The following is a 57671-nucleotide window of genomic DNA, read 5'->3' as shown; positions in this document are numbered from 1 at the left end:
TTCGACAACATTTTCTGGAGCTTCTTTATGAGATTGCTTTGCCAGTTCGCTATCGCTCGTGTCCTCGTTCCTCGGAATGACAACATTGGGGAAGCATAAATCGCATAAAAAAACGGACCTAAAGTCCGTTTTCTTGTTTATACTAACTATCCTTTCACTTTTTTAGCAGGAAGAGTTTTTTTGTCCAAACCGCGTTTTCTTAAAAGTGGTTCCACACTTGGTTCTGCACCACGGAAACGTTTGTATAACACCATCGGGTCTTCGGTTCCGCCTCTTTCCAGAACGTTTTCACGGAAGAGTTTTGCTTTTTCTGGGTTGAATAATGTAGTGGTCTTGAAGGCTTCGAATGCATCGGTATCTAAAACACCCGACCAAATGTAACTGTAATATCCCGAAGAATAGCCTCCAGAAAAAATGTGCTGGAAATAAGTCGTTCTATATCTCGGAATGATGGCATCGATCAAACCTATCTTCTTCATTGAATTTTTTTCGAACGTATTGGCGTCAAGCGAAATTGCAGCAGTTTGCGAATGATAATCCATATCCAACAATGAAGCTGCCAAATATTCAACAGTTGCAAAACCTTGATCGAAAGTACCTGATTTCTGCAACTTCTGAATCAATTCTTCTGGAATTGTAGCTCCTGTTTTATAGTGCTTGGCATACATCTTCAACACTTCTGGTTCGGCTGCCCAGTTTTCCATAATCTGCGAAGGCAATTCTACAAAATCCCTCGGAACGCTTGTTCCCGCTAGCGATTTATACGTCACATTCGACAATAGTCCGTGTAAAGCATGACCGAATTCGTGGAAATAAGTGGTTACTTCATCAAAAGTAAACAAGGCTGGAGCATCTGCTGTTGGCTTTGTAAAATTACAAACGATTGAAATTACCGGAGCTTGTCGCACGCCATTTTCAGTCTTCTGATTTCTATAAGATGTCATCCAAGCTCCACCTCTTTTGGAAGCTCTTGGAAAAAAATCCATATATAAAATCCCAACGTGGGTTCCGTTTGCCTCGGTCACTTCCCAAGCTGTAACCTCTTTATGATAGACTGGAAGATTATCGAGTTGCTTGAATTTCAATCCATATAATTTTTCCGTTACTTGGAAAACGCCTTTGGTCACATTATCCAAACTGAAATAAGGTTTCAACTCTTGTTCATCCAAATCAAAACGTTCCTTTCTAATTTTTTCGGTATAATATCTCCAATCGTAGGGTTGCACTTTGTCTTTGATGCCATCCTTTTCCATCATTTTTTGGATATCTTCCGCTTCGGTTTGTGCAATTTCCAAAGCCGGTTTCCATAAATCATTCAAAAGTTTGTTGACGTTTTCCGCATTTTTCGCCATTGATTCTTCCAAAACATAATCGGAATGCGATTTGTAGCCCAACAACCTTGCTTTTTCGCCACGAAGATTTGCGAGTTTTATAGCATTTGCCTTATTATCCAAATCATCATCGTGGTTGGCTCTGGTTTGATAGGCATTCCATATTTCCTGGCGTAATTTTCTATTGGAACTGTATTGCAGGAACGGCATCACACTCGAATTGGCAAGCGTGAAAACCCATTTTCCTTCTTTTCCTTTCGCTTTTGCATCTGCAGCAGCAGCTTCAATTAGCTGATTGGGCAAACCTGCTAGGTCTTTTTTATCACTGATAACCAACTCATATTTATTGGTTTCAGCCAAGATATTCTGACCGTATTTTAAGGATGTAAGCGAAAGTTCTGCATTGATTTTTCGCAATTTATCCTTATCTGTTTCCAATAAATTGGCTCCGCTTCTCACAAAATACTTGTAACGGTTTTCTAATAATTTGGCTTGTTCTAAATTAAGGTTCAAGCTTTCTTTTTTATTCCAAAGCGTTTTTACTCGTTGAAATAGTTTTTCATTCAAAGCAATATTATCGCCATGAGCGGATAAAACTGGAGCCGTTTCCTTTGCAATTGCCTGAAGCTCATCATTGGTATTGGCCGAATTATAATTTCCGAAAACCCGATTCACTTCCGAAAGCAATTCGCCAGCATTTTCCATTGCCACAATTGTATTGTCGAAAGTAGGAGCTTCTGGATTATTGGCAATCAAGTTGATTTCGGCTTCGTGTTTTTTTATACCTTCTAAAATAGCAGGTTTAAAATGTTCGTTCTTGATTTTATCAAATGGCGGAACATTAAACGGCGTGTCATAAGGTTGAAAAAATGGATTCATAGTTTGCTTTTTTTCTTGTGCTTCAATCGTCAGTAGGTTTCCAATGGTAAGCAAAATTAGAAGTGATTTAGATTTCATCTGAATAAATTTAGGAACGTAAATTTAGTGGAAATAAAAAGAATTCCGATAGGCTTAACGCTATTTTATGAAGCGTTGGATAGGATTATAAATATGATTAAAAAAACTCAACGCGATTTTCCCCTAATTCATTTTCATTTTCCCTTGATTCATCCAAAAACGGTTTTCATGTAGTTGTCGAACGAATAATTTTGCTTCATAATCAATTATAAATCAAAAAATATTTATCATGAAAACAACAGCTTCTAAAGTAAAATTCTTAACGAACTATTCCACATTTCTGACCATCATTATGGTTTCATTTTTTCTTTTTTCATTTAATAAAATAAGACAAATCGAAAATTTTGAAGAAATAAATGTAAAACGAATCAACATTATTGAGAACGACGGAACCATTAGAATGGTACTAAGCAACAAGGAATTACAGCATTCAGGACGACTTGACGGGAAAGATTGGAAAAAACGCGAACGACCATCTGGACTTATTTTCTTTAACGATGAAGGCGATGAATGTGGCGGATTGATCTATCAAACCAAAGAAACCAAAAACGGATTGATATCAGGAATGTCGATCACGATGGATCGTTATAAAGACGATCAGGTGTTGCAATTGTCTAACCAAGAAACGGTTCTCAACGGAAAAATCATGTCGCAACGCGGAATTCACATCAACGATTTTCCAATGGACAGCCATATTACAAAAAGAATGGAAATGCTGGAAGAAGCCCAGAAAATCAGCAACCCAGAGGAAAGAAAGAAAAAAATAAATGAAATTTATGACCAATATGGTGAACGAAATCTTTTGTTTCTTGGTAAAACAAAAGGAAACTCTCAAGGATTATTTTTAAGTGATTCCAAAGGACAACCCAAAATGATGATTTATGTGGACGAACAAGGAAATCCTAAAATACAGACTTTCAACAGCAAAGGCGAAATAAAAGATTTTATTGTAGAATAATTTAGGAAAGAAAAGTGTGGCATTGCTGCACTTTTCTTCAATTACAGCATTTTCCTATATTTGTAAAAATAGATTTAATGAAATCTGCAACTACCCTAAAAAACATACTTTCGATTATTATTGTTATTGTATTGATTAATACGATTCAGATCTATACACTTTATCAAACCCGGAAGTTTGGCGACATTGATTTTTTTGATTTCCAGGATCATGTTTTTGGCATCATAACGTGTTGCATTTCATTTATCAGCACCTATTATTCTTGGCAGTTTATTTCAAAAAGATATAATCAAAAAACAATAAAAATTGGACTCTCATTTTTGTTTGCTCTAGTGGTATTTTCGGTTTTAAGTAGTATTTTCTTTGGTTTGTATCGGTATCTCATTTATGGTTTCGGAACCAGTTTATGGATGATGGTCGGGAATATTGTTTTTGGTGTAACGATGTCGCATTTATATATCAGTGGTTATACGATTGCCTATTTGCACTTTAAAAACTCGAAGGAAATGGCTCTTGACATTGAACGTTTGGAAAAAGAAAAAGAAATTTTCAAATCCAAAATGTTGCAAAAAAACCTCGAACCTCATTTCTTGTTCAACAATTTAAGTGTGCTTTCTAGTTTGAGTCGAAAAAATCAGGAAGAAATGGAAACCTTTATTGATGATTTTTCGGATGTGTATCGGTATTTTCTAAAACATTCCGAACAAGAAATTGTTCCGTTGACCGAGGAACTACATTTTATTAAAGGCTACACCAATCTTATCGAAAAACGATTCAATAAAGCCTATAAAATTGTAAATACAATCGAAGACAAAACCGGATTTATATTGCCTTGCACGTTACAATTAGGAATTGAAAATGCATTAAAACACAACAGAGGAAGTGAAAACAATCCATTGATTATCGAATTGTACCGCATTGAGAATACTGTTTTTATAAAAAATAAATTACAACCAGTTGAAAATGTTTCCAGTTCCAACATCGGTAACCAATATCTCAAAAAACATTATAAATTACTATTCGATCTTGATATCAATTTTATCAAGACAGCAACTGAATATTGTGTTGAAATTCCATTAATTCCTTAAAAAATGAAAGCCTTAATCATCGAAGATGAACATCATAATGCCGAAATCATTCGGAATCACATTGAAAAATTTGATAACAAAATTACGATTGTAGCCTATTTGAAAAGCAATCAGGAAATCATCGAATGGTTTAAAACCAATGATCAGGTTGATGTTGTCTTTTCAGACATTGAGCTCTTGGATGGCACTGTTTTTTCCTCTTTAAAAGAAAATATAATTCATTGTCCTATTATTTTCACAACAGCTTACAATACGTTCTATCAGGAAGCTTTTGACACCAATGGCATCGGATATTTGTTGAAACCCGTCAGCTATAATCGTTTTGCGGAAGCGATGCAAAAATTTCTCAACCTAAAAAAACAAGAAGAAGACAACGTCAACTGGAATGCATTGGCGGTTTCGTTGTTGCAAAATCAATCAAAAAACTATAAAGAAAGAATTGTCATTAAAAACAATGATGGAATTTCGATTTTAAACACGGTAGAAATTGCAGCAATCCTCGCCGAATCTGGGAAATGCATTGCAATTGATGCCAACGGAAAAGAACATCCTTTCAAAGCTACCATCAGCGAATTGATTCAAGAATTAAATCCAGTTGTTTTTTTTCAGATTAATCGTGGTGAAATCATCAACATCAATTTTATTTCAAAAATCGAAAACTATTTCAACGACCGATTAGCCATTCAAATAAAAAACTATAAAACACGTCTGACAACCAGTACTTCGACAACAGCTGAATTCAAACGATGGATCAATCAATAAAATTCAAATAAAAAAAGCTCCTCAATTGAGAAGCTTTTGGTGCGGATAATAGGACTCGAACCTACACGCCTTGCGGCACCAGATCCTAAGTCTGGCATGTCTACCAATTTCACCATATCCGCTAAAATTGTGAGTGCAAATATAGGCATACTTTTGAACTTTCAAATAAAAAATTTAAAAAAATTTAAAATATTCTTTTTCGTATTTTTGGCAGTCAACACATTAATTTTAAATAATGGATACTATAAAAGACTACGTTCAAAAAAACAAGGAGCGTTTCCTGAACGAACTTATTGATTTACTGAAGATTCCATCCGTTAGTGCGGATTCTGCCTATTCTCAAGATGTTATCGATACTGCGAATGCTGTTAAGGTTAGCCTTGAAAAAGCAGGCTGTGATTTTGTAGAAATCTGCGATACTCCGGGTTATCCAATCGTTTATGGCGAGAAAATAATCGACCCGAACCTTCCAACGGTTCTGGTTTATGGACATTATGATGTTCAGCCTCCAGATCCATTAGAACTTTGGACTTCTCCTCCATTTGAACCAGTGATCAAAAAAACAGAATTGCATCCTGAAGGTGCGATTTTCGCACGTGGAGCTTGTGACGACAAGGGTCAGATGTACATGCACGTGAAAGCTTTGGAATATATGGTGCAAACCAACAACCTTCCCTGCAACGTGAAATTTATGATTGAAGGCGAAGAAGAAGTGGGTTCGGCAAGCTTGAGTTGGTTTGTAGAACGTAACCAAGAGAAACTGAAAAACGATGTGATTTTGATTTCTGATACAGGAATGATTTCCAATACACAACCTTCTATCACAACAGGTTTACGTGGTTTGAGCTATGTGGAAGTGGAAGTTACAGGTCCAAACCGCGATTTGCATTCGGGTTTATACGGAGGTGCCGTTGCCAACCCAATCAACGTTTTGGCTAAGATGATTGCTTCGCTTCACGACGAAAACAACCACATCACAATTCCTGGATTTTACGATAAAGTCGAAGAGCTTTCGGATGCCGAAAGAGCCGAAATGGCAAAAGCTCCATTCTCTTTAGAGGCTTACAAAAAAGCATTGAACTTGAACGACATCTACGGAGAAAAAGGATATACGACTAACGAAAGAAATTCCATCCGTCCTACTTTAGACGTAAACGGAATCTGGGGTGGTTATACAGGTGAAGGTGCCAAAACGGTTATCGCTAGCAAGGCTTTCGCCAAAATCTCGATGCGTTTGGTGCCGAATCAGGATTGGAATGAAATCACAGATTTGTTTGCAAAACATTTCGAAAGCATTGCTCCAAGCGGTGTAACTGTAAAAGTAAAACCACATCACGGAGGCCAGGGTTATGTGACTCCAATAGACAGCATCGGTTATCAAGCGGCTGCAAAAGCGTATAACGAAAGTTTTGGCGTGCAACCAATTCCTGTTCGTTCAGGAGGAAGTATCCCGATTGTGGCTTTGTTCGAAAAAGAATTGAAATCAAAAACAATCTTGATGGGATTTGGTTTGGACAGCGATGCGATTCACTCGCCAAACGAACATTTTGGAGTATTCAATTACTTGAAAGGAATTGAAACCATTCCGTTGTTTTATAAATATTTTGTGGAGTTGAGTAAATAAAAATAATCTAATTCATAACTCTTTCAGAGTTTTGAACTCTGAAAGAGTTGAGTAAAAAACCAATCCGTTTATTCTTAATTGAGTGAACGGATTTTTTTATTTCCAACCCTTTTGAAAGAGCTTGCATCTTTATAAGAAACATCTTAATTCACATTTAAATTTATTCTTATGAAAAAGTATCTATTTTTACTGCTATCGTTAAGTCCAATTGTTATTTACTCTCAAGAGCAGCCTTTCAAAAGTATTTCTGTCATCGAAAACCCTTCCGAATGGGTATTAATTTTTGACGAATTCGGATTAATGGGTTATATAAATTCCGAAGGCAAGGAAATTGTTCCTCCCATTTACGAAAAGATTCATCCTTTTGGAGAATACAAGGAAAATTGGTCCCGTGTTGAAACCTTAGAAGGCTTGACAGGGTTTATTGATTCGACTGGTAAAACAGTTGTTGAGCCAAAATACGAATACATCGAAAAATTTGGAGAATATAAAGCTGATTGGGCTTTAGTGAGTCTTTATAATCATTATGGTTTTATAAACACAAAAGGAGAAGAAGTTGTCCCACCTATTTATGCCGAAATTCCAATCTTAAAAAGATAATACAAATAGATGTCAGAAAATGAATTTATCATCGGTTGCCAGAACCAAGATTCTAAAATCCAGAATCTTGTTTACAAGACCTATGCTCCAAAAGTTTTTGGAATCTGTAAAAGGTATATGAAAGACCGGGAACGTGCGGAAGAAATGGTGATGAATACTTTTCTAGCCGTTTTCCAGAAAACCAATCAATTTAAAAACCAGGGTAGTTTTGAGGGTTGGATTTTAAGAATTGCCGTCAACTCCTGCTTGATGGAACTTCGGAAGAAAACTAATTTTGAAAATGAATGCTCGATTGACCACTTTCAATTCAGCATTGAAAACGAAGTCTTGGGTAATTTAGATGAAAATGATATCGAAAAAATGCTCCAGCTTTTGCCCGAAGGAGCAAGAATCATTTTCAATTTATATGTGATGGAAGGCTACAAACATTCGGAAATTGCAGAAAAGCTGAATATCGCCGAAGGCACATCGAAATCTCAATTGAATTATGCCAAAGAAAAATTAAAGAAAATCGCTACTGTTTTCAATCAATCAAAAATTAAAGAATATGGAAGATAAAGAGCTATTTGATTTCTTCAAGAATAAAAGTGCTACGTTTGATGAAATGCCTTCGGATGAAGTTTGGAACAAAATCCAAACCAACATTGTCGCTCCAAAAAGCACAACTTTTTTTTCTATTGCAAAGGTTATAATCTTGAGTACTTTTATTTTGGCTACTGCTGTAACAATTGGGATTTTGCTTTATACAAATTCAAAAACAATAATTGAAGATGAAATTATTACACCAAAAGACAATATCCTTAGTCAAGAACCAAGCTCGACTGAATCAGAAATTGATATCTTAAAAAATCCTGCAAAAGCCGATACTTTAAAACCCAAAAAAGTGTTGGTCAAAAAATCCATTATAGTTGTTAAAAGCGATACAATCACTGTCCTTAAAAGACTACATCCTTTTTTGAAAACTGATTCTATAAAAACTATCAGCCCTATAATTGAAATAGATTCGTTAAAAATCAAGCCACCAGTAAAAGGAAACCAATTGCTGTTTGAAACTAAAAAATCATTGACAAAAACAGAATTCGATTCTTTTGTTCAGAAAATTTTGGAAGAAACCAAAACGAATTATGGGACTTTAGTGGTTATTAAAGCAAAAGGCCACAAACTTTTTAGGCAAATTGTGAAGTTTCCTGAAAAGCTTCAAATTCCTCAGACAATAATTGAACCTTCACACTATACATCAGAAATTATCAGGAAAGATTCGCTACTAACCAAAGACAGTCTGTATTTCAATTTAAAAAAATAAGTAATCTTAAATACTTGTTTGCCAATCCATTTCTTTCGAAATGGATTTTTTTTGCTCAAAATTTGTTTTATTTAATTTTTATTCTACATTTGTAGAGTTAATTCTATCTTTGTAGAGAATGAAAAGATTTTATTATCTGTTTCCACTACTTTTTGTTTTACTATTTTCAAGTTGTAAAATCAACCAACGGAAAAACGGAGAAAAAACAGGTCGATGGATTTATAAAGACACCGTGATGGGAATTCCATCAAAATCAAAAGGACGTTACAAAAATGGTTTTGAAGTTGGCACTTGGAAGGATTATTTAAGCAATCGATTATTGACAAAACGAAAATACAAGGACAGCATTTGCCATACGACAGAATATCATGCAAATGGAAACATCAGAGCAATCGGTGTTTCAAAAATGATTGTCGACAGTACCACCATTCATTGGTATTTATCTGGAGAATGGAAATTTTATGACAACGACGGAGTTCTTCTAGGTACGAAAATATACGAAAAAGGCGAACCCATTCTTGAAACTTACACCGAATAAAAAAATAAAAAAATGCAATTATCAAATTCAGAAGAACAATTGATGCAACACCTTTGGAAACTCGAAAAAGCCTTTATGAAAGACTTGCTCGAAGCTTTTCCAGAACCAAAACCAGCCACAACAACGGTTGCAACGCTTTTAAAAAGAATGATCGACAAAAAATTTGTGGCTTATAACGAATTTGGAAACTCTAGGGAATATTATCCGTTGGTAAAAAAAACGGATTATTTCTCGAAACACGTCAACGGATTGATCAAGAACTTCTTCAACAATTCGGCTTCACAATTTGCTTCTTTCTTCACTAACGAAACCGAGTTATCAGCTTCGGAATTGAAAGAACTCCAGAAAATAATCAATAAAAAGCTTAAAAAGAAGAAAAAATGACGGACTTCCTTTTAAAATCGACACTTTGCCTCGGATTGCTTTTCGCCGTTTATTTCTTCTTGTTGGAGAAAGAGAAGATGCATCACTTCAACCGATTCTTTTTGTTGTTTAGCTTGGCGTTTTCATTAGTAATTCCGTTCATTTCTTTTGAAATTTATGTGGAAACAATTCAAGCTTTTCAACAAAACACCATTCAAATGATGCCAATTTCTTCTGAAATGATAGAAGAAAAAACAGACTATTTACCCATCATTTTATGGTCTGTTTATGGATTGATTACAACTATTCTAATGTTCCGCTTTGTAGTTAATCTGATAAAAATAAAAGAAAAAATCGATTCTAATCCACAAGAAAAAATACAAAATGCAACATTGGTTTTGTTGGAAGAAAAAGTCTTGCCCCATACTTTCCTTAATTATATTTTCATCAACAAAGATGATTATGAAAACAGGAAAATCGAAGACGAATTGTATACTCACGAACTAACTCACGTTCGACAAAAACATACATTGGATATCTTGTTTATCGAAATCCTGAAAACCATTTTCTGGTTCAATCCGATATTGATATTTTACAAAAAAGCAATCCAACTCAACCACGAATTTCTTGCAGACGAAAAAGTGGTAAAATCATACAACAATGTTCCGTTTTACCAAAATCTATTATTGGAAAAAGCAACTTGGAACAACACCTTTTACTTGGCCAGTAACTTGAATTTTTTAGTAACCAAAAAAAGATTAATTATGATGACAAAAACCACGTCAAAATCAAGAGCATTGCTCAAAAAAATAGCACTTGTACCCGTTTTAGCTGTATTGATTTTTATTTCTTGTTCTGAAAACAAAGAGGCTACAACCGAAATTGAAACCACAAATGAGGAAATGGAAGTACAAGCTTTACAACCAGATGAAGTTCCTTCTCAGCCAGAATTTCCTGGTGGAATGGAAGCTTTTTATGAATTCTTCGGCAAGGAATACAAAATCCCGGAAGATTTTTCAGAAGAAGGAAAATTAATTATAGCATTTGTTGTCGAAACCGATGGAAGTCTTTCAAACCTTAAAATCAAAAAAGACGAAGGCTTTGGAACAGGAGAAGAAGCTATCAGGGTTTTAAAAAAATCCCCGAAATGGCAACCAGGACTTGTGAAAGGCAAAGCCGTAAGAGTTCAATATCATCTTCCTATTTCGATAAAAAGATAATTAAGCATTCTAAATCCATTCAGAAATGAGTGGATTTTTTTTAGGGCGTTCCCCGATTTAGAACCATCCTGCAAAAAAAAACTTTAAGGAAAATCGGGGCGGGCTTTTCGTTCCCAATCTTTTTCTTTTTTTAAAGAAAAAAAAGAAAAAGGATTTCCACTTCAATCCCTAACGCAAAACAACACAGCAATTTATACCATAATCAAAATTTTGGCGTTACTTTTGTATAATCATCAATCAACCCGAGGCGAAGCCGAACTGTTTGGAGCGTAGCGGAAAAAAATCAAAATCATCATGTTAAAACAATTCTTCATCCTTTGTTCGGGAGCCGACAAAAAGCTTCTCGAAAATTGCTCTGAAGGCGAACAAACCAAATTCGCCGGTATTGGAGCAACCGTTTTCTTCACAGCCGTTATGGCCTTTATCGCCAGTGCCTATGCCCTGTTTACGGTTTTCGACAGCGTTTATCCCGCCATTGGTTTCGGTCTCGTTTGGGGATTATTGATTTTTAATCTCGACCGTTTTATCGTTTCCACCATCCGAAAAAGGGATTCTTTTTGGAGCGAATTTATTCAGGCAACACCTAGAATTGCTTTGGCCGTTATCATTGCAATTGTAATTTCAAAACCCTTGGAAATTAAGATTTTCGAAAAGGAAATCAACACCGTTTTATTGAAGGAAAAAAATGCAATGGCCTTGAATAACAAGAAGGAAGTGGCCAATTATTTCAAATCGGATTTGGATAAAAATAAAACTCAGGTTGACAGTTTGAAATCGGAAATTGCAAAGAAAGAAAAGGAAGTTAACACCTTGTATGAAACCTATATTACCGAAGCCGAAGGAACTACTGGAACCAAAAAACTAGGGAAAGGCCCTGTTTTTAAAGAGAAAATCGCCAAGCACGATTTGGCTAAAGCCGAACTCGACACTTTACGCAAAAACAATTTGGCTAAAATAGCCGAAGCAGAAAAATCATCCAAGACGCTTCAAAACGATTTGGACAAAAAAGTATCCGAAACACAACCTATAATCGACGGTTTCGACGGATTGATGGCGAGAATTAATGCTTTGAATAAACTGCCTTGGTTGCCTTCTTTCTTTATTATGCTTTTATTTTTAGCTATCGAAACTTCTCCTATTATTGCAAAATTATTATCTCCAAAAGGAGAATATGACTTCAAATTAGAAGATTTGGAAACAGCTTTGAAAGCAACTATCAATCAAGACAAATACCAACGTGATTTATTAGTGAAAACCAGTGCTTCAATGCATGATAAAGTCTATGAAGATATCGCTTCGGATAAAGAATTATTTAATTTACAAAGAAGTAAAGCGAAAGAATTGTTGGAATTACAGGCGAATAATTTTGTCGAAAAACAGAAGAGAACTTTTTAGATAGGCAAGAGTAAATAGGCAAAAGCTACTAAAAAGCGGAAGATGAAATTAATCATCTTCCGCTTTTCAATTTTTATCCAATTTAAATGATTTATGAACCTACAATATTTATAAATGCTGCCAAGTCTTTAGTATGTTCTTCATCTTTAATAGTATGGAGATTCCCTAGATATTCAATCCCCAAATAACTGGCGGTTCTGGCAAAAGGCAACCAAAAATCATCTCCAAGATGATCGCCAACCGAACTAGTGATTACCGCCATTTTCTTGCCTCTTAATTTTCTTCCAAGGTCTTTTTCGACAGTAACTAAATCCGTGAGGCGGTCGAAAAAAATTTTCATATTGGCACTCATACTGTACCAATACACAGGTGTTGCAAAAACAAATGCATCATAGTTTGCTATGATATTCTCCATTAAAGGAAGAAAGTCATCGAATTTGTTTTTACGGGCATAATCGTAAAAACCAATTTGATAGTCGTTCAAATCAATAATGTCCCAGCCAGATAGAGCTGAAAGGGAAGAAACCATCTTATGGGTATCGCCATCATTTCTGGCACTTCCGGCAATTATTACAGTTTTCATTTTGAGAAGTTTCGCTTTGGGCTAAGGTAGTATTTATATCATTTTCTCCAAATCTTCTAATCCTTCCATCTTTAAATATTTAAATTATTTATCTTTGAAGTATGAACATCGAATCACAAATACAAACAATATCCAGCTTCCAGCACTTGGAGTTGTTGGCCAATCAAGTCGTAGAAGGCTTCATCTCCGGAATGCACAAATCGCCCTTCCACGGATTTTCTGCCGAATTTGCCGAACATAAGGTCTATAATTCAGGTGAAAGCACCAAGCACATCGACTGGAAACTTTTTGCCAAAACCGATCGTCTCTATACTAAACGCTACGAAGAAGAAACCAATCTACGTTGTCATCTCATCATCGATAATTCATCTTCAATGCATTATCCAAAGCTAAAAAGCGACGAGCCTTTCTATCACAACAAAATTGGATTTTCAGTTTTGGCTTCAGCGGTTTTGATGAACCTGCTCAAAAAACAAAGAGATGCAGTAGGCCTAAGCATTTATTCAGACAAATACGAATATTATGCCCCCGAAAAAGGAAGCGACCGCCACCATCGGATGTTGCTAAACAAGCTAGAAAACCTGATAGACAACAAAGTAGAAACAAAAAATACCGATACCATTACTTTCCTGCACCAAATTGCCGAGAAAATGCACCGTCGTTCGATGATTATCCTTTTTACGGATATGTTTCAATCAGGCAACGAAGAAGCACTTTTTAATGCTTTACAGCACTTAAAACACAACAAGCATAAAGTTGTGCTCTTTCATGTAATTGACAGCAAAACCGAGCTTAATTTCGATTTTGATAACGCTCCTCGAAAATTCATCGACCTCGAAACCGGAGATGAAGTCAATATTTTTGCCGATAACGTAAAAGCCGAATATGAAAAACAAGTAGAAAGCTATTTTAAAAAACTAGCCTTGACTTGTGCTCAAAACAAAATCAGGTACGTTCCTGTAAACGTTGGGGAAAATTTTGAAAAAATAGTAACCACATATTTAGTTGAAAAACAATCGTTTGGGTAGAACTGTGAAAAAAAGTTTAATTTTTTTTGCAGAAACACTTGCAGAAGTGAAATTCTGTAGTATCTTTGCAACCGCAATAAAGCAGAGGTTTGGTAGTTCAGTTGGTTAGAATACATGCCTGTCACGCATGGGGTCGCGGGTTCGAGTCCCGTCCAGACCGCTAAATTGAGTAAGAAGGTTTTCAGAAATGAAAACCTTTTTTGCCCAATAAAAGTATCTAAAGCTAGTTGTGTTGTTTTGCTCAGAAATGGGCAGGTTTAGTAGTTAGACCAATGAAAAGCTTTCCACTTTTGTGGATGGCTTTTTTGATTTAAGACAGTTTGTAATTATGTTTTTTGTTTACATTATCTATTCCGAAACTCTTTTTATCTATTATAAAGGATTTACAACTAACTTCTCAAAAAGACTAGAATATCACAATTCAGGTAAAAGTAAATACACTTCAAAAACTTCAGATTGGTCATTGGTTTATTTACGAGAATTCAAAACAAAAAAGGAGGCTTTAATTGAAGAAAAACGGCTCAAGAGATTAAATAGAGAATCCCTTTTAAAACTAATTGCTTCAGAAATGGATTAAGGTTTAGTAGTCTCGTTGGAACAACGAGATGAAAAGCTTTCTCTCGTCTTTTTTGACGAGATGGATGGCTTTTTTGATTTAAGACAGTTTGTAATTATGTTTTATTTTAATAACCTGCAACTTAAATGACCTTACATGCCTTATAATATGGTTGAAAATATTTTTGATTGTTTCAAAACAATCCTTCCCAATTCCTCCAAACAATCGAAACAAACAATCCAAAGTAAACCATACAAACCACAAACTTCATAAAGGTAGAAGCCAAAAATCCAATAAAAGAACCAGTTGCCGCTTTCAAGGCACGTTTATGGTCTTTAGAATTGTAAATAAGTTCGCCCACAAAAGCTCCCACAAACGGACCAATAATAAACCCAAACGGAATTGGAGCCAGAATCCCCACTACCAAGCCGATATTCGTTCCCCAAATTCCATAACTGCTTCCGCCAAAACGTTTCGTGCCTTTTGCCGGAATCACATAATCCAAAATCGCCACGACAACAGCCACGAAAAGTGTCACACCCAAAACCCAATAATTCATTTCCACGGCTTCTGTAAAATACAAAAGCAATAAACCAACCCAGCTTATCGGTGGCCCAGGCAAAACAGGTAAGAAGCTTCCTAAGATGCCAATAATCATACAAACAAAGCCTAAAACCAACAGCAAAGTGTCCATAAATTAAATTTTATTACATTTGAAAAATTATAATAGTATCTTTAAACCACTAAAATAAACTATTTGTTCACGTAAAGTAGCGATGAGAAAAACATTTTTTTTACTTCCATTCCTGATTTTCATCAATTCCTGCCAATATTTCGACAAGCAAGTGCCGTCAAAAGAAGAACTATTGCAAAAGGAATTGAAGTCCATCAATTGGAATGAAGTCGATGAATTGCCTTCCATCAACGAATGCGAACAAATTCAGGACAAAACCCAACGCCAACAATGCTTTTTCGATTTTTTGACAGCTAAAATTCAAGAGAAACTAAGCATCGACACGCTTTCTATTTTATACCCAGAACTCGACACGATTGAAGTAAAAGTAACCGTTTTTCCAGATGCTTCCCTAAAATTCGAGCCACAATTTCCAACCGATTCATTGGCCTACGACAAAATTAAAATCGACAGCATTCTTCACGCCAGATTGGTCGATTTTCCAAAAATAAATCCAGCACTAAAAAGAGGAATTCCAGTAAAAACACAATTTATTTTACCCGTAATTCTCGAAGTCGAATAGCTTTTTTTAGGAGCTAATCCTGCTGTACATTACAATTTTTTGTCAAAACAATTTATTTTCTCTACAAAAAAGGAGCTTCCGTTGGTCGCTCTTTTTTGCAGGAAAATAATATTGTTTTTTCCTGCAAAATTTCCATTTCCATCAGGGCTAGGACAGTTGTGCTTCGAAAGAAACTCCACAAACAACATCAAATCTAAAATCTAAAATTTCCTCCCTTTCCATTCATATTTTCCAAACAAAGAATAAAAAGCGACAGTTGTACTAAAAAAAGGATACAACAAATTGCTAAAAACAAAATACCGAATAATTCTCGGCTGAATAAATTTTCCAGTTTGATACAGCAATAAAAAGTCAACAAATATTTTCAAGGCAAACAAAAGATACCAATTCCAGAAGGAGAAAAAAGAAAAAAGAGTTAGGAAAAAAGACACCACAATTGCTAGATTTCCTGCGAAAACAATTAAAGCTAAAATCTTTCCAAAGCCACTATCATAAGAAGAAGATTTTGAAGCCCAGCGAACCCTTTGGTAAAATAAAGACTTCCAATCGTTCAAGGTTTTTGTAAAGACAATCGCTGAGAATGCTTTCAAATACTGCACTTTTTCAGGAAACTGCCGAACTGCTTTCTGCAATAAAAAAACATCATCGCCACTTGCAATTCCATTATTTCCTTCAAAACCATCTAAATCTGCAAACAGTTTTTTAGTGTAGCCAAAATTTGCACCATTACACATAAAAGGTTTCCCAATTCCGAAACTTCCAATCGTGGCTCCTTGCAAACTCATCAAATCCATCTGCTGAAATTGATGCAAAAAAGAACCTTCAGCATCATAGGAAACGGCTCCAGCAATCATCTCGCAATTCGTTTTTTGAATAAAATTATCAAATGTCGAAAGCCAATCTGGATTTACAAAACAATCTGCATCGGTTGTAATTATCCAATCGTTTTTAGCAAAATCCATAGCTGTTGAAATAGCATCTTTCTTTGGAGAATTCGATTTTCTTTTGTTGTTTATAATCTGAAAAGCAAAACTCAAAGCAGGAAAACCTTCAATTACAGCAACCGAATCATCATCAGAATCATCATTTATAAAAATCACTTCAAAAAGTTCTCTAGGATAATTCAATTGTGAAAAAGAATACAATAATCCAGGAAGATTTTCAGCCTCATTCCGAAAAGGAACTACAATTGAAAATTTTGTATCTGGTTTGAAATCCTCTCTTTCAAAAAGATTTATTTTATTGAATCCATACGAAATCCATACGATGAAAATCGAATAAATGAGTATAATTGCAAAAAATAAAATACTTAAGATTTCCATTTCGATTTGAATTTAAACACATAAAAACTGCCAATAAAAACGGGAAGTACGACATTCAAAAACCACATCAAGGTACTGATAAAAACTACAACCCATTCATTGACACCTAAATTTCCAAAGAAATAAACAGCAACACTTCCTTTTACGGCAAAATCCAAAAATTGAAAGGTTGGTAATGATGAAGCTAAGAAATAAACAGCAGTAATGGTTGCCATTAAAGTCCAATAAGGCAAATCGACATCAAAAGCCAGAAATAAAAAATAGTATTGATGCGAAAAAATCAAATATCTGCAAATAGCCAAAAAGATATTTTTTTGGTGAATGGCTTTCGGAATTTCATTGATCTTCTTCAATAATTTATCCAATGAATAACCCTTGATTTTTATTTTTTTCAAAAAAAAGAAAATTCCAAAGAACAAAATACAAATTCCAAGAATGACAAAGACCCAAAATTGATAGCCCAAAATCATCAATCCAATTGTTCCAAAAACGATTGTCAGAATCATTTGGATTCCATTGCAGATGAGGTTTAGAAAAACTACTTTTTTAGCTTCTTTCTTCTCAAAATACAATGCTTTTGCACCATATTCACCAATTCCGTTTGGTGTAAAAATAGAAGCAGTTAGGACACTTAAAACTTGTTCGGTTGCTTTTCCGAGCGAAATTTTTTCAATGACTTGGGCTAAATTCTGCCATTTTAAAATCTCAAAAAACCGATTAAAGAAACTAAAGGAAAGAATAAACAAGATGCCCCAGAATGATTTTTTACGTTCGAGCAATTCCAAGAATTTATTCCAATCTAATTGTTCATTGTTTGCGAGTTGATCGTAAATAAAATAAAAAGCACCGCCAACAATCAAAAGTTTGACCAGAAACGTGAGGAATTGTTTAGCTTTGTGAGGAATTGAAAACATCTTTGCAAAAGTAAAGCAAAGTGATTAGAATCCTGCAAGGTTTTCAAAACCTTGTAGGTATAAAATACTAAAAAAAGACCTACAAGGTTTTGAAAACCTTGCAGGAAAAACGAAAATGGCAAACGAACGCATCATATTAGGAATTGACCCGGGAACAACCATCATGGGTTTTGGGTTGATAAAAATCATCAACAAGAAAATGGAATTCATCCAATTGAACGAATTGATTTTGAATAAATATGACGACCATTATATGAAATTGAAAGTCATTTTCGAACGGACAATCGAATTAATCGATACGCATCATCCTGATGAAATTGCAATTGAAGCACCATTTTTTGGTAAAAATGTACAGTCGATGCTAAAATTAGGAAGAGCCCAAGGCGTTGCAATGGCGGCCGGACTTTCACGCCAAATTCCAATCACTGAATACGAACCAAAAAAAATAAAAATGGCCATCACCGGAAACGGAAATGCATCAAAAGAACAAGTAGCCAAAATGCTCCAGCAACTTTTAGGTTTAAAGGAGTTGCCTAAAAATCTAGACAGTACAGACGGTTTAGCTGCCGCGGTTTGTCATTTTTTTAATTCTGGAAAAGTCGTCGGAACCAAGAGTTATTCTGGTTGGGATGCTTTTGTGAAACAGAATGAAGAACGCGTTAAGAAATAGTTTTCAGTCGCAGTTTTCAGTCGACAGAACTGAAAACCGCGACTGTGACTGAATACTAAAAAATGTCAGGAATCTACATCCATATCCCTTTTTGCAAACAGGCTTGCCACTATTGCGATTTTCATTTTTCGACTTCAATGAAGCGGAAAGAGGAGATGGTTTTGGCTTTGGCCAAAGAAATCCAGATGCGAAAAAGTGAATCTCAAGATGAGATTGTTGAAACCATTTATTTTGGCGGAGGAACGCCTTCGGTATTGACCATTAAAGAAATTCAATTCTTGATTGATGAAGTTTTTAATAATTTTAAAGTTGCAGAAAATCCAGAAATAACAATTGAAGCTAATCCTGATGACTTATCGGATATTCGAATAACCGAATTAGCAAATACACGAATTAACCGTTTAAGCATCGGAATTCAATCTTTCTTTGAAGATGATTTGAAGATGATGAATCGTGCTCATAATTCGGCGGAAGCCAAAAAATCTTTGGAAATCGCAACCCGATATTTTGATAATATTTCTATTGACTTGATTTATGGAATGCCAGGAATGAGTAACGAGAAATGGAAAGCAAACATTGAAACGGCTTTGAGTTTTGGTATTCCACACATTTCGAGTTATGCCTTGACGGTTGAACCAAAAACAGCCCTGAAAAAATTAATTCAAGCGGGAAAAATTGCCGAACCCAAAGACGATGTTGCCCAAGAACATTTTCAAATCTTGGTAGATACTTTGCAGGAAAATGGCTTTATACATTATGAACTTTCTAATTTTGGAAAGGAAAATTATTTTTCGAAGAACAACTCGGCTTATTGGTTGGGTAAAAAATATATCGGAATCGGACCTTCGGCTCATAGTTATGACGGGGTTTCCAGAAGTTGGAATATTGCTAATAATGTCCTTTATTTAAAATCTTTGGAAGAAAATAAACTGCCATCAGAAAAAGAAATCCTTACCCAAACCGATCGATACAACGAATACATTATGACAGGTTTGAGAACGATTTGGGGAATTTCGCTGGAAAGAATTCAAAAGGAATTTGGAGAAAAATATTTGAATTATTTACTTAAACAATCTGAAAAATTCTTTTTAGATGATTTGCTTTCGGTTGAAAATGAAGTCTTGAAAACTACCAAAAAAGGAAAGTTTTTGGCAGATGGAATTGCAAGTGATTTGTTTATGTTGGGTGATGATTGATTTCAACTTTAAAAACAATCATTTTTTAAGATTAGAATGAATCCAGGATTTTATTTCTTCGAATCGAAACTCCCCTTTACTTGCTGAAATTACCATCATGTATTTTTCTTCCTGACTTGCAATAATATCAAGGTTACTTTCCAAAAGAAGCAATCGCATCAAGGTATAAGCCGTTCTTTTGTTGCCGTCAATAAATGGATGGTTGATGATGATGCTTTCAAAAATAGCCGATGCCTTCTCAATGGGATTCGGATATAAATCCTGATTATCAAATGTAGCAAAAGGCCTTGCCAATGCAGATTCTAGCAGTCGGATATCGCAAATTCCTTTACGACCTCCGAATTTATCAATTAAGATATTATGAATAATTTCAGTTTCTTTGATGGAAATCATTGGGCAAGTTTATCCAATAAATCGCTGTCTTCGGAAAGAATTTTCTTTAGGTTTGAAGTTAAGCTAGACTTTGATTGGTCAGACTGAACTTCTTTGATAAGGTCTAAAATATCAACAAGAAGTTTTTCTGGAACCTGATCCAGAGCCTTGCTTATTTCTTTCTTGATTTCTATTGCTGTCATGATTCAAAGATAATAATTTTTCTATTAGGGATGAATGTCGTTTTTAAAACAGTTGAAAACTTCAAGTTCTGCAAAATTTTAAATTAAAAATGTTAGCTTTGAAATATTAAATTTTTTTAATGTGAAAGCAACCATAAGCCACAATTCGCAAACGTTTCAAATAGATTTCTCAAAACCTCTCGATATTTCCATCACCTTGTCCAACACCGATGAAAACCCGATTGCTTGGTATATTGAAAAACCGGTAATCGAACCCGTAGTTTTTGGCGATTGGATTGGTAAAGTTTCAGAGGGAAAATCGTCAACAAATTTCAATAATATATTTTTCAATCCACACGGTCATGGAACTCATACTGAATGTTTGGGGCATATTACCAAGGAATTCTACAGCATCAATCAAAGTTTGAAAACTTTTTTCTTTCTGGCAGAATTGGTTTCCGTTGAGCCAGAAATGCAAGGAGAAGATTCAGTTATTACAAAGGAGCAAATCAAGAAAGCTGTAAATGGAAAAACGCCTGAAGCAATAGTTATCAGGACTTTGCCTAATGAAAAGGAAAAACTTTCAAGGAAATATTCCAATACCAATCCTCCATATCTGGATGAAAAAGCTTCGGAATTCATACGCGAAAGCGGGATAAAACACCTTTTGATTGATTTGCCAAGTGTAGATAAGGAGCATGATGAAGGGAAATTATTGGCCCATAAAGCATTTTGGAATGTGAAGGATGTCAATGTTTTAAATGATGATGCAAGATTAGATGCCACAATTACAGAAATGATTTTTGTAAAAGATGAAATCCAAGATGGTATTTATTTGTTGAATCTGCAAATTGCTTCGTTTGAAAATGATGCTTCGCCGTCGAAACCCGTTCTGTATCAAATTCTTTAAATCCTTCAATCTTTAAATCTTTCAATCTAAAAAATGAACATCCAACAATTTTTCGAATTTTGTCTCTCTAAAAAAGCCGTTACCGAGCATTTCCCTTTTGATGAAGATACTTTGGTCTTTAAAGTTGGCGGAAAAATGTTTGCACTTTCGTCCTTGTCTCAATGGGAAAAAGGAATGCCATCCATCAATTTGAAATGTGATCCAGAACGTGCTGAAGAACTTCGGGCAGAGTTTGACGACATTCAGCCAGGCTACCACATGAGCAAAGTGCATTGGAATACGGTTGCTTTAAATGGCGATGTTTCGGATAAAATGGTTCGGGAATTAATTGATCATTCATATGATTTGGTTTTTAAAAGCTTGACCAAGAAATTACAGGCCGAGATCAATTTAGGCGATTCGATAATTTGAAAATTAGATAATTAGACTGTACATTTACAGAAAAAAAAGCAACTCAAAAATGAACGAACATATAAAAAAGTTTTTAAACGAAGAACAAGACCCAAAAGCGATTGAGAAAATCACTTCTAAATTGACGGATTTATTGATGAAAAATGAGGAAGTTGGATATATTGGCGTTCAAAAAAAGCCGGTTACCGTTTTTCCAGACAGCATCGTTTTAACGAATAAAAGAATCATTATTTGCAAGCCTAAAAATTTAGGTTTGTCTATGGACTTCACTGATTATACTTGGGATGATATTTCTGGAACTTTCGTGAAAGAGAATATTTTAGGTTCAGAATTTTCTTTTACAACGCATACAGATTTGACGATTTCGATTGATTATATTCCCAAAATTCAGGCAAGAAAGATTTATACTTTTGCTAAAGAACAATTGGATATTTTGAAGAATGGAGTAGCTCCCGTAGCTGCGGAAACTGTTTATGAAGAACCAAAAGCAGAAGTTGTAGAGCAAGAAGAAATTACTGAAGAAGTTGTTGCTTTAGTCGAAGAGCCAGAAGTTATTGAGGAAATCGAAACGGAAGAAGTGACGGATTATGCCGAAATTATTCCGGTTGCACAATCGGGTTATCGCGATGAAAAGCAATTTCCAGATGACACACCTACTTCAAAGGAACGAGCTTTGAGAGACCTTTCGCAAGACGAGTTGTTTGAAAAACTTCAGAATTATAAAAAATTACTCGACAACGGATTGATTATGCAAGGAGAATATGACACTTTGAAAAAGGAGATTTTGAGTTATATGTAAATTATTGAAGAGAAAATAGCCAACACACACAAGCTAAAATGGAGAAGCTCCGGTTCCCCGAAGCTTCTCCTGCATTATAGCAAAAAACTAACCCTAAAATCCTAAACCAACTGCCATTGCTGTAGCATCAATATTAAAATCGGCCACTTTTGTTGCCGCTCCAGTAGAGAGGTTAAAGCTATATACGGCTGTCATATTGTTAACCGTTAGCAAACCGAAAGCCATATTGCTGCTTCCGCCGATATCAAATCCGTTTTCTGAATCAATATCAAAACCTATTGCACCAACCGCTACCAGAACGCCATCATTTGGAGGTGTTTGGGTGTATAACATATTGGTTGTTGCATCCAAAACATATAAAGTTGTAGCCGTAGAAGAGGCAAAATTATTAGTATAAGCCGCGGCATTTACATTTGGACTTCCTGGATTCAAATTACCATCAGTGAAAACGACAGTTCCTAAATCAGGATGTAATCTTAAATTCTGACCTGTGTTGCTTACCAATCGGATTCTATCTACCGTAGGGTTAAAATCAAAACCGAAAGACGTTCCTGAAAGTGCCGGAGTCAATGCCGAACCGATTGGAGTCACTTGTCCATTGGCAGTATTCACTGTCAACAATCTGCTTTGATTTGTAATGGCGTATAAGGCTCCATTTGCTGGACGAAAATCTAACCCTACAATCATTTCACCGTCCATCATCCCCATTAAATCAACCGCATTTTCGCTAGGATTTGTCGGGTTGAAACGGTATAATTTATTAGCTGCAGATGTAGCAAAAGCTACAGGATTTGTTTTAAAAGCAATACTTCTGACAGCCATTCCAAACTTGCCAACCATCTCTGCTTTAGCTGTTGTCAAATTGATCGTATATAAATGAGTACCATCAGCATTTATAGCAGTTGCAAGAGCTACGCTATTATCAGGCATGATATCAAAACCGCCCATTCCCATGAAATCTACAGTCAAGTCACCCACTTCTTCAAGTCCGCCATCATTCGGAGGGTTTTGCAAGTATAATTTATCTTCTGCAAAATCAATGTCATATAGCATTGTCGAGCTGGCTCCGGCCATGCTATTCGTGTAAGCTACAGCACCAATTTTTGGATTGTTACCACCGTTGATACTTCCATCTGTAGCGGCAACTGTTCCTAATTCGGGATGCAAACGTAAATTTTGTCCCGAGTCGGTTACCAATCGGATTCTATCTACCGTCGGATTAAAATCTATAGTAGCATTTTGACTCACAATTGCTGGAGAAAATGCCGCCGAACCTAGTGGTGTAGCTAAACCTGATTCTTCATTAATAAGATAAAGCCTACTTGTAGAACCTAGTGCATACAATTGTCCAGTTGCAGGCCGGTAATCGATGCTCAATATAGCTTCTGATGGTTGCAATCCTGTTACTTCTAAGGTAGAAGTTGGACTTCCTAAGTTTCTCGCGTTGTAATAGGCTATCTTGTTATCCATTGTCAAAGCTGTAAAATTTACATTTGGAGCTTGAACCATCCCTGGAGGAGGAGTAGTTGAACCTGTATCTTCTGTATCATCACATGATACTGTTGTAAATGCTAATGCCGTCAGTAACGCATACGACATTCCTCTGAAGTTAGATGTTGTTTTTTTCATAATATAAAGTGTTTATTTGATTTAAGAACACTTACGAAATGAAGTTTTATATGGTTTTCAAAAAACAGCCAAAAAGATGCATTTTAAGAAATATTTAGTATTTCCTTTACATGGATGGTCAAGCCGATGAGTGAAGGATTTTTACTTTAAGAAGTTGATGTTTCGTTTCAGCCCTTGAAATTTTGTTCGCTTAACGGCTGAATTTTTAAAGACCTCTCTGAATGTTTGCTCTGTAATTTCCTCCCATTCTTTCTTGGACATCGAAAGCAATTCGGTATTAGGATTGAATAAGGGTTCTTTATGAGGTTTTGAGAATTTATTCCACGGACAAACATCTTGGCAAGTGTCGCATCCGAAAGCCCAATCATCGAAACTGCCTTTCATTTCCTGGGGGATATTTTCTTTTAATTCAATTGTGAAATACGAAATACATTTGCTTCCGTCTACGACATAAGGAGCGACAATAGCTTGTGTTGGACAGGCATCTATACAAGCCGTGCAACTGCCACAATGGTCAGTCGTGGCATTATCGTATTCAAGTTCAAGATCAATGATTAATTCGGCTATAAAATAAAAAGAGCCTACTTGTTTGGTTAGCAGATTACTGTTTTTACCGATCCAACCAAGTCCGCTTTTTGCCGCCCAGGCCTTGTCTAAAACCGGAGCAGAATCGACAAAAGCACGACCTGAAACTTCGCCAATTTCATTTTGAATAGAAAACAAAAGTTCTTTTAATTTTTCTTTGATTACGAAATGATAATCCTGACCATAAGCATATTTTGAAATTTTGTAAGCATCCAAATTTTGAGTTTCAGATGGATAATAATTCAATAGTAACGATACTACTGATTTGGCATCATCAACTAAAAGTGTTGGGTCAAGGCGTTTGTCGAAATGGTTTTCCATATAGGACATTTGTCCATTCATGTTACTATTCAACCAATTTTCTAGACGTGGTGCTTCTTGCTCCAAGAATCCAGCTTTCGATATACCACAAGACATAAATCCGAGACGTAATGCCTCGGATTTGATGAACTTTGTATATTTTTCTTTGTTGGAAATCATTGCGTCTTGATTGGGTTAGCCCCGATTGTAACGGAAAGCCCGGAATTTGAAAAGTTTATTTTTCCTGACAGAAAAGAGCGACCGACGGAAGCTCCTTTTATGGCTTTGGAAAAATTACTTTTCAAATGAGGACTTGGAGTGGAAAGCGGGATTAGCTCCTAAAAAAGTCCGCCTTGAATGTTTGTTCTAATCTTCCCTAAATGCATATAGGCTTTTTCTGTTACTTCCCTTCCTCTTGGCGTTCTCATTATGAACCCTTCTTGAATAAGAAAAGGCTCATAAACTTCCTCGATGGTTTCGCTACTTTCTGAAACGGCTGTTGCCAAAGTGGATAATCCTACTGGTCCTCCTTTGAATTTATCGATGATCGTGGTTAGGATTTTATTGTCCATTTCATCCAAACCGTGAGCATCTACATTTAGTGCTTTTAGCGAGAACTTTGCTATTTCTATGTCGATTTTTCCGTTTCCTTTTATTTGTGCAAAATCGCGAACACGTCGTAACATTGCATTTGCGATACGAGGCGTTCCACGGCTTCTTCCTGCGATTTCAATTGCCGCTTCCATTGTGATTGGCATTTTCAAGATAGCAGAACTTCGCTGTACGATTGTGGTTAAAAGTTCGGTATTGTAATATTGCAAACGGCTTTGGATTCCGAAACGGGCTCTCATTGGAGCAGTCAAAAGTCCAGAACGAGTTGTAGCTCCAACTAATGTAAATGGGTTCAGATTGATTTGAACCGTTCTTGCATTTGGTCCAGATTCAATCATAATATCGATCTTGAAATCTTCCATTGCAGAATAAAGGTATTCTTCTACGATTGGACTCAAACGATGGATTTCGTCTATAAAAAGCACATCTCTTTCTTCCAGATTGGTCAGCAAACCTGCCAAGTCTCCAGGCTTATCCAAAACTGGGCCTGAAGTTATTTTTATTCCAACTCCTAGTTCATTTGCCAAAATGTTTGCCAAAGTAGTTTTTCCTAATCCCGGAGGTCCGTGAAAAAGGGAATGATCCAAGGCCTCATTTCGTTGATTGGCGGCTTGAACAAAAACTTTGAGGTTATCCAAAATCTGATCCTGACCAGCAAAATCATCAAAGGATAACGGTCTTAATCTTTTTTCCAGATCAAGTTCCTCTGGATTGTAACCGTTGTTGGTTGGGTCTAAATTCTCATTCATCTGGCAAAGATAGTGATTAGGAATTTTCTTTAAATAGAATTATTTACTCACATTATAGCCTTTTGCCAAAATAGATTGCCATTCGGGATTCTTAACAAGATATTTTGCTACAAACGGGCAAAGTGGAGCCAAAGTGTAGTTGTGTTCCTTGATATAATTTAATGCCTTTTCGACAATATCACTTCCGATACCTTTTCCTCCAAGCGATTTCGGAACTTCGGTATGGGTTAGAAACATTACCTTGTCGTTTGTCAGGATGTATTCAATAAAAGCGATGTGTCCATCGACTTCCATTTCAAATCTTTTTTTGTCTTCGTTTAGTATAAATTCGTAGTCGTTCATATTTATAATTTTTATACCTATAAAAGTAACCAATAATCTTTGAATAACATTCATAAAAAAAGCCCTGAACAAACAGGGCTTTCTATATTTATGTCAGTCTTAGTGATTTAAAACTTCTTCACCTTCTTTCATCGGAATATGTTGAGGAACGAAATCTTCATCATGTCCTGGCTTACTGTAATCGTAAGGCCATCTGTGAACTTCAGGAATTTCTCCAGGCCAGTTTCCGTGCATGTGTTCTACAGGAGCAGTCCATTCAAGGGTATTTGATCTCCAAGGATTTTGTACCGCTTTCTTACCGTAGAAAATACTACTGAAGAAGTTGTACAAGAAAACCAATTGGAAAGCACCTCCTACCAAAGCAAAGATTGTGATCAAAACGTTTACGTTTTGCAAATCATCAAACAATGGGAAGTTTGTGTTTGTGTAATATCTTCTTGGTAAACCTGCCATACCGATGAAGTGCATTGGGAAAAACACTCCGTAAGCACAAACTGCAGTTACCCAAAAGTGAACGTATCCTAAATTTTTGTTTAGCATTCTTCCGAACATTCTTGGGAACCAGTGATAGATTCCAGCAAACATTCCGTAAAGTGCAGAGATACCCATTACAAGGTGGAAGTGAGCTACAACGAAATATGTATCGTGGACGTTGATGTCAAGTGTACTATCTCCAAGAATAATCCCTGTCAAACCACCCGATATAAAAGTTGATACCAATCCGATTGAGAACAACATGGCAGGATTCATTTGCAAGTTACCTTTCCAAAGTGTTGTAATGTAATTGAAAGCTTTTACAGCTGAAGGAATTGCAATCAATAACGTTGTGAACGTAAACACAGATCCTAGGAATGGATTCATACCTGAGATAAACATGTGGTGACCCCAAACGATTGTTGAAAGAAATGCAATTGCCAATATAGAAGCAATCATCGCACGGTAACCGAAAATTGGCTTACGTGAGTTGGTTGCAATAATTTCAGATGTAATACCTAAAGCTGGTAATAATACGATATATACTTCAGGGTGACCCAAGAACCAAAACAAGTGCTCAAACAAAACAGGCGAACCACCTTGGTAATGCAATACTTCTCCAGCGATATAGATATCAGAAAGGAAGAATGAAGTTCCGAAACTTCTGTCCATTATAAGCAACAAAGCTGCAGATAAAAGTACAGGGAAAGAAACGATACCAATTACAGCAGTAATAAAGAATGCCCAGATTGTAAGAGGAAGTCTAGTCATAGACATACCTTTTGTTCTCAAGTTGATAACGGTTACTACATAGTTCAAAGATCCCATTAAAGAAGATGCGATGAAAATTGCCATAGAAACTAACCATAGTGTCATACCTGTTCCTGAACCTGGAATTGCTTGTGGCAATGCTGATAAAGGAGGATAAATTGTCCATCCTGCAGATGCTGGTCCTGACTCCACAAATAGGGAAGAAACCATAATTACACTTGAAAGGAAAAACAACCAGTAGGAAATCATGTTCATGAATCCAGAGGCCATATCACGTGCTCCAATTTGAAGCGGAATAAGCAAGTTACTGAAAGTTCCACTCAAACCAGCCGTCAATACGAAGAATACCATTATTGTTCCGTGGATGGTTACCAACGAAAGATATGCATCATTTTTCATCACTCCACCTGGAGCATATTGTTCACCAAGGAAAAACTTGAAAACTCCAAAAGATTCTTCTGGCCAAGCCAACTGCATTCTAAAAAGCATGGACATTCCCACACCAATGATTCCCATGATAATACCTGTAATTAGGTATTGTTTGGCAATCATCTTATGATCAATACTAAAGATATATTTAGTAATGAAAGTATCCTTGTGGTGGTGTTCGTGTTCGTGATCGTGTTCGTGATGATCGTGTCCGTGATCTGACATATATTATAATTTAAATTTTATTTAAAAATATATTTGTTTATTATTTTACTGCTGCAACAACTTTCGTTGTATCCACTGCTACTGATGAAGTATCTTTTGTTACTGGAGATGAAGGTCCTTGAGGCTCTTCTTTAGAAGCTTTCTCTGCTTTTACTGCTTCAACCAATGTAGGTTTTTCACTCAACCATTTTTTATAATCCTCTGGAGTGTCAACTACGATTTTCATTTGCATGTTGTAATGAGAAGCTCCACAAATTTTATTGCAAAGCAATAAGTAATCAAATGTGTAAGGATCTAGTGGAGATTCACCTTTAGCAATTAAAGCGGCGCTTCTTTTAGCACGTTCGTGGTTGATATTAGCTACTTTTTCAGACATCTTTTTTGTAGCTCTGTATTCTTCAGTTGTTAATGTTGGAGTAAACGCAAATTGAGTTACCATACCAGGAACACAGTTCATCTGAGCTCTAAAGTGAGGCATATAAGCAGAGTGCAACACATCCTGAGAACGCATTTTGAACAACACCTTTTTACCTTTTGGGATATGAAGTTCCGTAACCACTTTATCATCTTGTGCGTTTGGATCAGCCAAGTCAACACCTAAAGTATTTACACCTTCGATATATCTTACATTAGCTTTTCCAAGAACATTATCTTCCCCAGAATATCTAGCTTCCCAAGCAAATTGCTTGGCATAAAGTTCAATAACGATTACATCTTCTTCTTTTTCATTCACAAACATAATATTTGTCCAAGCATATAATCCATAAAGAATCAAACCAGCCAAAACTACTGCAGGAATAACCGACCAAATGAATTCTAATCTGTCGTTATCTGCAAAATATAATGCTTTTCTATCTTTGTTACCTCTGTATTTAAAAGCAAAGTAATGCAATAAAACCTGAGTGATAGCCTGTACTATGAAGATTAGAACCCAAGTAATGTTCATCAATCTATCTACATCCTTTCCGTGTTCTGAAGCTGGGTTGTCTAAAACCAAGTGTCCCCATGCAAAAAGACCATAAATCGTGAAGATATAGATGAATGCCAAGAAGCCAAACATCAAATAACCTTGAACATTATTGTCCTTATCATTGGCAACCTGCACATTGTTTGCAGCTTGTCCAACTTGAGTCAAATCGAATATTTTAGTCAACTGCCAAAGAGCAATAGCTAATAAAACTAAAACTATAATTACCAACAAACTTGTCATCTGTTTTTTCTTTAAATATTAATAATGAAAATGCTTACTTTCCTCAATAAATGGATTTCTTTTAGCCAATAGAGGAGATTTAGTAAGTGCTGAGAAGACAACAAATACAAACAACCCTACGAAGAAAAGTAAAGACCCAATTTCAGGAATTCCTATGAACCATTGATCGCCAACTGTTGCAGGCATAATCATATTATAAAAATCTACATAGTGACCTAACAAGATTACTGTTCCAGCCATAACGATGATCCAAGTCAGACGTTTGAAATCTGTGTTGATCAATATCAAGATTGGGAAAACAAAGTTCATCACAACCATTCCGAAAAAAGGCAAGTTGTAGTCTTCAATTCTTGTAATGAAATAGGTAACCTCTTCTGGAATGTTTGAATACCAGATCAACATAAATTGAGAGAACCATAAGTACGTCCAGAAAACACTGATACCGAACATGAATTTCGCTAAATCGTGGATGTGACTTGTATTTACAAATTCTAAATATCCTTTTGATTTCAAGTATAGAGTTACCAATGCAATTGTAGTGATTCCGCTTACGAAGAAACTAGCAAAAACGTACCATCCGAACAAAGTACTGAACCAGTGTGGGTCAACCGACATGATCCAATCCCAAGACATGATAGATTCTGTAACGATGAAGAATACTAAAAATGCCGCTGACATTTTGAAATTCTTCTTATAGAAAGTATTGTCATTAGCTTCATCTTGAGCAAGACAGTTTTTTCTTGAATAATATCTGTATAAATTCCATCCAATTAAGAAAATTGCAGCTCTGATCAACCAAAAAGGTACATTCAAATAGCCTGTTTTTCCAGCGATAAGTTTGTCATAGTTTTCGTGTCCAACAACATCAACTCCTTCATTCATCCATACGAATAAGTGATTATGACCAAAATGCATACCTGTCAAAACTAGTACTATAAAGAAAATAACTGATCCAACTGGCAAATAAGCCGTTATACCTTGCATTACTCTAAACAACACCGGAGACCAACCTGCTTGAGCCACTTGCTGGATTGCATAGAAAGCCAAAGCTCCTAATGAAATCAGCATAATGAAAAGACAAGCTACATACAAAGCAGCCCAAGGCTTGTTTTGCAACTGGTGTAATACGTGGTGCAAGTGCTTTTCGTGTTCAGCATGAGCATCAACATGTTCTGTTGTTTTATGTTCAGCAACGTGATGATCTTCTGCTACAACTGCAGCAACTTCAGTAGAATCGTGATTTGCCTCATGATGTGCTACTGTATCACTTGCCTTAACACTGTCTGAAACATTATGAGTAGTTTCAACTTCTTTATGAGCATCCGCTTCAGTAGCATGAGCTTCATGATTTGCTTCGCCGTGTCCTTCTGTTGCATGTGCATCATGAGCATCACCATGACCGTGACTGTCGGCTGCAAGAATTTTTTCTACTTCTGCAATATCCTTTGGTGCATTTAAAAACCCGATTCCAATACCAACAGCTCCTAAAACCATTAGGACAATTGAAAACGTTTTTAATTTGCTAGAAAATGTGTACATATCTTATATATCAGTGTTATACAATTATAATTCGCTTTTCAACTTCATTACATAAGAAGCTACCATCCAACGCTCATCTGCTGATAATTGGTTGGCATGAGATCCCATCGCGTTCAAACCATAGGTTTCAACATGGAATACACTTCCTTCTGTAATTACTCTGTCTTTATAGCTAGGAACTCCAAGGAATTTCTCTCTTTTAGATAGATTTCCTTTTCCGTCTCCTTTTTCACCGTGGCAAATTGCACAATAAACACCATACAATTGAGCTCCTTTATCTGAAGCTTTAGCTGTGGCATCTAATGGCGATTGAAGATTAGCTTTTGCCATCTCATATCCCTCTGTTGTATTTGGATATTCATAAGGTACAAATCCTCTTTTTATTGCTCCATCAGGAACCAATTGTCCTTCTTTTCCATTTTCAAAAGCATCAGACTCTGCATAAGTTTCATAACTCACAGCTTCATACATATTTGGAAAGTACTGGTAATTAGGACTTTTTTTATCAAAGCAAGAAGTTACTACTGCTGATAATCCTAATAAAATCACTATTTTATTTAAGCTTTTCATATCTACTTTTAATGCTTTTCGATTACTTTAACTTCAACTGCACCTGTATTATGGAAGAAAGAAACCAATTCTTCTTCGTTATTATTTACAGCAACTTCCATCAAGAAGTGATCGTCTGTTGTTCTTACATCTGGATTTTCAGCTTGCTTGAATGGCCATAATTTACTTCTCATATAAAAAGTGATAACCATTAGGTGGGCTGCAAAAAATACGGTCATCTCAAACATTACCGGAACGAAAGCAGGCATATTCTCGATATAACTGAAACTTGGCTTTCCTCCAATATCTTGAGGCCAGTCTGAGATCATAATATTATTCATCATCCAAGTAGCGAAAGACAAACCACACAATCCGTAGATAAAAGCACATATTGCTAATCTGGTTGGTGCAAGTCCCATAGCTTTATCCAATCCGTGAACTGGAAATGGCGTGAAAACTTCTTCGATATGGTGATGAGCAGCACGGGTTTTCTTAACCGCGTCCATCAACACATCATCATCATTGTAAATAGCGTATATAACTTTATTACTACTCATGGTGTGAATCTTTATTTGCTTCTCTTAATTTTTTATAATTTTCTCCAGATGATTTCAAGATTGTTTTCACCTCTGCTTGTGCAATCACTGGGAATGAACGAGCATAAAGCAAGAACAATACGAAGAAGAAACCAATTGTTCCGATGAATATTCCAATATCAACAAATGTTGGTGAAAACATCGTCCAAGAAGATGGAAGGTAATCTCTGTGCAATGAAGTTACGATAATTACGAAACGCTCGAACCACATTCCAATATTTACTACGATTGAGATTACGAAAGAGAACATGATACTTGTTCTTAATTTCTTAGACCACATGAACTGTGGAGAGAAAACGTTACAAGTCATCATTGCCCAATATGCCCACCAGTAAGGTCCAGTAGCTCTGTTCAAGAAAGCATATTGTTCGTATTCAACTCCAGAATACCAAGCCACGAATAACTCTGTGATATAGGCAACACCAACGATAGAACCTGTAATCATGATTACGATGTTCATCAATTCGATATGTTGAATGGTGATATAAGCCTCAAGGTTAGAAACTTTTCTCATAATGATCAACAATGTGTTTACCATTGCAAATCCTGAGAAAACCGCTCCAGCAACGAAGTATGGAGGAAAGATTGTGGTGTGCCATCCTGGAATTACAGAAGTAGCAAAGTCAAAAGATACAATCGTGTGTACAGAAAGTACAAGTGGAGTTGCCAAACCTGCAAGTACCAAGGAAACTTCCTCAAAACGTTGCCAGTCTTTTGCTCTACCGCTCCAACCGAAACTCAATATTGAATATACTCTTTTTGTGAAAGGTGTGATTGCTCTATCTCTAAGCATTGCAAAATCGGGAAGCAAGCCTGTCCACCAGAAAACCAATGAAACTGAAAGGTAAGTTGAGATTGCAAATACGTCCCAAAGAAGTGGCGAGTTAAAGTTTACCCATAATGAACCAAATTGATTCGGAATTGGTAAAACCCAGTAGGCCAACCATGGACGACCCATGTGGATGATTGGAAATAAACCTGCTTGTATTACAGAGAAGATGGTCATCGCTTCTGCCGAACGGTTAATGGCCATTCTCCATTTCTGACGGAATAATAATAATACGGCAGAAATCAATGTTCCAGCGTGACCGATACCAACCCACCAAACGAAGTTCGTGATATCCCAAGCCCAACCAACTGTTTTATTTAATCCCCATGTTCCGATTCCTGTAGATATTGTATAAACAATGCAACCTAATCCCCATAAAAAGGCAACTAATGCAATAGTAAATACTGTCCACCATTGTTTATTGGCTCTTCCTTCAACAGGTGCAGCTACATCTACTGTTATATCGTGATAAGATTTATCACCAATAACTAAGGGTTTTCTAATGGGTGCTTCGTAGTGAGACGACATAATCCTTTTATATTGTTACTTAATAATTTATTTGACTAGGTATTTCTAACTTTTACGTGGTAGATAACGTTTGGTTGCGTTCCAACATGCTCTAATAAATGATACATTCTATCATCTGCCTTCAATGCTGCAACTTTGCTTTCTTTATCGTTAACATCTCCAAAAATCATTGCTCCAGAAGAACAAGCCGCTGAACATGCTGTTTGGAATTCACCATCTTTAATTGCTCTACCATCACGTTTTGCATCAAGGATTGTTTTTTGTGTCATTTGAATACACATCGAACATTTTTCCATAACTCCACGAGAACGAACGTTAACATCTGGGTTCAATACCATACGACCTAAATCATCATTCATATGATAATCGAATTCGCTGTTTTTGCTGTATAGGAACCAGTTGAAACGACGCACTTTGTAAGGACAGTTGTTTGCACAATAACGAGTACCAACACATCTGTTGTATGCCATATGGTTTTGACCTTGACGGCTATGAGAAGTTGCTGCAACAGGACAAACTGTTTCACACGGAGCGTGATTACAGTGCTGACACATTACTGGCTGGAACGCTACTTGTGGGTTTTCTGAAGCAATTTCCATTTCTCCAAAACCTCCTAGCGAACCTTTATCTCCAAATAATCCGTCGAATTCTTCTTTTTTAGTATTATCTCCTGCGAAAGTTGTTTCAGAAGAATAGTATCTGTCAATACGCAACCAGTGCATATCACGACTTCTTCTAACTTCAGATTTACCTACAACCGGAACGTTGTTTTCAGCGTGACAAGCGATAACGCAAGCTCCACAACCTGTACAAGCATTCAAATCGATAGATAAATTGAAATGATGTCCAACTGAACGATCAAAAGAAGTCCAAAGATCAACTTCAGTTGCTTTTACTGGATTGTGATCCAAAGAAACCATTGGTTGGATGTTCCAATCCTTAGCGTTTTTAGTATTGAAAACCTCTAAAGTAGTTTCTTTAATAATATCGCCACGTCCCATTAAAGTTTTTTGCAACTGAACACAAGCAAACTCGTGATCACCAGTTGCTTTGGTTATCTTAACAGATTGGATATTATTGAAATTATTATATAAAACGTAAGCGTTAACACCTACTTGCATTTCTTCTTTTAATGCTGCTTTCTTACCATATCCTAATGATAAACCAACAGTTCCAACAGCTTGACCTGGTTGAATAATTACCGGCACTTTTTCTAATTTGGCAACACCTACTTCAAGATCCACGTAACTACCGTTCAAACCTCCATTAGCAACATTGTAGTTTTCTAACTTCAAATTGTCCGCATCTACTTTTGAAATGGTAATGTAGTTGTCCCAAGAAACTCTTGTGATTGGATCTGGAAACTCTTGCAACCAAGGATTGTTTGCCTGTTGCCCATCTCCCATTCCTGTTTTTGTATAGAGAACCAACTCTAGTCCTGAAGCATTTTTTGATTGAGCCAATGCATTTGCAGCACCTGCAAAATCAGCAGAACCTCCAGTAGCAACCGAAACAGCACCTACAAAAACACCATCATGAACTACTTTATTCCAAGTAGTACCACCTAGGTAAGAAGCAGAATTTGCTTTTAAATAATCGTAGTAATTCGCAGTATTTCCTGTCCAAGACAATAAGATATCTTGAAATTGTTTTGTTTCAGCAAATAAAGGACGAATCGTTGGCTGTGTTAATGAGTAAGTCCCTTTTGTAAGCGACAAGTCATTCCAAGATTCTAAATAATGAGTAGTTCCAATAGCAATATTAGAAACCAAAGCCGTTTCATCTTCTTTCAAAGAAACTGACACTGAAAGGGTTACTTTTTTCAAAGCATCTGCAAATTCCTTACTGTTTGGTAAAGAATAAGCAGGATTAACACCACTCATAATCAATGTATGAACGCTTCCTGCTTTCATATCATTTACTAATTGAGACACTTTTGCGTTAGAACCTTTTCTGATCTGACGTGTTCCCGAAGTAGTAAATGCTTCACTTGAAAGTGCATTATTGATTGCTAAAACCAACAATTGAGCATTTTTGTCATCAATACCAGAAACTAAAACTCCTTTAGAACCCGAAGCTTTCAATTGTTGAGCCGCTTTAGTTACTTCAGCATCAAACTTTCCAAGGTTTACAGCAACAGCAGCACCCGTTACTATATTGTATATTTTTACTAATGCTTGTTTTTGCATAGCAGTTGTCATTGGAACACGCTTATCAGCGGCAGCTCCAGACAATGTCATATTCGATTCGAATTGGAAATGCTTCGACATCTTTCCGTTTTTAGGAATTCTGCCTTGAGCATAACCTGCATCATATCCTCCACCTTGCCAATCTCCAAGGAAATCAGCTCCAACGGAAACAATTGTTGCTGCTTTTGAGAAATCATAATCCACTAAAGCTCTTTCACCATAAGCAGTTTCAAAAGCATCCAAAGCTTCAGATGAAGAAACTGCATCATAAATTACGTGTTTTGCAGTTGGATTTGCAGCTATAAATTCAGCGATTAATTTTTCTGTAGAAGGACTTGCCAGTGTATTAGTCAACAAAACAACTTGTCCGCCTTTTGCCTTAGCATCAGCCAAACTTGCTTTAACTTTTGAATCGACTTCACTCCAAGTTGCCGTTTTACCAGCTATCTTTGGTTGTTTCAAACGCATACTGTCATACAAAGACAATATAGACGCATGAACTCTTGCATTTGCTGAAAATTTAGCTCCAGTAATTGTATTATTTTCGATTTTAATAGGACGACCTTCTCTTGTTTTTACTAACAAATTAGCAAAATCAAAACCATCAAAAACAGTAGTCGCGTAATAATCTGCAACTCCAGGAATGATTTGTTCTGGCTGAACTACATAAGGAATAGATTTGATAACTGGACCTTCGCAAGCTACTAACGATGCAGCAGCTGTACTAAATCCTACGTACTTTAAGAAATCACGACGTGTTGTTGATGAAGCGGATAAAGTGGCTTCGTCTCCTAGAAATTCATCCGTAGGAATAGCTTCAACAAATTCGTTATTTCTTAACGTCTCAACAATAGAACTATTTTCGTTTAGTTCCTCAACACTTTTCCAGTATTTTTTGTTTGATGACATCTTATATAAATATTAGCTTCTTAATTATTTTCTTTAACTTGTTTTTTAATTATTGATTTCAACAATAATTAATAGTGACATTTACCACACTCTAAACCACCCATATCGGCAGCCGTAAGTTTGTTTTTGCCATATTTTTTAGCAAGCTCTTCGTGAATTTTAGTATAGTATTCGTTTCCTTCCATCTTAACATCAGTTTGTCGGTGACAATCAATACACCATCCCATTGTTAAAGGAGCAAACTGCTTCATCACCTCATAACTTTCAACTGGACCGTGACATTTTTGACACTCAAGACCTGCAACCGAAACGTGCTGAGAGTGGTTAAAGTATGCGAAATCAGGAAGATTGTGGATTCTAACCCATTTTACCGGTTTAGTTTTTCCTGTATAAGTTTGAGTCGTTTTATCCCAGCCTACTGCATCGTATAGTTTTTGGATTTCAGCAGTGTAGAACTCTTTGCTGTATTCCACATAAGTAGAATCTTTATCTCCTTGGAAATCAGAAATATTTTTATGACAGTTCATACAAACATTCAACGAAGGAATACCTGCATTTTTACTAACTCTTGCAGAAGAGTGACAGTATTTACAATCGATACCATTGTCCCCAGCGTGAATCTTGTGAGAATAATGGATTGGCTGAATTGGTGCATAATTCTGATCGATACCAACTTGCATAAAGAAACCATATACAAAATAAGCACTTGAAAGCAACAATAGGATCGCTGTAACCAATACTAAAAATTGATTTTTAGCATAAGCTTTCCAGATTGGCAATGTAGCTTCTTTTTGAGCAACTTCAATTCCGTTTGCTTTAGCGATTTTATTTAAAACATTACTAACCAAGAACAACATTACAACCAACATTGCCATCACAAGAACCAAAGCTCCTAAAATAACGTTGTTTGAAATTCCCGAATCAGAACCAGCCGAACCTACAGCTCCACCAGGTGTTGGAGGCGGTGTAGCCGCTACTTCAGAAGTATAAGCCAAGATATTATCAATATCCACCGTTGACAATTGAGGAAAAGCAGTCATTACAGATTTGTTATTTTCTTCAAAAATCTTAACAGCTGTTGCATCACCTGATTTAATCAGTGACTGACTGTCTTTGATCCACTTGTACAACCAATCCTTGCTGTATTTATCAGCAACACCTCTCAAGGCGGGACCGGTCATTTTTGCGTCAAGCTTGTGACAGGCAGCACAGTTTGAATTAAACAATGCTTTTCCTGCAGCAGCGTCACCAGCAGGAGCTGAAGCCGTAGCCGTTTCTGCAACCGGAGCCGCAGGCGTTTCTTGAGAAAATGTTTTAGCGGAAATTGTTAGCATCAAAGCTAAACTGAATAGTAAAATTCTTGAAATCGAATTATGGTTACCCACCTTTTTCATATTTTAAATGATTATCGACTAATTTTGGTATGATTTTTTCTGCATGTTTTTCAGAGAAAACCTTATAGGTCATTTATAATTTGGACAAAAATACGATTTAAGAACTATTCTCAAAACCCTAAATATATCTTAATTCTTAATTTATATTTATTCTAAATAATTTTATTCTTCGGGTTAAACCTATATATAGTACATTTGTTTAAAAAACACCACTTTATGAAAAATTTCGGATTAAATTCTTTTGCAATTGCAGTATTTGCGACCTTATTTTTACCTTCTTATTCTTATTCTCAGAATGAAAAAGTTACCGTGACACAGGATTCGAAATTTGAAAATTTATTAAGTGAAAAAAGAAGAATAAATTCCTCTATAACCATAAATGATCGGTATAAAATTCAGATTTTTAATGGAGATAGTGAAAATTCCAAAAAGACACTGAATGAATTCAAAAGAGAATTTAAAAATCTTGATGCAACCATAATCTTCAATACTCCTTATTACAAGGTATGGGTTGGAAACTTTAAAACCAAAATTGAAGCAGAAAGGAATCTTATCGCATTGCAAAAAAAGTATCCGAATGCACTACTCATAAAACCTAACAAATAGGCATAAAAAAATCCCGATTGCTCGGGATTTTTTAATTTATATAAAACTCTTATTTCAGTTTTTTCTTTACTGCAACCTCTTGGAAGGCTTCAATAACATCGTATTGTTCGATTTCATTGTATCCTTTGATTTGCATACCGCAATCGTATCCTTTAGAAACTTCCTTCACATCGTCTTTGAAACGTTTCAAGGCAATCAATTCACCTGTGTGAATTACAACTCCTTCTCTGATCAAACGTATTCTTGAAGAACGGAATATTTTTCCATCGGTAACCATACAACCTGCAATTGAACCCACTTTTGAAATCTTGAATATCTCTCTGATTTCGGCAGTTCCTGTAATCTCTTCTTTCATTTCTGGAGACAACATTCCTTCCATTGCATCTTTCAAATCATCAATTGCATCGTAGATAATTGAGTAGTTACGAATATCGATTTCTTCTTTGTCAGCCAATTGTCTTGCATTTCCAGCAGGACGAACGTTAAATCCGATGATGATAGCATCTGAAGCAGAAGCCAACATTACGTCAGTTTCTGTAATTGCTCCAACGCCTTTATGAATAATATTGATTTGAATTTCTTCGGTAGAAAGTTTAGAGAATGAATCTGACAATGCTTCAACAGAACCATCCACGTCACCTTTAAGGATTATGTTCAATTCTTTAAACTGTCCTAATGCAATACGACGACCGATTTCCGCAAGGGTAATGTGGCGTTGTGTACGAACGGATTGCTCACGCATTAATTGAGTACGTTTTGCAGCAATTTGTTTTGCTTCTCTTTCGTCTTCAAAAACGTTGAATTTATCACCCGCTGTTGCCGCACCATCCAAACCTAAAACCGATACTGGAGTTGAAGGACCTGCTTCTTTCACTACATTCCCTCTTTCATCGTGCATCGCTTTGATCTTACCGTGATGTTTTCCAGCAAGCATATAATCTCCTACTTTCAAAGTTCCGTTTTGAACCAAGATTGTAGATACGTATCCCTTTCCTTTATCCAAGAAAGCTTCAACAACAGTTCCTGAAGCAGCTCTGTTTGGATTTGCTTTCAATTCAAGGATTTCAGCTTCCAATAAAACTTTTTCCAATAAATCTTTTACACCTGTACCAACTTTCGCAGATATATCATGTGACTGGATTTTTCCACCCCAGTCTTCAACAAGCAAGTTCATACCTGCCAATCTTTCCTTGATTTTTTCTGGATTAGCATTTGGCTTATCTACTTTATTGATAGCAAATATAATTGGAACACCTGCCGCTTGGGCATGGCTGATTGCCTCTTTTGTTTGTGGCATGATGTCATCATCCGCCGCCACAACGATAATGGCAATATCGGTAACTTGTGCTCCACGAGCTCTCATCGCGGTAAACGCTTCGTGACCTGGTGTATCCAAGAATGCAATTTTTTGTCCACTATCTAAAGTCACTCCATAAGCCCCGATGTGCTGTGTAATACCTCCCGACTCTCCAGCAATTACATTCTCCTTACGAATATAATCCAGCAAAGAGGTCTTACCGTGATCGACGTGACCCATTACCGTAACAATTGGCGCTCTAGTTTCTAAATCTTCTTCAGAATCCACAACATCTTGAATAGAATCTTCTAATTCAGTTGTGATGAATTCCACTTCATAACCAAATTCATCGGCAACGATAGTCAATGTTTCAGCATCAAGACGCTGATTCATCGTAACCATGATCCCTAATGACATGCAAGTTCCAATTACTTTTGTAATCGGCACATCCATCATGGTAGCAATTTCACCAACAGTAACAAACTCTGTTACTTTGATCGTCTTGCTTCCTTCTTCGATGGCTCTTTGCTCATCATCCGATTTCTGACGGTGCGTATCTCTCTTATCTCTCCTGTATTTGGCCGCTTTTGATTTACCGCCTTTACCTTGAAGTTTTTCAAGAGTTTCTCTAATTTGATTTTTTACTTCTTCCTCTGTAGGCTCAACTTTTGCAACAATTGCCGGACGGTTTCCTTTTACGAAACCTGGTCTAGCACTTCTGTTGGCATTGTTACCGCCTGCATTTGGAACAATTTTATTTGGATTGTTACCTGGTGTTCCCGGTGGTCTTGGAGTTCCCGCAGTTCCAGGAGCTCCTGGTTTGGCAATAATTCTTTTTCTTTTATTCTTGTTTGCGTTATTTGCACCTGCACCAGCTGGATTTGTTCCCGGCTTGTTAGGTGTAATTTTAGGCTCTTCTTTTTTCTTTTTAGGTTTATTGAATTGAGATAAATCAATTGTTTTTCCTGTAAAAGTTGTTCCTGATAATTGAACATATTGTGTGGTGATTGACTCATCAGCAGGTTGTTCAGGAGTTGTAGTTGCTGGAGTTTCAGGTTTTGACCCCGAAACTTCATCTGCTTTTGGAGCTTCTTCCTTTTTAGCAACAGCTGCTACTGGTTTTTCAACCTTTTCTGTTTTATCTTCAGCTACAACTGGCTTCTCTTTTGGAGCCTCTTGTTGAACTGGTTTTTCAACCACAACTTCAGGCGCTTTTTGTACTGGAGGAGTTTCAACAGGTTTTGCTGGAGCCACAGGCTCTTCTACTTTTGCAACTGGTGCAGGAGTAGGTCTTTTAGGATTCAGATCAATAGTTCCCACTTGTTTAGGACCCGTTACCACAGCTTTCGCCTTGATCACTTCTTGTTGTCTTAAACGTTCTTCGTCCTGTTTGCGTTTGTCTTCGATTTCTTTTTCTCTTTCGATACGCAAAGCTTCTTTTTCTTTTCTCTTCTCTTCACTTACTTCCAGTGAAGCTTCCTTTTTCCCCTTATCGCCAGCAAATTGATTTTGTAGGATACCATATTCCGCATCAGAAATTTTGGCGTTCGGATTTGCATCAATAGCAATTCCCTTATCTTTCAGATAATCAACGGCTCTTTCTAACGAAATATTGAATTCCCTTAAAACCTTGTTTATTCTTATTACTCTCTCTTCAGACATAAAAACTTTTTATTATTACCTATTTTGTTGTGTTGTTGTAAGAAGAGTTAATTAGGCATTAAACTCTTCATTTAATATTCTCATTACATCCAGAATCGTTTCCTCTTCTAGGTCTGTTCTTCTAACTAAATCGTTAACATCTTGTTTCAAGATGCTTCTTGCTGTATCTAGTCCAATTTTAGCAAATTCTTCAATAACCCAAGCTTCGATTTCATCAGAGAATTCCGTTAATTCAACATCATCTTCTTCTTCGGCGATGTTTCCTTCTCTAATTACATCTAGCTCATATCCTGTTAATTGACCGGCCAATTTAATATTATGACCTCCTCTACCAATTGCTTTTGATACTTCTTCTAATTTCAAAAACACTTCAGCTCTTTTTGTTTCTTCATTGATTTTGATTGAAGATACTTTTGCAGGGCTTAATGCTCTTGTGATATACAATTGAATGTTGGTTGTATAATTGATAACATCAATGTTTTCGTTTCCTAATTCACGAACAATTCCGTGAATACGAGAACCTTTCATACCAACACATGCTCCAACTGGGTCAATTCTATCATCATAAGAATCTACAGCTACTTTTGCTTTTTCGCCTGGGATTCTCACTACATTTTTCACCATAATCAAACCGTCGAAAACCTCTGGAATTTCTTGTTCAAATAATTTTTCTAGGAACTTTTCAGAAGTTCTAGACATAATAATTTGAGGTTTATTTCCTTTCAATTCAACGTTTTCAATGATTCCTCTAACATTATCTCCTTTACGGAAAAAGTCAGATGGGATTTGTTTTTCTTTTGGAAGAACGATCTCATTTCCTTCATCATCCACCAAAATTACAACTCTTGGACGAACATGGTGCACTTCTGCAGTATAAATTTCACCAATTAAATCTTTAAATTGCTTGTAAAGATTAGTATTATCATGTTCGTGGATTTTAGAAATAAGGTTTTGACGCAAGGCCAAAATAGCTCTTCTTCCTAAATCGATCAATTTTACTTCTTCTGAAACCTCTTCTCCAATTTCGAAATCAGGCTCAATTTTTCTAGCTTCTGTTAATGTAATTTCAAGGTGATCTAAATCTAGGTCATCATCTGCTACAATCACTCTTCTCTGCCAGATTTCCATATCTCCTTTATCAGGATTGATGATGATATCAAAATTATCATCAGAACCGAATTTCTTTTTCAATGCGTTTCTAAACACATCTTCCAAAATTGCCATAAGCGTTACACGATCAATAAGTTTATCGTCTTTAAACTCTGAAAATGAATCGATTAATGCTAAATTTTCCATAATTAAAATATTACTGTAACAATTGCTTCTTTTATATCTGTGTATGGAATTTCCTGTCTTTTTTGAACAGTTTCCTTTCCTTTCCCTAATTTTTTAGGCTCTCTCGCTTCCCATGCCAATGTGATGAATTCATCATTTGCATCTACCAATTCTGCTTCGATTGTAGTTTCTGCCAACTTTACAATTAGCATTCTGCCGATATTTTTTTTGTATTGGCGTACTAATTTTAAAGGCGAACCCACTCCAACAGAAGCTACTTCAAGAGAAAAATCTTGCTCTTCTCTGTCTAAATTATGCTCAATTGAACGACTCACATCGATGCAATCCTGCAATACCACTCCGTTATCACCATCTAAAGTTACGATAATTTTAAATGCGTCGGTAATGGTTAGATCAATTAAAAAGATGGATGGCTTTTCTTGCAATCCTTCATTTAATAAATCGATAACTTTTTCTCTGAATGTCATAATTTTATAAAAAGAGGGAAGCATTGCTTCCCTCATTATTCAATTTTTAGTAAATAACGGTGCAAATATAGTGATTTTTTTATAAATCAAAAATGATTGTTTAATCTTAAAATATTCTTACCTTTAATTCATTGAAAAAACAATTAAAACACCAACCCTTATCCTTTTTTTATGAAAAGAATTTTAGTACCCACCGATTTTTCCGAACATGCAGAATATGCTATCAAGGTAGCTTCTCAAATTGCTAAAAAAAACAATTGCGAAATTTTCCTGCTTAACCTTCTTGACTTGCCAACTCACATGAATGATGCCGTAAGTAGCGGCGTAAACATCCCGGAAGTAATGCTTTATTTAAGAAAAACCAATGAAAGACTGGAAGAACTTAAAGAAGAATCTTATTTTGATGGACTTCAGGTTACTGCCGAAGCAAGAATTGAAAGAGCTTTCGAAGGTATTGTTACTTATAGCAAGGAACACAATGTTGATTTGATTGTAATGGGTTCCCATGGTTCGTCTGGATTCCAAGAAATGTTTATAGGATCAAATACTGAAAAAGTGGTTCGTGCATCTGACATCCCTGTTTTGGTCATCAAGAATGAAATTACAGAATTCAAGGCTGAAAACTTTGTTTTTGCTTCGGATTTCTCTGGAGAGATTAAAAAACCGTTCCAAAAGCTGGTAGATTTTGCTAATTTATTCGATGCAAATCTGAATTTAGTGATGATCAACACTCCAAATAGCTTCAAAACAACAATTACTGCAGAGAAGATCATGAGTGATTTCATTAAGAATTTTTCAGTTAACAGATATTCATTAAACATCTACAACGATGCCAATATCGAGAAAGGAATCATTAATTACTCTAATAGCGTTGATGCCGATTTGATTGGAATGTGTACACATGGCAGAACCGGATTGGCTCATTTCTTTAATGGAAGCATCAGCGAAGATATTGTGAATCACGCAGTAAGACCAGTAATTACTTTTAAAATTTAAATCAAAAAATTTAAATTTATTGCATAAAAAAACCTCTCAATTTCTTGAGAGGTTTTTTGTTGGTCTACTAGGACTCGAACCTAGAAAGACTGCACCAAAAACAGTTGTGTTACCATTACACCATAGACCAGCTTGCTTATTGCGAGTGCAAATTTAATACAAAAATCATCTCCCGCAAATTTTTCTACAAAAAAAATTAAAAAATATTTTTTATCATTCCATTCCGCAAAAAAGCTTTTTCTTTGTAAGCGGAAAAATAAAAACAAATCATTACATATATATGATGACATTTAACTTCAAAAAATGGAACACCATTTTAGGATGGACGACTTTTGCAATAGCATTAGTGACCTATACGCTAACTGTTGAACCAACTTTAAGTTTTTGGGACTGTGGAGAATATATTGCAACTTCTGCAAAACTGGAAGTAGGACATCCGCCTGGGGCTCCACTTTATCAAATGATTGGTGCCTTCTTTGCAATGTTTGCCACAGAAGCTTCCCAAGTTGCTTTGATGGTGAATATGATGTCTGTTTTTTCAAGTGCATTTACCATTCTTTTCATGTTTTGGTCGTCAACAATTTTACTAAAAAAGCTGATTTCTCAATTTTCAGAAGTTGACAATAGTAATTCTATTGTAATTTTAGGTAGTGCGTTCGTCGGGTCATTGGCTTATACTTTCTCCGATAGTTTTTGGTTCAATGCCGTTGAAGCGGAAGTTTATGCCATGGCCAGTTTATTGATTGCTGTGCTTTTTTGGTTGGGGCTCCGTTGGGAACAAGAAATGGAAACTCCCAGAGGAAATCGCTGGTTGCTTTTAATTTCATTAGTTATAGGACTTTCTTTTGGTGTTCACTTTATGGCGTTGTTGACCATTCCTTCAATCGGATTTTTATACTATTTCAAACATTATAAAACCATCACAATAAAAAACTTTATCATTGCCAACATTGTAGTGGTTTCGGTATTGCTTTTTATCTTCAAGTTATTATTGCCTTTAACGATGGGATTATTTGGGAAAACGGAAGTTTTTATGGTAAACAGCATCGGATTGCCATTTGATTCGGGAACAATATTCGTGGCCTTGCTATTTGTAGCCTTCTTTTATTTTGGCTTGAAATACACAAGAAACAAAGGTTACGTTCAAATAAACACATTACTATTAAGCATTCTTTTTATCCTTATTGGTTTCTCGACTTGGATGATGCTTCCTATTCGTGCAAATGCAAATACCGTTATCAACGAAAACAAGCCTTCGGATGCAAGGGAGGTTTTGGCTTATTATAATAGGGAACAATATGGTGTGAATCCTTTGTTCTATGGCCCACAATTTACAGATACTTATGCAGGTTTAGACCCAGAAACGCCTTATCTTGACAAAGCCCCCAATTATGAAAGAGATTACAAAACAGGAAAATATGTTATTGTAAACAACTATAAAAATGCAGAGCAAAATAGTGACGACAAGCACAAAGGATTTCTTCCAAGGATGTGGAGTACGGATCATGCTACAAACTACATGACTTTTACCAAACCCGTAGAATTTAGAATCAACCCAGAATATGCTCACGAAAAAGAATTGATTCAGATTATTGCCGAATTTAGAAAAGCATTCAACCAAAGGGAAATAGACTTGGATGGCTACCATAAGTTCCTAAAAAGCTACGGAGAATATCTGATTATCGAAAAACCAGCAATGAGCGATAATTTAGGATTTATGTTCGAATATCAATTTGGATATATGTATTGGAGGTATTTGATGTGGAATTTTACAGGAAGACAAAACGACAATCAAGGAAAATACGACAACCTGGATGGAAACTGGATGAGTGGCGTTAAATTTATTGATGAAGCTAGACTTGGTTCTCAAGAAAATCTTCCATCGGATGTTTTGAACAACAAAGGACGTAATTTCTATTTTTTCCTACCGTTTATTCTTGGACTTATCGGATTAATATACCACGCCAATAAAGACTTGAAAAGCTTTTATGTGCTTCTTGCCTTGTTTTTATTTACCGGTTTAGCCTTGAAGATTTACCTCAACGAGCGACCGTTTGAACCTCGTGAAAGAGATTATGCATTGGTAGGTTCGTTCTATGTTTTTGCAATCTGGATTGGGTTTGGGGTTTATGCGATTTATGACACGGTAAAAAATTGGCTTCAGCCGAAAATTGCCGGACCTGTTATAATTGCAGCTACATTATTGATGGCACCTGTATTGATGGCATCTCAAAACTGGGACGATCACGACCGCTCTGGAAAATATACCGCATTGGCAATGGCAAAAGCCTATTTGAGCTCATGCGAACCAAATGCAATATTGTTTACAATTGGTGATAACGACACCTTTCCGCTTTGGTATGCTCAAGAAATTGAAGGTTTTAGAACCGATGTCAGAATTGTAAATACAAGTTTGTTCATGACCGATTGGTACATCGACCAGATGAAAGCAAAAGCATATGGATCGGAACCAATGCCTATTTCGTTTACACACGACCAATATGTTGGAGATAAGTTGGACTACACCATCCATAACCCTAAAACGGAAAACCGTTGGGACATCAAGGATTTCTTGAATTTCATTGCAATGGACGATCCAAGAACAATTATCGAGATGAACAACGGCCAAAAGATTCATTTTTATCCAACCAATAAAATCAGGATTCCGGTTGACAAGAATGCAGTTATAGCAAATAAGGTTGTGAGTCCGAAATTCTATGATTCAATCGTTCCTTATATTGATGTGAACATTAAAGGTCAGGCACTATATAAAAACAGATTGATGATGCTTGATATTGTGGCCAACAACAACTGGAAACGCCCAATTTATTTTACAGGCGGTAGTTTTGGTGACGACGATTACATCTGGATGAAGGATTTCCTTCAATTAGATGGAATGGTTTACAAATTAGTTCCAGTGAGAAATTCAATCGAAAAAGCAGCAAGTCCTTTAGATATGGGACAGATTGATTCGGATAAGATGTATGACATTGTAATGAAATGGGATTGGGGCAATGGCGAAAGTCCAAACATCTACCACGATCCGGAAACAAGAAAAAACAGCATCACTTACAGAACGAATCTTGCCAGATTAATGGAGCAATTGATCAACGAAGGCAAAACCGAAAAAGCCAAAAAAGTGATTGACTTGGCAATGGAAAAAATGCCTTTGGAATATTATGGCTTCTACACGATGCTTGAACCTTTTGCAGCCGGTTATTATGAAGTAAAAGAAACAGCCAAAGCCCGAAAAATCCTATCGCAATTGATGGTGAAGTATCAAGAGAATTTGAAATACTACAGTAATTTGAAATCGAATGAACAAGTTGATGTTTATGTAGAAATCATTACTGATATCGAACGCTACAGGGATTTATTATTAGTGATGAAGGAAAGAGGCGATATGGAGTTTTACAACACCAATAAAGCTACTTTTAATAGTTACAATAAGATGTTTTCCCGTTTTAAACGCGACAACGAATAATTAAAATTTAATCCATTAAAAAATGCAGCGGAGTTGAAAAATACCGCTGCATTTTTTATTTTTACACCAATCCTAAAACTGCAAAATGAAATTCTATTGGATCAAAACCCACTTTATCGTTAAGAAAATCTTTTCACGCTATGTTTGGGATTTACCTAATCAAGAAAAGAAAGTATATCTGACATTTGACGATGGACCTACCCCAGAAATAACCGAATGGACTCTGAATCAACTAAAGCAATATGATGCAAAGGCCACCTTCTTTTGCATTGGTGAAAACATCCAAAAACATCCTGAAATTTTTAGCAAAATAATTAACGAAGGTCATTCGATAGGAAATCATACTTTCAATCATTTGAATGGATGGAAAACCTCCACTGAAGATTATATTGAGAACTTCAAGCAATGTGAAGATGAAATTTTAAAGCAATTGCATATCCTAAATCTAAAATCTAAAATCTACAATCTAAAATCAAACCTTTTCCGTCCTCCTTATGGAAAGATAAAATTTGCCCAATCGAGGATAATGAGAAAGATGGGATACAAGATAATAATGTGGGATGTTTTGAGTGCCGATTTCGACACGAATGTTTCGCCAGAAAAATGCTTAGAAAATGTCATAAAAAACATCCGAAGCGGAAGCATCATTATTTTTCACGACAGCATAAAGGCGTCTAAAAATTTAGAACATGCCTTGCCTAAAACATTGGCGTTTTTAAAGGAAAATGGATATAAGTGTGAAGCTATTTAGAGTTGCTCCTGAACCAAACCGATGATGGTATTGGCATCCAGTTCGCCTGATTGACGCCAAACCATTTGACCTTCTTTATAGATCATCATCGTTGGCAATACTTTTATTCGCAAAGCATCTGCCAATTCCTGGTTTTTATCGACATCAATTTTAATTACTTTGGCTCTGTCTCCAAGTGCAGCGGCAACATCTCTGATTACAGGATGCATGGATACTGACTGTTCGTTCCACTCTGTATAAAAGTCGATTAAAACAGGGATTTCAGCATTAATAAGTTCTCCAAATTTTGACATAAACTATAAAATTTTACAGTAAATTTTTATACAAATGTAGCATTTTTAACGAATTATGCTACACTTTGACCTTTTTTTAGTTCGATAACCGTTATTTCAGGCCAAATTCCAACTCTTCCTGGGTAGGCATGGAACCCAAAACCTCGATTTACATACACATATCTTCCTACATTTTCATACAATCCTGCCCATTGTTTATAGACATATTGAACTGGACTCCATTTGAAAAAACCCGGAATTTCAATTCCGAATTGCAAACCGTGAGTGTGTCCCGAAAGCGTTAAATGAAAATGCTTTTCGTGATTCTTTACTTCATATTCCCAATGTGATGGGTCGTGGCTCATCAAAATCTTAAAATCCGAAGGCGATAATCCTTCCGAAGCTTTAGCCAAATCCCCAGCTTGCTTAAAATTATGCCCCCAATTTTCTACTCCAACTATCGCGATCTTATCTTCGCCTTTCTGAATCGAGATATTTTCATTGAGCAAAAGCTTGAAATCAATTTGACCGTGGATGTTCTTGATGGCTTCAAAATTATCGGCTTTTGCTTTTGCAGAAGGCCAGTTTACATATTCACCATAATCATGGTTTCCTAAAACTGAATATTTTCCGAAAGCGGGCTTCTTGATTCTCTTGAAGATATCAATCCACGGATCCATTTCAGTAGCATGTGTGTTTACTATATCTCCGGTAAAAAGTATAATATCCGATTTCTGCTCATTAACCAAATCAATTGCATAATTTATCTTTTCTTGATTATCAAAGCTCCCACTGTGAACATCGGATATTTGGGTGATTGTGAAACCATCGAAAGCATCGGGCAAATCTGGAAAAAAAACTACTTGCTTGATGACTTTAAAATTATATTTTCCTTCGAAAATTCCGTAAAGCAAAGAAGCAAACGGAATCGCTGCAAGTCCTAACGCCACTTGACTGATGAATTTTCTTCTGGAAGGAATATTACTAACATCCGGATCATTATTCACAAAATACTTGATTGCTCCAGTTGCGAGACGAAAAAGATCTTCTCCAAACATTATTGTAGTCAATACGATTTTAGGGATATAAATAAGCAATAACAATCCCAATGTAAAAAGCGAGTTTTTGTTTTGACCCACCGATCTATCAAAAGTTGTAAAAGAATAGATGATATAGACAATGGCCAAAAGGCTTAAAATTTGATAGCCAACCAAAAACGGTTTTGCCTTGATTACAGTTCTAAACGCCTGAAAAGAGTAGATCTCTATGAAGAGAATGACGATAACAAAAATAATCCAACGAATCATTTACTAAAATTTTGTACAAATTAACAACTTAGAGGAATGAAAGTATTTCTTATTATCAAATATTTAACTAGAATGGAAGATTTATAGCTTTTGATCTTGGAATTTTTCGAGCATTGTAGCTTTTTTGTCGGATGAGATCGAAAGCTGGTCACCATTTTCCATAATGACCGTTCCGCCATCCTGCTTCAATATTTTCTGTATTCTGGATAAATTTACAATATGGCTTCTATGGATTCGCATAAAATTCCCCATCGCCTCCAATCGTTCAAAATCGGATATTTTTTTGGCAACCGTAATCCTGTGTTTATCAATGGTGTAAAAGTGAGTGTAGGAACCATCGGCTTTTAAATATAAAATATTCTGAAGCAGTAAAAAAGTAATACCATCACCTGTGTTCAAGGCCACTTTCTTGTTCAGCGGACTTTCAAGATTGTTCTGTAAGGCCTTGAGTTTCTCAAGATCACTATTGTTTTCTTCTACTTTATTCAAAGCTTTTTCTAATGCTTCTAGTCGAACTGGTTTCAGAATATAGCCAACTGCCGAAAGCTCAAATGCATTGATGGCATATTCACTGAAGGCTGTTACAAAAATGATTTTAAAGTTGATTTGGCTTTCATCAAAAAATTTCAACAATTCCAAACCCGAATAGCCTGGCATGGCAATATCCAGAAAAACCAAATCTGGCTTGTACTGATGAATTATCTTTACAGCATTTGGCACATCCTTGCTTTCGGCAACAATATCTATATGAGTAAAATTCTCTTCTAGAATTCCTCTCAATGCCAATCGTGCATTTAGTTCATCATCAACAATTATTGCCGTCATATTCTTATTATTAATTTGGCTTTAAAGATAAAGAAACTTCGTTAATCTACTCGATAATCGGAATATAAATCTTGATCCTAGTTCCTAATGGTTCCTCCAATTTCGATTTCTTATCAATTGTTTCAATATCTATGGTAACATCTGTTGTTTTGTTGATCAATTTTACCCGGTTTTCTATTGCTTTTGTTGCAAAAGAGATGTGTTTCTTTATTTTCTGATTGATGATTTCAGATGCTTTTCTTCCTATTCCATTATCGTCAATGGTAAAGCACCAAATGTCATTTAGAATTTCTGCCTTTATTTCAAGTCTTTTTTGCCCTTCCTTGTGCATCAAGCCGTGTTTTATGGCGTTTTCAACAAAAGGCTGGATGATCATCGATGGGATTTTATATTGGCTCAAATCAACGTTTTCGGGAAATGAAATTTTATATTCAAAATCATCCTCAAACCTTGCTTTTTCTAAGGAAACATATAAATCGATGGTTTCAAACTCTTTTTCAATTGTCACTTCATTCTTATCTGAACTGTCTAATATCTTCCGCATCAAATCCGAAAATTTACCCAAATAATCGGTAGCCTTATTTTTCTGATTGGAATAGATCAGCCCTTGAACAGAATTGAGCACATTAAACAAAAAATGCGGATTCATTTGCGAACGCAAGGCTGTTAATTGCGACAATGCCAATTGTTCTTTTAGCTCCTGACTCTTCTTTGTCTTTATTTCGGCCCATCTGTAAACGAGAAAAAGTAATCCTAAAAAAAGTAATATTGAAAAAGCAATGAACCAATATTGCAACCAAAATGGTTTTTTTATTAAGAAATTAATTTCTTGGGTTTCAGTATAATTGTCGCCAAGCTTCACCCGGATTTCAAATTTATATTGTCCCGGATTCAACGCCAAGTAGTTAATATTTTTTGTAGTTGAAGGTTGAAAATACCATGTATCGTCATAAGCCTTCAACCTGTATTCATAGTTGTAATTTCCAAGGCTTTTAAAATGGATTGTATTAAACTTGATGTTGATGTTATTTTCATTATGCTTCAAAACTATATCTTCACTTGTATTTAGTTTCTTACCGTTGGCTAAAATAGAGGTGAATCTAAATTTCGGAAGATTTATATCCTCAATAATATTTTTATTAAAATAATAAACTCCTTGATTTGTAGCTAATCCTACCGTTTTATCATCTACAAAAACATCATTAATAGTTATGCCTTTTATGCAAAGGTTCAAGGCCGCGTTTTTAACTTTTTTCGTTTTGAAATCAAAAATATCAAAACCATCATCTGTCACAATCCACAGACTTCTATCATCAACCTCAATTCTTCTACAATTATTGTTTGAGAGCCCGTTCTTGATGGTTATCCTTTCAACAACTTCTTCCTGTTTTAATCGTACAACACCGTTTTGAAGCGTGGCAATCCAAATACAACCATCCTCATCCTGAAGCATTTCGGAACCTATTATTTCCTTTCCATCGGGCAGTTTTATATGTTTCTCTACACCAAAATTATCATATGTATACAATCCATCGATATAGGCAACGTAGTATTTTCGTTCAAACCTATCAAACAAAACACATTTTGCTCTTTTATCCCTAAAAGTCAATACTTTATTGTCGTATTTCCCGTAGTTAATAGTTTTATATTTAGAGAATGGCTTTTCAACATTTGGCATTCCCGTTAGCGATTTTGAGATTAAGCCTCCAAAATTTGAACTGGCCATCAAAAAATTCCCTCTATCGTCTTCGGCTATGCCTTTTCCAAAATAAATAGGGTCTGTAAACATAATTGGATTACCTATGTTGAAAAAACCATATGTTGTCAGAAGAATATTTTTTGAAAAACTTATAAATTCTATTGTATTATCTGATTTAGTGTCATAAATACAGATTTCCTTGCCTTGTTTATTAATTTCGATGACTTTTCCGTCACTGGTTCCAATGAAATAATTACCATTGGGTCCTTTTGCTATTTTAGTGTAATTTTTATTTGACTTTTCGTTAGAGGCTTCAAAATTGAAACTCAATATTTGCTTGCTTGGCATAAGATAAAGCCCTTCATCCAAGGTGCTGATCCAGCTATTGCCTTCCTGATCGTTCACAATATCGGTAACACGTATGCCTTTTAAGAAACCATTTTTGAATTTTTTATTCTTAACGTCAATCTCATATAAGCCGTTATTGGAGCACAACCATAAATTATTTCCGGCATCACTTAATTTATTGAAGTAGGTGTTTTTTAAATCGGACGACAACTCAATTTGATTTCTTCCAACAACACATTCATTGTTTATCGTTCTATAATTATAGCATAGAAGTCCTTTATATAATTCAAGAATCTTTAATCCATCCTTTCCTGATTCTATACTAAGAAGCTTATTGCTCTTGAAGGTTAGGATTTTTGATGATGTTGTTACATAAAGTTTCTTTGAATCCTTATCATAGATCATCGACAAAAAATCGTTTGATCCCTCATCCTTTAAGGTATAAATTAGCCTTGGCTTCCCTCCTTTTTTTAATGTAAATATTTTTTTCTGCGTAAGGATCCAAATTTGCCTTCCGGAAACAACAAAATCTACAAGGTTGGCTTTTTCCTCAAAAAGCAATTTCTTTGTTATGGGATCTTCCTCAAGAAATTCACCTTGTAGCATAAAAAGCTGGTTGGCGAAATTCTTGCACCAAATCACTCCATGTTCATCTTCCTGAATAGTGTTTAAGGAATTTCCGAGATTATCTTTATACTTTATATGCTTGAAATGAACCCCATCATAGGTAATCAAACCCTTGTCTGTTCCTAAATATAGCAATCCATCAGAGTCAACAAACAAATCGTAGATAACCTCCGAAGGCAAACCCTCCAGAAAGGAGATTTTCCGGGTTAACGGTTCTTGGGCTTGTGTGGATAGGATTGAAAACAAAAAAACACCAAAAAGAATGGTTTTTATTGTTTTGATTTTTAATATTGAAAGTGATCTAAAAAACAATGGTATTTATTTGCCTATAAAATTAGCTATTATGGCACTAACTTCTGCATTTATTTTATGAAAGTAGGCTTTCTATTCTCTAAAAATATTTTTTTTGATAATCTATTGTTCAATAGGAAAAAAAAGTCCCAGTATTTATTTGCATCGGTTTTCTTTTTTACACACGAAGTTTCGTATTTTTGAGCCTTTACAAAAATACAATTATGTCGCAAAAACGCCTTTACCTGCTCGATGCCTATGCCCTGATTTTCCGTGGCTATTATGCCTTTATAAAAAACCCAAGAATCAACTCCAAGGGTATGGATACCTCCGCCATCATGGGGTTTATGAATTCTCTGATGGACATCATCAAGCGTGAAAAGCCCGACCATCTTGCCGTGGCTTTTGACAAGGAAGGAAGCGTTGTTCGAACCGAAATGTTTGCCGAATACAAGGCCAACCGCGATGCCACACCAGAAGCCATAAGGATTGCAATCCCTTACATTCAGGAATTACTGAAGGCTATGCACATTCCCATTATCGAAGTGGCGGGATGCGAAGCAGATGACCTTATCGGTACCATCGCAAAACAAGCCGAAAAGCAAAACTATCAGGTGTTCATGGTAACACCCGACAAGGATTTCGCCCAATTGGTTTCAGAAAATATCTTTATGTACAAACCTGCCCGAATGGGTAATGGCATAGAAATATGGGGTGTTCCCGAAGTATTGGCCAAGTTCGAAATCGAGCGTCCAGAACAAGTAATTGATTTCCTCGGAATGATGGGTGATGCCGTTGATAACATTCCCGGACTTCCAGGCGTGGGAGAAGTAACCGCCAAGAAATTCCTCAAGGAATTCGGAACTATGGAAAATCTTTTAGAAAACACGCATCTGCTGAAAGGCAAGATGAAGGAAAACATCGAAGCTAATAAAGAGAAAGGCATCCTATCGAAAAAGTTAGCCACCATCATCACCGATTGCAGTGTCACTTTCAATGAAGAAGATTACGAACTTACACGTCCCGACATCGAAAAAACCGAAGCCATCTTCAAGGAATTGGAGTTCCGAAGAATGTCAGAGCAATTCGACAATCTTTTCCGTACCGACCATAATGCTCCTATGGCCAACAACCCAGAGGAAGCCCGTTTATACAAAAAACCACAACCCAAAACCGACGAGCAGTTCGATCTTTTTGCCACCACTTCCACCGATGAAGCAACTGGCGAAGTAAGAACCAGCTACTACAATACATTAGAAAACACTGAGCACAATTACCAAATGGTGCAGGGCGATTTGGGAATAAAATTGCTGTTGCAAAATCTACTCAGCCAATCCTCCGTAAGTTTTGACACCGAAACCACAAGCATCGACCCGCTTACAGCCGAGTTGGTTGGCTTGTCCTTTTCTTGGGAGAAAGGAAAAGGCTTCTACGTTCCGGTTCCAGAAAATCAGGAAGAAGCACAAATTTTAGTGAACAAGTTCACGCCTTTCTTCGAAGCCGAAAACATCGAAAAAATAGGCCAGAATTTAAAATACGATATAAAAGTACTTACCAATTATGGCATCACCGTAAAAGGAAAAATTTTCGATACCATGATTGCCCATTATCTGATCAATCCGGATATGCGTCACAATATGGACATCCTTTCGGAAACCTACCTAAAATATTCCCCACAATCCATCGAGGTTTTGATTGGAAAGAAAGGTAAGAACCAAAAAACAATGCGCGAAGTTCCAGTCGAAGACGTAAAGGAATATGCCGTTGAAGATGCCGATGTTACCCTGCAATTAAAGGAGCATTTCAGTCCTATTTTGGAAAGCACCGCTACCAAGCAATTGTTCGACGAAATTGAAATCCCACTCGTTCCGGTTCTTGCCGATATGGAAATGGAAGGCATCAACCTCGACATCAATTTCCTTAAATCCCTTTCGCAGGAACTGTCAAACGATATTCAGACACTCGAATCAAAAATATACGAGATTGCAGGCGAGAAATTCAACCTTGCCTCTCCAAAACAATTGGGCGACATCCTTTTCGACAAATTGAAAATCGGCGGAACCAAACAAAAGAAAACTAAAACCGGACAGTATGCCACAGGCGAGGAAGTACTCTCCTACTTGGCCTTGACGAGTCCGTTTGTGCAGGACATCCTCGACTGGCGTCAGCTCGTGAAGCTTCAAAACACCTACGTAGAAGCCTTGCCGTTGCAGGTGAACCCTAAAACCGGTCGTGTCCATACCGATTATATGCAAACCGTTGCCGCAACAGGCCGTCTGAGTTCCAACAATCCGAACCTTCAGAATATCCCAATCCGTACCGAGAGAGGCCGTCAAATCCGTAAGGCATTCATCGCCAGAGATGAAAATCATACTTTAGTTTCTGCCGATTATTCCCAGATAGAATTACGCATCATCGCTGCCTTGAGTGGTGAGGAAAACATGATCAAGTCGTTCCAAAACAACGAAGACATTCATAAATCTACCGCTTCAAAAGTGTTCAATGTGCCTTTGGAGGAGGTAACACGCGAACAAAGAAGTCATGCCAAAACCGTAAACTTCGGAATCATCTATGGTGTTTCTGCTTTCGGATTAAGCAACCAGACTTCACTTTCCCGTTCTGAATCAAAAGACCTGATTGAAGCTTATTATCAAACATATCCTCGATTGAAAGCTTACATTCAAGAACAGATAGAAAGTGCCCGAGAACTCGGCTACGTACAAACCATCTCCAAAAGACGCCGTTACCTCAAGGACATCAACTCACAGAACATGATGGTTCGTGGAGGTGCCGAACGAAACGCCGTAAACGCCCCAATCCAGGGAAGTGCCGCCGACATCATCAAGATTGCCATGATCAACATCCATAGACGATTGACAGCCGAAAACTGGAAAAGCAAGATGCTCCTTCAAGTTCATGATGAGCTTGTCTTCGACGTCCATAACACCGAACTCGACAGAATCCAAGGCATGATCAAGCACGAAATGGAAAATGCTTTTATACTTTCTGTTCCTTTGGAAGTGGAAATTGGGGTTGGTAGGGATTGGCTTGAGGCACATTAAAGAACATAAAATATCTTTAGTTAATTTTTAATTATGTATAGAGAACATCCTAATTTTTTCATAGACAAAACCAAAAATCTTCCCTTATGGAGATATATGGAATTTTGGAAATTTCTTGATTTACTTGAAAGTTCGGAATTACATTTTAGCGTCGTTTCAAAATTAGGAGATCAACATGAGGGGAAAATACCTGAAAAAATATTCAAGTTAATGATTGAACAAGATGAAAAAAAAGGCAGGAAAAATAATTTTGCACAAAATTATAAAGACTATCTAGAAAAATCTCTTCGTGAAAAAGTACTTATTAATTCTTGGATTGCTAGTGAGAAAGAATCATTTGCTATGTGGAAAATGTATGCACAAGAGAAACTTGGAATTGCAGTTAAAACTAATTAATTCAAGTTGCTAGTTAATAGATTTTTTTAATTGGAGTCCAAAGACAAATAAAGTTAGCTTTATCAGAAAGCCTTCAAGTGTAACGGCG

At 36.2% G+C, this 57671-nt stretch carries 51 protein-coding genes and 3 tRNA genes; 26 read left to right on the top strand and 28 right to left on the bottom strand.

All coding sequences use genetic code 11. The features are described 5' to 3' along the window. Positions 1–146 precede the first annotated feature (146 nt). The gene (locus J2X31_RS15990; protein ID WP_310028078.1) at positions 147–2288 is read right to left on the bottom strand and encodes a M3 family metallopeptidase; all 2142 of its coding nucleotides are present in this window, start codon (positions 2286–2288) and stop codon (positions 147–149) included. A 229-nt stretch (positions 2289–2517) separates the two neighbouring features. Here J2X31_RS15990 and J2X31_RS15985 point away from each other — a divergent pair, with 229 nt between their 5' ends. The 3 genes from J2X31_RS15985 (at position 2518) to J2X31_RS15975 (ending at position 5096) form a co-directional block, all read left to right on the top strand. Beyond that, positions 2518–3246 (top strand): hypothetical protein, encoded by a 729-nt coding sequence (locus J2X31_RS15985; protein WP_310028076.1) that lies wholly within the window; start codon positions 2518–2520, stop codon positions 3244–3246. 77 nt (positions 3247–3323) lie between these two features. Beyond that, on the top strand, positions 3324–4334 hold the full coding sequence (locus tag J2X31_RS15980) for a sensor histidine kinase (RefSeq protein WP_310028074.1): 1011 nt from the start codon (positions 3324–3326) through the stop codon (positions 4332–4334). A 3-nt stretch (positions 4335–4337) separates the two neighbouring features. Then, positions 4338–5096, top strand: coding sequence for a LytR/AlgR family response regulator transcription factor (locus J2X31_RS15975; RefSeq protein ID WP_310028073.1), 759 nt, complete (start codon positions 4338–4340; stop codon positions 5094–5096). Positions 5097–5133: 37 nt separating this feature from the next. Here the strand turns inward: J2X31_RS15975 and J2X31_RS15970 are convergent. Then, a tRNA-Leu gene (locus J2X31_RS15970) sits at positions 5134–5218 on the bottom strand. Positions 5219–5331: 113 nt separating this feature from the next. On the opposite strand from J2X31_RS15970, the gene J2X31_RS15965 reads away from it, so the two are divergent. The 8 genes from J2X31_RS15965 to J2X31_RS15930 all read left to right on the top strand — a co-directional run bounded on the left by J2X31_RS15965 (position 5332) and on the right by J2X31_RS15930 (position 12139). After that, positions 5332–6720: a dipeptidase gene (locus tag J2X31_RS15965; RefSeq protein WP_310028071.1), complete on the top strand. Its 1389-nt coding sequence runs from the start codon at positions 5332–5334 to the stop codon at positions 6718–6720. Between the two features lie 168 nt (positions 6721–6888). Further along, positions 6889–7320 carry a WG repeat-containing protein gene (locus tag J2X31_RS15960; RefSeq protein ID WP_310028070.1) on the top strand — a complete coding sequence of 144 codons (432 nt, stop codon included), beginning with the start codon at positions 6889–6891 and terminating at the stop codon, positions 7318–7320. Between the two features lie 9 nt (positions 7321–7329). After that, the gene (locus J2X31_RS15955; RefSeq protein WP_310028068.1) at positions 7330–7878 is read left to right on the top strand and encodes an RNA polymerase sigma factor; all 549 of its coding nucleotides are present in this window, start codon (positions 7330–7332) and stop codon (positions 7876–7878) included. Next, positions 7868–8623 (top strand): hypothetical protein, encoded by a 756-nt coding sequence (locus tag J2X31_RS15950; RefSeq protein WP_310028067.1) that lies wholly within the window; start codon positions 7868–7870, stop codon positions 8621–8623. Before J2X31_RS15955 ends, J2X31_RS15950 begins: the two co-directional genes overlap by 11 nt. 118 nt (positions 8624–8741) lie before the next feature. Continuing rightward, the gene (locus J2X31_RS15945; protein ID WP_310028064.1) at positions 8742–9161 is read left to right on the top strand and encodes a toxin-antitoxin system YwqK family antitoxin; all 420 of its coding nucleotides are present in this window, start codon (positions 8742–8744) and stop codon (positions 9159–9161) included. A gap of 12 nt (positions 9162–9173) precedes the next feature. Further along, on the top strand, positions 9174–9545 hold the full coding sequence (locus J2X31_RS15940) for a BlaI/MecI/CopY family transcriptional regulator (RefSeq protein WP_310028062.1): 372 nt from the start codon (positions 9174–9176) through the stop codon (positions 9543–9545). Further along, a complete protein-coding gene (locus J2X31_RS15935; protein ID WP_310028060.1) occupies positions 9542–10744 on the top strand; it encodes a M56 family metallopeptidase in 1203 nt (400 codons plus the stop codon). Before J2X31_RS15940 ends, J2X31_RS15935 begins: the two co-directional genes overlap by 4 nt. A gap of 294 nt (positions 10745–11038) precedes the next feature. Next, complete coding sequence (locus J2X31_RS15930) at positions 11039–12139, top strand: DUF4407 domain-containing protein (protein ID WP_310028058.1); 1101 nt, start codon at positions 11039–11041, stop codon at positions 12137–12139. Positions 12140–12230: 91 nt separating this feature from the next. Here the strand turns inward: J2X31_RS15930 and J2X31_RS15925 are convergent, their stop codons facing one another. After that, the gene (locus tag J2X31_RS15925; protein ID WP_310028056.1) at positions 12231–12722 is read right to left on the bottom strand and encodes a flavodoxin family protein; all 492 of its coding nucleotides are present in this window, start codon (positions 12720–12722) and stop codon (positions 12231–12233) included. Between the two features lie 101 nt (positions 12723–12823). Here J2X31_RS15925 and J2X31_RS15920 point away from each other — a divergent pair, with 101 nt between their 5' ends. The 3 genes from J2X31_RS15920 to J2X31_RS18250 all read left to right on the top strand — a co-directional run bounded on the left by J2X31_RS15920 (position 12824) and on the right by J2X31_RS18250 (position 14327). Then, a complete protein-coding gene (locus J2X31_RS15920) occupies positions 12824–13750 on the top strand; it encodes a DUF58 domain-containing protein (protein ID WP_310028054.1) in 927 nt (308 codons plus the stop codon). Between the two features lie 86 nt (positions 13751–13836). Continuing rightward, a tRNA-Asp gene (locus J2X31_RS15915) sits at positions 13837–13910 on the top strand. A 168-nt stretch (positions 13911–14078) separates the two neighbouring features. Next, positions 14079–14327 (top strand): GIY-YIG nuclease family protein, encoded by a 249-nt coding sequence (locus J2X31_RS18250; RefSeq protein ID WP_374725229.1) that lies wholly within the window; start codon positions 14079–14081, stop codon positions 14325–14327. A 172-nt stretch (positions 14328–14499) separates the two neighbouring features. Here J2X31_RS18250 and J2X31_RS15910 read toward each other — a convergent pair whose 3' ends face one another. Beyond that, positions 14500–15000, bottom strand: a complete 501-nt coding sequence (locus J2X31_RS15910; protein ID WP_310028052.1) for a DUF456 domain-containing protein — start codon at positions 14998–15000, stop codon at positions 14500–14502. An 82-nt stretch (positions 15001–15082) separates the two neighbouring features. On the opposite strand from J2X31_RS15910, the gene J2X31_RS15905 reads away from it, so the two are divergent. Further along, a complete protein-coding gene (locus J2X31_RS15905; protein ID WP_310028050.1) occupies positions 15083–15562 on the top strand; it encodes a hypothetical protein in 480 nt (159 codons plus the stop codon). A gap of 200 nt (positions 15563–15762) precedes the next feature. Here J2X31_RS15905 and J2X31_RS15900 read toward each other — a convergent pair whose 3' ends face one another. Together J2X31_RS15900 and J2X31_RS15895 are read right to left on the bottom strand one after the other, a co-directional pair. After that, positions 15763–16884, bottom strand: a complete 1122-nt coding sequence (locus tag J2X31_RS15900) for a glycosyltransferase (RefSeq protein WP_310028048.1) — start codon at positions 16882–16884, stop codon at positions 15763–15765. After that, positions 16872–17798, bottom strand: coding sequence for a lysylphosphatidylglycerol synthase domain-containing protein (locus J2X31_RS15895; protein WP_310028045.1), 927 nt, complete (start codon positions 17796–17798; stop codon positions 16872–16874). The genes J2X31_RS15900 and J2X31_RS15895 overlap by 13 nt, the downstream gene beginning before the upstream one ends. A 115-nt stretch (positions 17799–17913) precedes the next feature. On the opposite strand from J2X31_RS15895, the gene ruvC reads away from it, so the two are divergent. After that, entirely contained in the window at positions 17914–18468 is a 555-nt protein-coding gene (gene ruvC / locus J2X31_RS15890) for a crossover junction endodeoxyribonuclease RuvC (protein WP_310028042.1), read from the top strand. Between the two features lie 62 nt (positions 18469–18530). Further along, positions 18531–19664: a radical SAM family heme chaperone HemW gene (gene hemW, locus J2X31_RS15885; RefSeq protein WP_310028039.1), complete on the top strand. Its 1134-nt coding sequence runs from the start codon at positions 18531–18533 to the stop codon at positions 19662–19664. Positions 19665–19682: 18 nt separating this feature from the next. Here hemW and J2X31_RS15880 read toward each other — a convergent pair whose 3' ends face one another. Together J2X31_RS15880 and J2X31_RS15875 are read right to left on the bottom strand one after the other, a co-directional pair. Then, a complete protein-coding gene (locus tag J2X31_RS15880) occupies positions 19683–20057 on the bottom strand; it encodes a type II toxin-antitoxin system death-on-curing family toxin (protein ID WP_310028037.1) in 375 nt (124 codons plus the stop codon). Next, positions 20054–20239, bottom strand: a complete 186-nt coding sequence (locus tag J2X31_RS15875) for a hypothetical protein (protein ID WP_310028034.1) — start codon at positions 20237–20239, stop codon at positions 20054–20056. Before J2X31_RS15875 ends, J2X31_RS15880 begins: the two co-directional genes overlap by 4 nt. Before the next feature lie 121 nt (positions 20240–20360). On the opposite strand from J2X31_RS15875, the gene J2X31_RS15870 reads away from it, so the two are divergent. From J2X31_RS15870 to J2X31_RS15860, 3 genes are read left to right on the top strand one after another with little or no spacing between them, the layout of a single operon-like run. After that, entirely contained in the window at positions 20361–21128 is a 768-nt protein-coding gene (locus tag J2X31_RS15870) for a cyclase family protein (protein ID WP_310028031.1), read from the top strand. Between the two features lie 33 nt (positions 21129–21161). Further along, positions 21162–21539: an MmcQ/YjbR family DNA-binding protein gene (locus J2X31_RS15865; protein ID WP_310028029.1), complete on the top strand. Its 378-nt coding sequence runs from the start codon at positions 21162–21164 to the stop codon at positions 21537–21539. Positions 21540–21588: 49 nt separating this feature from the next. Next, positions 21589–22338: a PH domain-containing protein gene (locus J2X31_RS15860; RefSeq protein WP_310028026.1), complete on the top strand. Its 750-nt coding sequence runs from the start codon at positions 21589–21591 to the stop codon at positions 22336–22338. 93 nt (positions 22339–22431) lie between these two features. On the opposite strand, the gene J2X31_RS15855 is transcribed toward J2X31_RS15860, so the two are convergent. The 12 genes from J2X31_RS15855 to J2X31_RS15800 form a co-directional block, all read right to left on the bottom strand. Then, a complete protein-coding gene (locus J2X31_RS15855; RefSeq protein ID WP_310028023.1) occupies positions 22432–23967 on the bottom strand; it encodes a DUF4394 domain-containing protein in 1536 nt (511 codons plus the stop codon). Between the two features lie 141 nt (positions 23968–24108). Beyond that, the gene (gene queG, locus J2X31_RS15850) at positions 24109–25032 is read right to left on the bottom strand and encodes a tRNA epoxyqueuosine(34) reductase QueG (protein WP_310028021.1); all 924 of its coding nucleotides are present in this window, start codon (positions 25030–25032) and stop codon (positions 24109–24111) included. Positions 25033–25190: 158 nt separating this feature from the next. Further along, the gene (gene ruvB, locus J2X31_RS15845; protein ID WP_310028018.1) at positions 25191–26213 is read right to left on the bottom strand and encodes a Holliday junction branch migration DNA helicase RuvB; all 1023 of its coding nucleotides are present in this window, start codon (positions 26211–26213) and stop codon (positions 25191–25193) included. A gap of 39 nt (positions 26214–26252) precedes the next feature. After that, positions 26253–26555, bottom strand: a complete 303-nt coding sequence (locus J2X31_RS15840) for a GNAT family N-acetyltransferase (RefSeq protein WP_310028015.1) — start codon at positions 26553–26555, stop codon at positions 26253–26255. Positions 26556–26654: 99 nt separating this feature from the next. Beyond that, positions 26655–28454, bottom strand: coding sequence for a cytochrome c oxidase subunit I (locus J2X31_RS15835; RefSeq protein WP_310028011.1), 1800 nt, complete (start codon positions 28452–28454; stop codon positions 26655–26657). 40 nt (positions 28455–28494) lie between these two features. Further along, positions 28495–29664, bottom strand: a complete 1170-nt coding sequence (locus tag J2X31_RS15830) for a cytochrome c oxidase subunit II (RefSeq protein WP_310028008.1) — start codon at positions 29662–29664, stop codon at positions 28495–28497. 18 nt (positions 29665–29682) lie between these two features. Continuing rightward, the gene (locus J2X31_RS15825) at positions 29683–31203 is read right to left on the bottom strand and encodes a quinol:cytochrome C oxidoreductase (protein WP_310028006.1); all 1521 of its coding nucleotides are present in this window, start codon (positions 31201–31203) and stop codon (positions 29683–29685) included. A gap of 24 nt (positions 31204–31227) precedes the next feature. Further along, the gene (locus J2X31_RS15820; protein WP_310028005.1) at positions 31228–31773 is read right to left on the bottom strand and encodes a c-type cytochrome; all 546 of its coding nucleotides are present in this window, start codon (positions 31771–31773) and stop codon (positions 31228–31230) included. A gap of 8 nt (positions 31774–31781) precedes the next feature. After that, positions 31782–32309, bottom strand: coding sequence for a DUF3341 domain-containing protein (locus J2X31_RS15815; RefSeq protein ID WP_310028004.1), 528 nt, complete (start codon positions 32307–32309; stop codon positions 31782–31784). Further along, positions 32302–33705, bottom strand: a complete 1404-nt coding sequence (nrfD, locus tag J2X31_RS15810) for an NrfD/PsrC family molybdoenzyme membrane anchor subunit (protein WP_310028003.1) — start codon at positions 33703–33705, stop codon at positions 32302–32304. Before nrfD ends, J2X31_RS15815 begins: the two co-directional genes overlap by 8 nt. Positions 33706–33740: 35 nt before the next feature. Further along, on the bottom strand, positions 33741–36803 hold the full coding sequence (locus tag J2X31_RS15805; RefSeq protein ID WP_310028000.1) for a TAT-variant-translocated molybdopterin oxidoreductase: 3063 nt from the start codon (positions 36801–36803) through the stop codon (positions 33741–33743). A gap of 68 nt (positions 36804–36871) precedes the next feature. After that, entirely contained in the window at positions 36872–38197 is a 1326-nt protein-coding gene (locus tag J2X31_RS15800) for a c-type cytochrome (protein ID WP_310027999.1), read from the bottom strand. Positions 38198–38413: 216 nt separating this feature from the next. Here J2X31_RS15800 and J2X31_RS15795 point away from each other — a divergent pair, with 216 nt between their 5' ends. Next, the gene (locus J2X31_RS15795; RefSeq protein ID WP_310027997.1) at positions 38414–38803 is read left to right on the top strand and encodes an SPOR domain-containing protein; all 390 of its coding nucleotides are present in this window, start codon (positions 38414–38416) and stop codon (positions 38801–38803) included. A 49-nt stretch (positions 38804–38852) separates the two neighbouring features. Here J2X31_RS15795 and infB read toward each other — a convergent pair whose 3' ends face one another. From infB to rimP, 3 genes are read right to left on the bottom strand one after another with little or no spacing between them, the layout of a single operon-like run. Further along, on the bottom strand, positions 38853–41762 hold the full coding sequence (infB, locus tag J2X31_RS15790) for a translation initiation factor IF-2 (protein WP_310027996.1): 2910 nt from the start codon (positions 41760–41762) through the stop codon (positions 38853–38855). 51 nt (positions 41763–41813) lie between these two features. Continuing rightward, the gene (nusA, locus tag J2X31_RS15785; protein WP_310027995.1) at positions 41814–43058 is read right to left on the bottom strand and encodes a transcription termination factor NusA; all 1245 of its coding nucleotides are present in this window, start codon (positions 43056–43058) and stop codon (positions 41814–41816) included. Between the two features lie 2 nt (positions 43059–43060). Then, entirely contained in the window at positions 43061–43525 is a 465-nt protein-coding gene (gene rimP / locus J2X31_RS15780) for a ribosome assembly cofactor RimP (RefSeq protein WP_310027993.1), read from the bottom strand. Between the two features lie 171 nt (positions 43526–43696). Here rimP and J2X31_RS15775 point away from each other — a divergent pair, with 171 nt between their 5' ends. After that, positions 43697–44521 carry a universal stress protein gene (locus J2X31_RS15775; protein ID WP_310027992.1) on the top strand — a complete coding sequence of 275 codons (825 nt, stop codon included), beginning with the start codon at positions 43697–43699 and terminating at the stop codon, positions 44519–44521. Between the two features lie 59 nt (positions 44522–44580). Here the strand turns inward: J2X31_RS15775 and J2X31_RS15770 are convergent. Then, positions 44581–44651: transfer RNA gene (locus J2X31_RS15770), tRNA-Gln, on the bottom strand. Positions 44652–44801: 150 nt separating this feature from the next. On the opposite strand from J2X31_RS15770, the gene J2X31_RS15765 reads away from it, so the two are divergent. Both J2X31_RS15765 and J2X31_RS15760 read left to right on the top strand, forming a co-directional pair. Further along, positions 44802–48005, top strand: a complete 3204-nt coding sequence (locus J2X31_RS15765; protein ID WP_310027989.1) for a glycosyltransferase family 117 protein — start codon at positions 44802–44804, stop codon at positions 48003–48005. An 85-nt stretch (positions 48006–48090) separates the two neighbouring features. After that, positions 48091–48756, top strand: coding sequence for a polysaccharide deacetylase family protein (locus tag J2X31_RS15760; RefSeq protein WP_310027988.1), 666 nt, complete (start codon positions 48091–48093; stop codon positions 48754–48756). Here J2X31_RS15760 and J2X31_RS15755 read toward each other — a convergent pair. From J2X31_RS15755 to J2X31_RS15740, 4 genes are all read right to left on the bottom strand, one after another. Then, positions 48753–49049 (bottom strand): thioredoxin family protein, encoded by a 297-nt coding sequence (locus J2X31_RS15755; protein ID WP_026703486.1) that lies wholly within the window; start codon positions 49047–49049, stop codon positions 48753–48755. The genes J2X31_RS15760 and J2X31_RS15755 overlap by 4 nt on opposite strands. 53 nt (positions 49050–49102) lie before the next feature. Beyond that, positions 49103–50335, bottom strand: a complete 1233-nt coding sequence (locus J2X31_RS15750) for a metallophosphoesterase (protein WP_310027985.1) — start codon at positions 50333–50335, stop codon at positions 49103–49105. An 81-nt stretch (positions 50336–50416) separates the two neighbouring features. Continuing rightward, positions 50417–51160, bottom strand: coding sequence for a LytR/AlgR family response regulator transcription factor (locus tag J2X31_RS15745; RefSeq protein WP_310027982.1), 744 nt, complete (start codon positions 51158–51160; stop codon positions 50417–50419). Positions 51161–51206: 46 nt separating this feature from the next. Further along, entirely contained in the window at positions 51207–54146 is a 2940-nt protein-coding gene (locus J2X31_RS15740; RefSeq protein WP_310027981.1) for a sensor histidine kinase, read from the bottom strand. Between the two features lie 200 nt (positions 54147–54346). On the opposite strand from J2X31_RS15740, the gene polA reads away from it, so the two are divergent. Both polA and J2X31_RS15730 read left to right on the top strand, forming a co-directional pair. Further along, positions 54347–57187, top strand: a complete 2841-nt coding sequence (gene polA / locus J2X31_RS15735; protein WP_310028136.1) for a DNA polymerase I — start codon at positions 54347–54349, stop codon at positions 57185–57187. 33 nt (positions 57188–57220) lie between these two features. Continuing rightward, positions 57221–57583, top strand: a complete 363-nt coding sequence (locus tag J2X31_RS15730; protein WP_310027980.1) for a hypothetical protein — start codon at positions 57221–57223, stop codon at positions 57581–57583. Positions 57584–57671 lie beyond the last annotated feature (88 nt).

The organism is Flavobacterium arsenatis (genome assembly GCF_031456785.1).
Taxonomy (GTDB): Bacteria; Bacteroidota; Bacteroidia; order Flavobacteriales; family Flavobacteriaceae; genus Flavobacterium; species Flavobacterium arsenatis.
The sequence above is the reverse complement of the archived record's forward strand: the minus strand, read 5'-3'. Positions and strand labels throughout refer to the sequence as shown.

Coding starts and splice junctions, on each gene's coding strand:
- J2X31_RS15910 (WP_310028052.1), bottom strand. CDS start 15,000: ATGGACACTTTGCTGTTGGTTTTAGGCTTTGTTTGTATGATTATTGGC.
- J2X31_RS15930 (WP_310028058.1), top strand. CDS start 11,039: ATGTTAAAACAATTCTTCATCCTTTGTTCGGGAGCCGACAAAAAGCTT.
- nusA (WP_310027995.1), bottom strand. CDS start 43,058: ATGGAAAATTTAGCATTAATCGATTCATTTTCAGAGTTTAAAGACGAT.
- J2X31_RS15775 (WP_310027992.1), top strand. CDS start 43,697: ATGAAAAGAATTTTAGTACCCACCGATTTTTCCGAACATGCAGAATAT.
- J2X31_RS15805 (WP_310028000.1), bottom strand. CDS start 36,803: ATGTCATCAAACAAAAAATACTGGAAAAGTGTTGAGGAACTAAACGAA.
- J2X31_RS15815 (WP_310028004.1), bottom strand. CDS start 32,309: ATGAGTAGTAATAAAGTTATATACGCTATTTACAATGATGATGATGTG.
- J2X31_RS15955 (WP_310028068.1), top strand. CDS start 7,330: ATGTCAGAAAATGAATTTATCATCGGTTGCCAGAACCAAGATTCTAAA.
- J2X31_RS15950 (WP_310028067.1), top strand. CDS start 7,868: ATGGAAGATAAAGAGCTATTTGATTTCTTCAAGAATAAAAGTGCTACG.
- J2X31_RS15745 (WP_310027982.1), bottom strand. CDS start 51,160: ATGACGGCAATAATTGTTGATGATGAACTAAATGCACGATTGGCATTG.
- J2X31_RS15960 (WP_310028070.1), top strand. CDS start 6,889: ATGAAAAAGTATCTATTTTTACTGCTATCGTTAAGTCCAATTGTTATT.
- J2X31_RS15980 (WP_310028074.1), top strand. CDS start 3,324: ATGAAATCTGCAACTACCCTAAAAAACATACTTTCGATTATTATTGTT.
- J2X31_RS15925 (WP_310028056.1), bottom strand. CDS start 12,722: ATGAAAACTGTAATAATTGCCGGAAGTGCCAGAAATGATGGCGATACC.
- J2X31_RS15895 (WP_310028045.1), bottom strand. CDS start 17,798: ATGTTTTCAATTCCTCACAAAGCTAAACAATTCCTCACGTTTCTGGTC.
- J2X31_RS15865 (WP_310028029.1), top strand. CDS start 21,162: ATGAACATCCAACAATTTTTCGAATTTTGTCTCTCTAAAAAAGCCGTT.
- ruvC (WP_310028042.1), top strand. CDS start 17,914: ATGGCAAACGAACGCATCATATTAGGAATTGACCCGGGAACAACCATC.
- J2X31_RS15860 (WP_310028026.1), top strand. CDS start 21,589: ATGAACGAACATATAAAAAAGTTTTTAAACGAAGAACAAGACCCAAAA.
- ruvB (WP_310028018.1), bottom strand. CDS start 26,213: ATGAATGAGAATTTAGACCCAACCAACAACGGTTACAATCCAGAGGAA.
- J2X31_RS15750 (WP_310027985.1), bottom strand. CDS start 50,335: ATGATTCGTTGGATTATTTTTGTTATCGTCATTCTCTTCATAGAGATC.
- J2X31_RS15760 (WP_310027988.1), top strand. CDS start 48,091: ATGAAATTCTATTGGATCAAAACCCACTTTATCGTTAAGAAAATCTTT.
- J2X31_RS15875 (WP_310028034.1), bottom strand. CDS start 20,239: ATGACAGCAATAGAAATCAAGAAAGAAATAAGCAAGGCTCTGGATCAG.
- J2X31_RS15985 (WP_310028076.1), top strand. CDS start 2,518: ATGAAAACAACAGCTTCTAAAGTAAAATTCTTAACGAACTATTCCACA.
- J2X31_RS15795 (WP_310027997.1), top strand. CDS start 38,414: ATGAAAAATTTCGGATTAAATTCTTTTGCAATTGCAGTATTTGCGACC.
- J2X31_RS15835 (WP_310028011.1), bottom strand. CDS start 28,454: ATGTCAGATCACGGACACGATCATCACGAACACGATCACGAACACGAA.
- nrfD (WP_310028003.1), bottom strand. CDS start 33,705: ATGTCGTCTCACTACGAAGCACCCATTAGAAAACCCTTAGTTATTGGT.
- J2X31_RS15905 (WP_310028050.1), top strand. CDS start 15,083: ATGAGAAAAACATTTTTTTTACTTCCATTCCTGATTTTCATCAATTCC.
- hemW (WP_310028039.1), top strand. CDS start 18,531: ATGTCAGGAATCTACATCCATATCCCTTTTTGCAAACAGGCTTGCCAC.
- J2X31_RS15880 (WP_310028037.1), bottom strand. CDS start 20,057: ATGATTTCCATCAAAGAAACTGAAATTATTCATAATATCTTAATTGAT.
- J2X31_RS15920 (WP_310028054.1), top strand. CDS start 12,824: ATGAACATCGAATCACAAATACAAACAATATCCAGCTTCCAGCACTTG.
- J2X31_RS18250 (WP_374725229.1), top strand. CDS start 14,079: ATGTTTTTTGTTTACATTATCTATTCCGAAACTCTTTTTATCTATTAT.
- J2X31_RS15830 (WP_310028008.1), bottom strand. CDS start 29,664: ATGACAAGTTTGTTGGTAATTATAGTTTTAGTTTTATTAGCTATTGCT.
- rimP (WP_310027993.1), bottom strand. CDS start 43,525: ATGACATTCAGAGAAAAAGTTATCGATTTATTAAATGAAGGATTGCAA.
- J2X31_RS15900 (WP_310028048.1), bottom strand. CDS start 16,884: ATGGAAATCTTAAGTATTTTATTTTTTGCAATTATACTCATTTATTCG.
- J2X31_RS15855 (WP_310028023.1), bottom strand. CDS start 23,967: ATGAAAAAAACAACATCTAACTTCAGAGGAATGTCGTATGCGTTACTG.
- J2X31_RS15975 (WP_310028073.1), top strand. CDS start 4,338: ATGAAAGCCTTAATCATCGAAGATGAACATCATAATGCCGAAATCATT.
- J2X31_RS15730 (WP_310027980.1), top strand. CDS start 57,221: ATGTATAGAGAACATCCTAATTTTTTCATAGACAAAACCAAAAATCTT.
- J2X31_RS15820 (WP_310028005.1), bottom strand. CDS start 31,773: ATGAAAAGCTTAAATAAAATAGTGATTTTATTAGGATTATCAGCAGTA.
- J2X31_RS15945 (WP_310028064.1), top strand. CDS start 8,742: ATGAAAAGATTTTATTATCTGTTTCCACTACTTTTTGTTTTACTATTT.
- J2X31_RS15765 (WP_310027989.1), top strand. CDS start 44,802: ATGATGACATTTAACTTCAAAAAATGGAACACCATTTTAGGATGGACG.
- J2X31_RS15755 (WP_026703486.1), bottom strand. CDS start 49,049: ATGTCAAAATTTGGAGAACTTATTAATGCTGAAATCCCTGTTTTAATC.
- J2X31_RS15940 (WP_310028062.1), top strand. CDS start 9,174: ATGCAATTATCAAATTCAGAAGAACAATTGATGCAACACCTTTGGAAA.
- J2X31_RS15990 (WP_310028078.1), bottom strand. CDS start 2,288: ATGAAATCTAAATCACTTCTAATTTTGCTTACCATTGGAAACCTACTG.
- J2X31_RS15825 (WP_310028006.1), bottom strand. CDS start 31,203: ATGTACACATTTTCTAGCAAATTAAAAACGTTTTCAATTGTCCTAATG.
- J2X31_RS15840 (WP_310028015.1), bottom strand. CDS start 26,555: ATGAACGACTACGAATTTATACTAAACGAAGACAAAAAAAGATTTGAA.
- queG (WP_310028021.1), bottom strand. CDS start 25,032: ATGATTTCCAACAAAGAAAAATATACAAAGTTCATCAAATCCGAGGCA.
- J2X31_RS15965 (WP_310028071.1), top strand. CDS start 5,332: ATGGATACTATAAAAGACTACGTTCAAAAAAACAAGGAGCGTTTCCTG.
- J2X31_RS15935 (WP_310028060.1), top strand. CDS start 9,542: ATGACGGACTTCCTTTTAAAATCGACACTTTGCCTCGGATTGCTTTTC.
- J2X31_RS15800 (WP_310027999.1), bottom strand. CDS start 38,197: ATGAAAAAGGTGGGTAACCATAATTCGATTTCAAGAATTTTACTATTC.
- infB (WP_310027996.1), bottom strand. CDS start 41,762: ATGTCTGAAGAGAGAGTAATAAGAATAAACAAGGTTTTAAGGGAATTC.